Source organism: Microbacterium sp. MYb64, assembly GCF_002979495.1.
Taxonomy (GTDB): domain Bacteria; phylum Actinomycetota; class Actinomycetes; order Actinomycetales; family Microbacteriaceae; genus Microbacterium; species Microbacterium azadirachtae_A.
Genome location: NZ_PCOW01000018.1, coordinates 1 through 56566 on the forward strand (window position 1 = coordinate 1; position 56566 = coordinate 56566).

The 56566-nt window shown below is 70.7% G+C and carries 52 protein-coding genes (1 of these 52 cut by a window edge); 14 read left to right on the forward strand and 38 right to left on the reverse strand.

Annotation, left to right across the window (positions count from 1 at the left end; translation table 11 throughout):
- Nucleotides 1-16 precede the first annotated feature (16 nt).
- The 3 genes from CQ044_RS14590 to CQ044_RS14600 form a co-directional block, all read right to left on the reverse strand.
- Nucleotides 17-679, reverse strand: coding sequence for a response regulator transcription factor (locus tag CQ044_RS14590; protein WP_105689198.1), 663 nt, complete (start codon nucleotides 677-679; stop codon nucleotides 17-19).
- Nucleotides 676-1887: a sensor histidine kinase gene (locus CQ044_RS14595; protein WP_105689138.1), complete on the reverse strand. Its 1212-nt coding sequence runs from the start codon at nucleotides 1885-1887 to the stop codon at nucleotides 676-678. Before CQ044_RS14595 ends, CQ044_RS14590 begins: the two co-directional genes overlap by 4 nt.
- A gap of 86 nt (nucleotides 1888-1973) precedes the next feature.
- Complete coding sequence (locus CQ044_RS14600; protein WP_045272682.1) at nucleotides 1974-2165, reverse strand: hypothetical protein; 192 nt, start codon at nucleotides 2163-2165, stop codon at nucleotides 1974-1976.
- 138 nt (nucleotides 2166-2303) lie between these two features.
- Between CQ044_RS14600 and CQ044_RS14605 the strand changes: the two genes are divergently transcribed.
- The 6 genes from CQ044_RS14605 (at nucleotide 2304) to CQ044_RS14630 (ending at nucleotide 7666) form a co-directional block, all read left to right on the forward strand.
- On the forward strand, nucleotides 2304-2702 hold the full coding sequence (locus CQ044_RS14605) for a RidA family protein (RefSeq protein ID WP_105689139.1): 399 nt from the start codon (nucleotides 2304-2306) through the stop codon (nucleotides 2700-2702).
- Nucleotides 2703-2795: 93 nt separating this feature from the next.
- Nucleotides 2796-3746, forward strand: coding sequence for an ABC transporter ATP-binding protein (locus tag CQ044_RS14610; protein ID WP_105689140.1), 951 nt, complete (start codon nucleotides 2796-2798; stop codon nucleotides 3744-3746).
- 1 nt (nucleotide 3747) lies between these two features.
- Entirely contained in the window at nucleotides 3748-4566 is an 819-nt protein-coding gene (locus CQ044_RS14615) for an ABC transporter permease (RefSeq protein WP_105689141.1), read from the forward strand.
- 1 nt (nucleotide 4567) lies between these two features.
- Nucleotides 4568-5824 (forward strand): sensor histidine kinase, encoded by a 1257-nt coding sequence (locus tag CQ044_RS14620; RefSeq protein WP_105689142.1) that lies wholly within the window; start codon nucleotides 4568-4570, stop codon nucleotides 5822-5824.
- Nucleotides 5821-6444, forward strand: a complete 624-nt coding sequence (locus tag CQ044_RS14625) for a response regulator transcription factor (protein ID WP_105689143.1) — start codon at nucleotides 5821-5823, stop codon at nucleotides 6442-6444. Before CQ044_RS14620 ends, CQ044_RS14625 begins: the two co-directional genes overlap by 4 nt.
- Before the next feature lie 58 nt (nucleotides 6445-6502).
- Nucleotides 6503-7666: a polysaccharide deacetylase family protein gene (locus CQ044_RS14630; protein WP_146116796.1), complete on the forward strand. Its 1164-nt coding sequence runs from the start codon at nucleotides 6503-6505 to the stop codon at nucleotides 7664-7666.
- Between the two features lie 201 nt (nucleotides 7667-7867).
- Here the strand turns inward: CQ044_RS14630 and CQ044_RS14635 are convergent, their stop codons facing one another.
- On the reverse strand, nucleotides 7868-9037 hold the full coding sequence (locus CQ044_RS14635; protein ID WP_105689144.1) for a glycosyltransferase family 2 protein: 1170 nt from the start codon (nucleotides 9035-9037) through the stop codon (nucleotides 7868-7870).
- A gap of 171 nt (nucleotides 9038-9208) precedes the next feature.
- Here CQ044_RS14635 and CQ044_RS14640 point away from each other — a divergent pair, with 171 nt between their 5' ends.
- The 3 genes from CQ044_RS14640 (at nucleotide 9209) to CQ044_RS14650 (ending at nucleotide 12851) form a co-directional block, all read left to right on the forward strand.
- The gene (locus CQ044_RS14640) at nucleotides 9209-9472 is read left to right on the forward strand and encodes a glutaredoxin domain-containing protein (protein WP_105689145.1); all 264 of its coding nucleotides are present in this window, start codon (nucleotides 9209-9211) and stop codon (nucleotides 9470-9472) included.
- A gap of 219 nt (nucleotides 9473-9691) precedes the next feature.
- On the forward strand, nucleotides 9692-11068 hold the full coding sequence (locus tag CQ044_RS14645) for an MFS transporter (protein WP_105689146.1): 1377 nt from the start codon (nucleotides 9692-9694) through the stop codon (nucleotides 11066-11068).
- Nucleotides 11069-11126: 58 nt separating this feature from the next.
- The gene (locus tag CQ044_RS14650; protein ID WP_105689147.1) at nucleotides 11127-12851 is read left to right on the forward strand and encodes an aldehyde dehydrogenase family protein; all 1725 of its coding nucleotides are present in this window, start codon (nucleotides 11127-11129) and stop codon (nucleotides 12849-12851) included.
- Between the two features lie 48 nt (nucleotides 12852-12899).
- On the opposite strand, the gene CQ044_RS14655 is transcribed toward CQ044_RS14650, so the two are convergent.
- Nucleotides 12900-13790: a neutral zinc metallopeptidase gene (locus tag CQ044_RS14655; RefSeq protein ID WP_105689148.1), complete on the reverse strand. Its 891-nt coding sequence runs from the start codon at nucleotides 13788-13790 to the stop codon at nucleotides 12900-12902.
- 83 nt (nucleotides 13791-13873) lie between these two features.
- Between CQ044_RS14655 and CQ044_RS14660 the strand changes: the two genes are divergently transcribed.
- Nucleotides 13874-14866, forward strand: coding sequence for a malate dehydrogenase (locus CQ044_RS14660; RefSeq protein ID WP_105689149.1), 993 nt, complete (start codon nucleotides 13874-13876; stop codon nucleotides 14864-14866).
- Nucleotides 14867-15365: 499 nt separating this feature from the next.
- Here the strand turns inward: CQ044_RS14660 and CQ044_RS14665 are convergent, their stop codons facing one another.
- Nucleotides 15366-16406 (reverse strand): NAD(P)-dependent alcohol dehydrogenase, encoded by a 1041-nt coding sequence (locus CQ044_RS14665; protein ID WP_105689150.1) that lies wholly within the window; start codon nucleotides 16404-16406, stop codon nucleotides 15366-15368.
- A gap of 130 nt (nucleotides 16407-16536) precedes the next feature.
- Between CQ044_RS14665 and CQ044_RS14670 the strand changes: the two genes are divergently transcribed.
- The gene (locus CQ044_RS14670) at nucleotides 16537-17022 is read left to right on the forward strand and encodes a recombinase family protein (protein ID WP_052680248.1); all 486 of its coding nucleotides are present in this window, start codon (nucleotides 16537-16539) and stop codon (nucleotides 17020-17022) included.
- An 82-nt stretch (nucleotides 17023-17104) separates the two neighbouring features.
- Here CQ044_RS14670 and CQ044_RS14675 read toward each other — a convergent pair whose 3' ends face one another.
- From CQ044_RS14675 to CQ044_RS14815, 29 genes are all read right to left on the reverse strand, one after another.
- On the reverse strand, nucleotides 17105-17758 hold the full coding sequence (locus CQ044_RS14675) for a protein TPRXL (protein ID WP_105689151.1): 654 nt from the start codon (nucleotides 17756-17758) through the stop codon (nucleotides 17105-17107).
- A gap of 32 nt (nucleotides 17759-17790) precedes the next feature.
- Nucleotides 17791-18585, reverse strand: a complete 795-nt coding sequence (locus CQ044_RS14680; protein WP_146116797.1) for a hypothetical protein — start codon at nucleotides 18583-18585, stop codon at nucleotides 17791-17793.
- Complete coding sequence (locus CQ044_RS14685) at nucleotides 18582-19187, reverse strand: hypothetical protein (protein WP_105689153.1); 606 nt, start codon at nucleotides 19185-19187, stop codon at nucleotides 18582-18584. Before CQ044_RS14685 ends, CQ044_RS14680 begins: the two co-directional genes overlap by 4 nt.
- Before the next feature lie 64 nt (nucleotides 19188-19251).
- The gene (locus CQ044_RS14690; RefSeq protein WP_146116798.1) at nucleotides 19252-20460 is read right to left on the reverse strand and encodes a hypothetical protein; all 1209 of its coding nucleotides are present in this window, start codon (nucleotides 20458-20460) and stop codon (nucleotides 19252-19254) included.
- Nucleotides 20461-20465: 5 nt separating this feature from the next.
- Nucleotides 20466-20804 carry a hypothetical protein gene (locus tag CQ044_RS14695; protein WP_045272667.1) on the reverse strand — a complete coding sequence of 113 codons (339 nt, stop codon included), beginning with the start codon at nucleotides 20802-20804 and terminating at the stop codon, nucleotides 20466-20468.
- Nucleotides 20805-20959: 155 nt separating this feature from the next.
- A complete protein-coding gene (locus tag CQ044_RS14700) occupies nucleotides 20960-21247 on the reverse strand; it encodes a WXG100 family type VII secretion target (RefSeq protein WP_052674178.1) in 288 nt (95 codons plus the stop codon).
- Between the two features lie 138 nt (nucleotides 21248-21385).
- Entirely contained in the window at nucleotides 21386-22018 is a 633-nt protein-coding gene (locus CQ044_RS14705; protein WP_105689155.1) for a hypothetical protein, read from the reverse strand.
- Between the two features lie 61 nt (nucleotides 22019-22079).
- Nucleotides 22080-22697, reverse strand: coding sequence for a hypothetical protein (locus CQ044_RS14710; protein ID WP_105689156.1), 618 nt, complete (start codon nucleotides 22695-22697; stop codon nucleotides 22080-22082).
- Between the two features lie 91 nt (nucleotides 22698-22788).
- Complete coding sequence (locus CQ044_RS14715; protein WP_105689157.1) at nucleotides 22789-24003, reverse strand: A24 family peptidase; 1215 nt, start codon at nucleotides 24001-24003, stop codon at nucleotides 22789-22791.
- Nucleotides 24003-24302, reverse strand: a complete 300-nt coding sequence (locus CQ044_RS14720; RefSeq protein ID WP_105689158.1) for a flagellar protein FlgN — start codon at nucleotides 24300-24302, stop codon at nucleotides 24003-24005. The genes CQ044_RS14715 and CQ044_RS14720 overlap by 1 nt, the downstream gene beginning before the upstream one ends.
- Nucleotides 24303-24410: 108 nt before the next feature.
- On the reverse strand, nucleotides 24411-25478 hold the full coding sequence (locus CQ044_RS14725; RefSeq protein ID WP_105689159.1) for a hypothetical protein: 1068 nt from the start codon (nucleotides 25476-25478) through the stop codon (nucleotides 24411-24413).
- Nucleotides 25475-29986 carry an FtsK/SpoIIIE domain-containing protein gene (locus tag CQ044_RS14730; protein ID WP_105689160.1) on the reverse strand — a complete coding sequence of 1504 codons (4512 nt, stop codon included), beginning with the start codon at nucleotides 29984-29986 and terminating at the stop codon, nucleotides 25475-25477. The genes CQ044_RS14725 and CQ044_RS14730 overlap by 4 nt, the downstream gene beginning before the upstream one ends.
- Nucleotides 29987-30050: 64 nt before the next feature.
- Nucleotides 30051-31421, reverse strand: coding sequence for an RDD family protein (locus CQ044_RS14735; protein ID WP_105689161.1), 1371 nt, complete (start codon nucleotides 31419-31421; stop codon nucleotides 30051-30053).
- Nucleotides 31422-31538: 117 nt separating this feature from the next.
- The gene (locus CQ044_RS14740; RefSeq protein ID WP_052674178.1) at nucleotides 31539-31826 is read right to left on the reverse strand and encodes a WXG100 family type VII secretion target; all 288 of its coding nucleotides are present in this window, start codon (nucleotides 31824-31826) and stop codon (nucleotides 31539-31541) included.
- A 125-nt stretch (nucleotides 31827-31951) separates the two neighbouring features.
- A complete protein-coding gene (locus CQ044_RS14745; RefSeq protein WP_105689162.1) occupies nucleotides 31952-32626 on the reverse strand; it encodes a hypothetical protein in 675 nt (224 codons plus the stop codon).
- Nucleotides 32627-32659: 33 nt separating this feature from the next.
- Entirely contained in the window at nucleotides 32660-33508 is an 849-nt protein-coding gene (locus tag CQ044_RS14750) for a hypothetical protein (RefSeq protein WP_105689163.1), read from the reverse strand.
- Nucleotides 33505-34092, reverse strand: a complete 588-nt coding sequence (locus CQ044_RS14755) for a hypothetical protein (RefSeq protein ID WP_105689164.1) — start codon at nucleotides 34090-34092, stop codon at nucleotides 33505-33507. Before CQ044_RS14755 ends, CQ044_RS14750 begins: the two co-directional genes overlap by 4 nt.
- Complete coding sequence (locus tag CQ044_RS14760) at nucleotides 34092-35420, reverse strand: hypothetical protein (protein WP_105689165.1); 1329 nt, start codon at nucleotides 35418-35420, stop codon at nucleotides 34092-34094. Before CQ044_RS14760 ends, CQ044_RS14755 begins: the two co-directional genes overlap by 1 nt.
- A gap of 11 nt (nucleotides 35421-35431) precedes the next feature.
- Nucleotides 35432-35776 (reverse strand): flagellar protein FlgN, encoded by a 345-nt coding sequence (locus CQ044_RS14765; protein ID WP_105689166.1) that lies wholly within the window; start codon nucleotides 35774-35776, stop codon nucleotides 35432-35434.
- A gap of 112 nt (nucleotides 35777-35888) precedes the next feature.
- Nucleotides 35889-36176, reverse strand: coding sequence for a WXG100 family type VII secretion target (locus tag CQ044_RS14770; protein WP_052674178.1), 288 nt, complete (start codon nucleotides 36174-36176; stop codon nucleotides 35889-35891).
- Between the two features lie 114 nt (nucleotides 36177-36290).
- The gene (locus CQ044_RS14775; protein ID WP_045271907.1) at nucleotides 36291-37037 is read right to left on the reverse strand and encodes a hypothetical protein; all 747 of its coding nucleotides are present in this window, start codon (nucleotides 37035-37037) and stop codon (nucleotides 36291-36293) included.
- The gene (locus CQ044_RS14780; RefSeq protein WP_105689167.1) at nucleotides 37034-38755 is read right to left on the reverse strand and encodes a serine/threonine-protein kinase; all 1722 of its coding nucleotides are present in this window, start codon (nucleotides 38753-38755) and stop codon (nucleotides 37034-37036) included. The genes CQ044_RS14775 and CQ044_RS14780 overlap by 4 nt, the downstream gene beginning before the upstream one ends.
- Complete coding sequence (locus tag CQ044_RS14785; RefSeq protein WP_105689168.1) at nucleotides 38752-40158, reverse strand: FHA domain-containing protein; 1407 nt, start codon at nucleotides 40156-40158, stop codon at nucleotides 38752-38754. The genes CQ044_RS14780 and CQ044_RS14785 overlap by 4 nt, the downstream gene beginning before the upstream one ends.
- The gene (locus CQ044_RS14790) at nucleotides 40158-40997 is read right to left on the reverse strand and encodes a PP2C family serine/threonine-protein phosphatase (RefSeq protein ID WP_052680175.1); all 840 of its coding nucleotides are present in this window, start codon (nucleotides 40995-40997) and stop codon (nucleotides 40158-40160) included. Before CQ044_RS14790 ends, CQ044_RS14785 begins: the two co-directional genes overlap by 1 nt.
- Entirely contained in the window at nucleotides 40994-42298 is a 1305-nt protein-coding gene (locus CQ044_RS14795; protein ID WP_105689169.1) for an RDD family protein, read from the reverse strand. The genes CQ044_RS14790 and CQ044_RS14795 overlap by 4 nt, the downstream gene beginning before the upstream one ends.
- Nucleotides 42295-44799 carry a transglutaminase family protein gene (locus CQ044_RS14800; RefSeq protein ID WP_105689170.1) on the reverse strand — a complete coding sequence of 835 codons (2505 nt, stop codon included), beginning with the start codon at nucleotides 44797-44799 and terminating at the stop codon, nucleotides 42295-42297. Before CQ044_RS14800 ends, CQ044_RS14795 begins: the two co-directional genes overlap by 4 nt.
- Entirely contained in the window at nucleotides 44796-46064 is a 1269-nt protein-coding gene (locus tag CQ044_RS14805) for a DUF58 domain-containing protein (protein WP_105689171.1), read from the reverse strand. Before CQ044_RS14805 ends, CQ044_RS14800 begins: the two co-directional genes overlap by 4 nt.
- A 37-nt stretch (nucleotides 46065-46101) precedes the next feature.
- A complete protein-coding gene (locus CQ044_RS14810) occupies nucleotides 46102-47073 on the reverse strand; it encodes a MoxR family ATPase (protein ID WP_105689172.1) in 972 nt (323 codons plus the stop codon).
- A 61-nt stretch (nucleotides 47074-47134) separates the two neighbouring features.
- Nucleotides 47135-53203: an Ig-like domain-containing protein gene (locus CQ044_RS14815; RefSeq protein ID WP_258133328.1), complete on the reverse strand. Its 6069-nt coding sequence runs from the start codon at nucleotides 53201-53203 to the stop codon at nucleotides 47135-47137.
- A gap of 205 nt (nucleotides 53204-53408) precedes the next feature.
- On the opposite strand from CQ044_RS14815, the gene CQ044_RS14820 reads away from it, so the two are divergent.
- From CQ044_RS14820 to CQ044_RS14830, 3 genes are all read left to right on the forward strand, one after another.
- A complete protein-coding gene (locus CQ044_RS14820) occupies nucleotides 53409-53642 on the forward strand; it encodes a type II toxin-antitoxin system ParD family antitoxin (RefSeq protein ID WP_105689201.1) in 234 nt (77 codons plus the stop codon).
- Nucleotides 53639-53929, forward strand: a complete 291-nt coding sequence (locus tag CQ044_RS14825) for a type II toxin-antitoxin system RelE/ParE family toxin (protein WP_105689174.1) — start codon at nucleotides 53639-53641, stop codon at nucleotides 53927-53929. Before CQ044_RS14820 ends, CQ044_RS14825 begins: the two co-directional genes overlap by 4 nt.
- Nucleotides 53930-54024: 95 nt before the next feature.
- On the forward strand, nucleotides 54025-54558 hold the full coding sequence (locus CQ044_RS14830; protein WP_105689175.1) for a hypothetical protein: 534 nt from the start codon (nucleotides 54025-54027) through the stop codon (nucleotides 54556-54558).
- A 19-nt stretch (nucleotides 54559-54577) separates the two neighbouring features.
- Here the strand turns inward: CQ044_RS14830 and CQ044_RS14835 are convergent, their stop codons facing one another.
- The 3 genes in view from CQ044_RS14835 to CQ044_RS14845 are tightly spaced (at most 41 nt apart) and all read right to left on the reverse strand, a layout consistent with a single transcriptional unit that may run on beyond the window.
- Nucleotides 54578-55147, reverse strand: coding sequence for a DNA-3-methyladenine glycosylase I (locus CQ044_RS14835; protein WP_105689176.1), 570 nt, complete (start codon nucleotides 55145-55147; stop codon nucleotides 54578-54580).
- Between the two features lie 35 nt (nucleotides 55148-55182).
- Nucleotides 55183-56025, reverse strand: a complete 843-nt coding sequence (locus tag CQ044_RS14840; protein WP_105689177.1) for a PfkB family carbohydrate kinase — start codon at nucleotides 56023-56025, stop codon at nucleotides 55183-55185.
- A 41-nt stretch (nucleotides 56026-56066) separates the two neighbouring features.
- Nucleotides 56067-56566, reverse strand: partial view of a GntR family transcriptional regulator gene (locus tag CQ044_RS14845; protein ID WP_258133329.1) — the 3' portion only. It continues 280 nt past the right edge of the window; the window shows 500 of its 780 coding nt (coding positions 281-780); the start codon falls outside the window, past its right edge — the gene reads right to left on this strand; the stop codon is at nucleotides 56067-56069.

Below are 56566 nucleotides of genomic sequence, written 5' to 3' on the forward strand. Positions count from 1 at the left end.
TCATGGGGACGACTCGCTACTGCCAGCCGGGGGCGACGAGGCCGGTCTCGTAGGCGATGACCACGAGGTGCACGCGATCGCGGGCGTGCAGCTTGGCCATGATCCGGGACACGTGCGTCTTGGCGGTGAGCGGGCTCAGGAACAGCCGTTCCGCGATCTCGTCGTTGGTCAGCCCCAGGCCGACGAGGCGCAGCACCTCGCGCTCGCGCTCGGTGATGCCGTCCAGCACCGTCGCCTCCGGCGCATCGCGCAGCCCCACCGTGAGCCGCTCCAGCAGCCGCTTGGTGACGCCGGGCGAGAGCAGCGCGTCACCGGCCGCCACGACCCGCACCGCGCGCACCAGATCGGCGGGCTCCGTGTCCTTCACGAGGAACCCCGCCGCCCCGGCGCGCACCGCCCGCACCACGTACTCGTCGAGCTCGAACGTCGTCACGATCACGACGTGCACGTCCGCCAGCGCAGTGTCCGCCGCGATCTGCTCGGTGGCCCAGAGCCCGTCGCCGTCGGGCATGCGGATGTCCATGAGCACGACGTCCACAGGCGTCTCGCGGATGCGCTCCAACAGCTCGCGTCCGCCCGCGGCCTCGGCCACGACCTCGATGCCGTCCTCCGCGTCGAGCAGTGCGCGGAACCCCGCCCGCACGAGCAGCTGGTCATCGGCCAGCGCGACCCTGATCACGACGCCCTCCCCCACGGCAGCCTCGCGACGACGCGCGCGCCGCCCGCCTCGTCATCGCCGATCGCGATCGTGCCGCCGAGCAGCGCCGCCCGCTCCCGCATCCCGAGGACGCCGCCGTGTCCCGAGACCTCCGGATCCGCTCCGCCGAAGCCGCGCCCGTCGTCGGACACCGTCACGACGAGAACCGGATCCGGCTCGTCCTGGCGCTCCAGCACGACGCGCACGTGGCGGGCGTGCGCATGCCGCACGGCGTTCGTGAGCGCCTCCTGCACGATGCGGTACGCGGCGAACTGCGCCGCACGGCTGGGCGCGTGGCCGGCGAGCTCGTCGTCGAACTCGATGTCGAGGCCAGGAGCGGTGAGGCCGGCGATGAGCCGCGGGAGCTCCGCGAGCTCCGCCTGCGGGACGAGCGGCGCCTCCCCGTCGCGGAGCACGCCGAGCACGCCGCGCACCTCCTCCAGCGCCAGCTTCGAGGTGTCCTTCACGTTCTGCAGCGCGGTGCGCGCCTGCTCAGGGTCACGGTCGAACAGGTGCAGTCCGACGCTCGCCTGCACGTTCATCTGCGACAGCGCGTGTCCCAGCACGTCATGCAGCTCGCGGGCGATGCGCACGCGCTCGCGCTCCTCGGCGCTGCGACGATGACGTTGCGCATCGGCGCGCATCGCGGCCATCCTCGCCCCGCGCGTGCGCACGAAGGCGCCGACCGCGAAGCTCGCGGCCAGGGCGAGCGTGGCCGCGACGATGAGCCCGGGATGCCAGATCCGGCCGATGGTGACGCCGATGAGGATCGCGGCCACCCACGCGGTCGCGACGGAGGCGGCGGCCCAGACCGCGGCTCCGCGGGCCACGGCGATCGCGATCGCGAACGCCAGGGCGAGGTACGGCGGCCCGTAGACGGGCGTCGTCAGGACGTCGAGCAGCGCGAGCGCGGACACGAGGGCGACCGTCGGCCCGGGGAACCGTCGGGCCGCGAGCAGGGCCAGCGGCCCCGCGACGGCGAGCACGAGGTGCAGCGCCATCCTCCAGTGCAGGCCGTGGTCGGCGTGCGCGGCGACCCAGATCGAGGCGGGCACCTGCACGAGCAGGCACAGCACGACCGGCGCGATCAGGCGGAAGCGCGGGGGCGGTCCGGCCGGGATCCGTCCGGTGTCTGGCCCGAACGCCGCCGCTCTGCCCCACACGGCATGTTCGAGCGGCTGATCCGGCATCCTCCGATGCTAATCGCGCCGCGCAGGGGGCGGATCCTCCGAAGGTGTGCCGTCGGCATACTCCCCGGGGAGTACGCGGAGGGGGCTCAGTTCTCCCAGGAGCGCGAGCGCTTGGTGGCGCCGCCGGGCTCGCGCATCATGTACGCGAGGGCCAGGCAGATCGCAAGGATGCCCGCGACGAAGACGGGACCCTGCCATGCGGGCAGGCCGGGGGCGATGCCCAGCAGCACGAATCCACCGAGGAACAGAATTCCGAACACGATGTAGTGAAGGATCACCGGGCAACCTCCTGTTGAGCCTCTCGAGTCTATCGCGTCGCACCGCACCGCCTCGACCCGGCCGCCCCACGGCCCGCCTGCGCAGCACGCATCACCCGCAATGCCGCGATGTCGGAGCCGGTGGCTACGCTCGCGGGCATGAGCATCTCCTACCCGCAGGTCCCGGGGCTCGTGAACAGCCCCGCGTTCAGCCATGTCGCCGTGATCCCGCCCGGATCCACGATGATCCACGTGGGCGGCCAGAACGGCGTCGACGAGACCGGCGCCGTCGTCTCCGATGACGTCGCCGTCCAGTCGGCCCGCGCCGTCGACAACGCCGCAGCCGCCCTGGCCGCCGCCGGGGCCACCCTCGCCGATGTCATCAGCTGGACCGTGCTGCTCCACAAGGACGCGGATCTGCGAGCGGCCTACGGCGCGGTCGGCCCGAAGCTCGCGCGCGAGGGCGCACCGCCGCTCGTCACCGCGGCGCTCGTGGCGGGGCTCGGCGTACCGGGCGCGCTCGTCGAGATCGGCGCCGTTGCCGCGCTCGCACCCTGACCTGTGACGGATGTCATAGCGGATCCATGACATCGTTCATCGTGCGCCTCGCGCCGCGCGGAGCAGACTGGATGACATGAACGAGGCGACATCATGAGCGAAACCCAGACGGCGCGAACCGTCATCCAGGCCCCCGCCGCGCCGCATCCCGCGATCACCGCGACCGGACTCACCAAGCACTTCCGCGGCTTCACCGCGGTCGACGGCGTGGACATCTCCGTCAAGCAGGGCGAGGTCGTCGCCTTCCTCGGGCCGAACGGCGCGGGCAAGACCACCACGATCGACATGCTGCTCGGTCTCTCCCAGCCTGACGCCGGCCAGGTGTCGCTGTTCGGGCTCACCCCGCGCCAGGCCATCGGCCGCGGCCTCGTCTCCGCAGTCATGCAGACCGGAGGCCTGCTCAGCGACGTCACCGTGCGCGACACCATGAAGCTCACCGCGTCGCTGTTCACGCACACCACGAGCATCGACGCCGCGCTCGAGCGGGCCGGCATCGCCGACATCGCCGACCGCAAGGTGCAGAAGTGCTCGGGCGGCCAGCAGCAGCGGCTCCGCTTCGCGATGGCGCTCGTGTCGGATCCTGGCCTCATCGTGCTCGACGAGCCGACCACCGGCATGGACGTGGAGGGACGGCACTCGTTCTGGCAGGCGATCCACGCCGACGCCCAGCGCGGCCGCACCGTGCTCTTCGCGACGCACTACCTCGAAGAGGCCGACCAGTACGCCGACCGGATCGTGCTGATCCGCCGGGGCCGTATCGTCGCCGACGGCACCACCGCCGAGATCAAGGCGATGGCCTCCGGCCGCACGGTCGAGGCGGAATGGGACGACGCGAGCGGATCCGGCCAGGCCGAGATCGCCGCACTGGAAGGCGTCGACTCCGTCGAGGTGCGCGGCCCGCGCATCATGATCCGCGCGAACGACTCCGACGCCGTCGCCCGCCATCTGCTCACGCGCACGTCCGCACACGACGTCACGATCACCAGCCAGAACCTGGAGCAGGCGTTCCTGCAGCTCACAGGCGACGACACGGAAGGGGAATGACATGACCACCGCCACCGAGCGCCTGGACCGGATCGATCCGTCCTCCCGCCGCGTACCGCCGATGGGCGGCTTCAGCCTCACGTTCCTGGGCGTCGAGCTCAAGCGCCTGTTCCGCAACTCGAGCGTGGTCGTGTTCACGCTGATCTTCCCGATCGCGATGCTGGTCATGATCGGGCTGCCGAACAAGAACACGTCCATCTCGAGCGTCCCCGTCAGCCAGGGAGGAATGTCGGCGGCGGTGCCGATCATGATCTCGATGGCTGTGTACGGCGCCATGGTGGCGAGCACGATGACCGGCGTCTCCGTCGCCGCGGAACGCGCCCAGGGCTGGAGCCGGCAGCTGCGCCTCACGCCGTTGAACCCGATCGTGTACATCCTGGTCAAGGTCATCTGCGGCCTCGTCCTCGGCGGCATCGCCGTGCTCGTCACGCTGATCGTCGGCGCAGCACTCGGGATCACCGCCCCGCTCGGCAACCTGATCCCGGCCGGCGTCCTCGCCTGGCTGAGCTCGCTCATGCTGACCAGCCTCGGTCTCGCGGTCGGATACGCCTTCCCCGCGCAGAACGCGATGCGCTACCTCGGCCCGATCCTCCCGATCCTGAGCTTCATGGGCGGCCTGTTCGTCCCGCTCGCGATCATGCCGGAGGCGGTGCAGGTCGGCGCACGGTTCACCCCGCTGTGGGGCATCGCCGAGCTCTCCCAGTCCGCCGTCATCGGCGTCGTCCCGAACGGCTGGGCCGTGCCCAACCTGATCGCCTGGTTCCTCATCTTCACGGCGCTGGCCGTGCTGATGTTCCGCCGCGACACCAAGCGCGTCTGACGTGACGGACGACGCCTGCGACGAGCAGGACGTGCTGGCTTCGGCCGCACGTCCTGCTCGTGGCGCAGGCCGGTTCGGCTTCCCGATGCGCTTCGGCATCCGGGAAGGCGGCTTCCTCGACGCGCCGTCCCTGGACGGTGTCACGGGCTGGGCCCGGCTGCGGCTCACGCTCGGCGCCCCCGGCGCGAAACGCTGGTATCCGGGCGCTCTGATCAGCCAGGTATTCATCATCGGGTTCATCCTGGTGCCGATCCTCACCCAGCTCCCCGCACCGGGATCCTGGTTCTGGGGGCTCGCGGTGGTCGTCTACGGCGCGCTCTTCACGTTCTCGTTCCCCGTGGCGATGGCACTCCACGACCGCTGGCGGTGGGTCCCTCCGGCGGGGCTCCTGCTGCTGTCGCTGCCCTTCCTCATCGTGCTCGGGCCCGACCTGTCCGGACTGTGGACGTACGTCGCGGTCTCCGCCGCGCTCTGCTTCGGCGGCGACTTCCGCGCCATGATCGCGGTGATCGGTCTGTCCGCCGTGTCGTTCGTGATGAACCTCGTCGACGGCGCCTTCCAGCCGACGAACACCCCGCCCTGGACGATGCCGCTGATCATCCTGTCCATCGGAACCCTGATGGCGGCCTTCACCCGCAACCTGCAGACCCTGGCCCAGCTGCGCCGCACGCAGAAGGAGCTCGCCGTCGTCGCCGTCGAGGAGGAACGCAACCGCGTCGCCCGCGACATGCACGACATCCTCGGGCACTCCCTCTCCGCCATCTCGCTCAAGGCGGATCTGGCGGCGAAACTCGCCGATCGGGATCCTGCGGCCGCCGTGGCGGAGATCCACGAGGTGCAGACCCTCGCCAGGGCCACGCTCGGCGACATGCGCGCGGTCGTCTCGGGCTACCGCCAAGTGCGGATCGCGAGCGAGCTCGCCTCGCTGCGCACGCTGCTGCCCGCCGCGGGCATCACCGCGCACCTGCCGATGACGACGGACGATGTGCCGGAGCGCAACCGGGAGCTGTTCGGCTGGGCGCTGCGCGAGGCCGTGACGAACGTGATCCGGCACGCCGGGGCGACCAACTGCTGGGTGATGCTGAGTCCAGGGCGCATCGCGATCGAGGACGACGGCGTGGGACCGACGCCCCGCCCCGCCGACGAACCGGCCGGCACAGGCCTGCACGGACTCGCCGAGCGCGCGGCCGACGCGGGCGGCGCGCTGAGGATCGGCCGCTCCCGCCATGGCGGATTCCTGCTGGAGGTCACTGCATGACGGCGAACGCGCCGATCCGGATCCTGCTCGCCGACGACCAGGCGCTCGTGCGCGGGGCGCTCGCGACGCTGCTCGGTCTCGAACACGATCTCGTGGTGACGGCTCAGGTCGGACGCGGCGACGAGGTGCTGCCCGCCGCGCAGGAGCACCGCCCCGACATCGCCCTGCTCGACGTCGAGATGCCCGGCATCGACGGACTCACCGCCGCGGCGCAGCTGCGTCAGGCGCTGCCAGGGGTGCGGATCGTGATCGTGACGACGTTCGGCCGCGCCGGATACCTGTCGCGCGCCCTGTCCGCGGGGGTCGCCGGTTACGTGGTCAAGGACACCCCGGCCTCCGAGCTCGCCGACGTCGTGCGGCGCGTGATGCGGGGCGAGACCGTGATCGACGCCGCGCTCGCCACCGACGCGCTCACGGCGGGCCCGTCGCCGCTGACCCCGCGCGAGACCGAGGTGCTGGCGGCCGCCCGCGACGGCGGCACCATCTCCGACGTGGCCCTCGCGCTGCACCTGTCCGAGGGGACCACGCGCAACCACCTGTCCTCGGCGATGCAGAAGCTGGAGGCCCGCACGAGAGCGGACGCCGCACGGATCGCCCAGGAGCGCGGCTGGCTGCTCTGAGCGCCGCGCTCATGATCGCGTCAGGATCCGGCCCCATCGATCCCCTACACTCAGCACCATGACCGGAGGATCACCTGCTTCGTCGCGCCGTCCGCGCCCCTCACGTGCGGTGATCCGCCGTCGCCGCCTCGTCATCGGGCTGATCGCGGTGCTCGCCGTCGCGCTGGTCGCCGTCGTGGGCACCATCTCGGTGCGGGCCCTGCTCGGCGGAGGCCAGGACAAGGCGGCCGCGGCGGGCGCGACCAGCACGCCGACCCCGAAGCCCACTCCGCTCACGCCCGTGCAGGTGCTGCTGAAGACCGCGGCCGACCCCGCCACCGCGTGCGCCGTGTCCTTCGCCGGCGACGGCATCGAGCACGCGCCGATGCTCCAGAAGACGGGCGTGCTGTTCTCGGGCCTGCCCATTCCCGAGCGGGCCGGATCCGTGTTCGCGGGGTGGTATCCGACCCCGGAGGCCGCTCAGGCGCAGGTGCAGACGGACCGCGTGAACGGGTCGCAGCTGACCACGTGCACGGACAACCAGCGCACGCTCTACGCCGCCTGGACCACGCCGGAGCAGAACACCGCGACCGCGTCGAAGATCCCGATCCTGATGTACCACCAGTTCACGACCAAGCCCGAGGGCGAGGACAACTGGCTGCGCAACAACTACGTGTACATCGAGGACTTCAAGGCGCAGATGGACTATGTCGCCTCCCAGAAGTTCTACATGCCCACCTGGGACGAGCTGAACGCCTTCATCGACGGCAAGCTGTTCCTGCCGCAGCACTCGCTCATCATCACCGACGACGATGCGGATCCGACCTGGCTCCAGCTCGCGGTGCCCGTGGTGACGGAGCGGAAGCTGCTGACCACGTCGTTCGTGATCACCGGCGAGCGCAAGGACGGATCGCCCTCGCCGTACGTCCTGCAGCGCTCGCACACCAACGACATGCACCGCGCCGGCGACAACGGCAAGGGACGCATGGTGAACCTCTCGGCCGATGAGGTCGCCGCCGACCTCGAGGAGTCGGCGAAGGTGCTCGGCGCGAAAGAGGTCATCGCCTACCCCTACGGTCACTACAACGCGACCGCCGAGGAGGGCGTGACCAAGGCCGGGTTCCTGCTCGCGCGCACGATCGACTTCGGCTACGTGAAGATCGGCACGAACAAGCTCCAGCTGCCCGTGGTCCGGATCAACTACGGCGACACGGTCAACGGTCTGAAGGAGAACATCGGCTGACGCCGACACGTCCGACTACGGGGATCCCCGTAGTTCGGGTGGGGGCGCGCCCCTTCGTTCGGCATCGTCCCGTTCGGGGCGCGCCCCTTCGTTTTGGGGCGCGTCTTGACACGGATTCCGGGTGCGGTGCGCCCCAAACCGTCGGAGTGCGCCCCAAACCACGCGAGTCCGCCCCGGTGGAGAAACCCTCCACCGGCCGGGTCACTCCGCGGCAGCGGTCTCCGCTTCGAGTCGCACGCGACGCTCCTCGGCCTTGCGCACCTGGCGCACGGACCGGCGCGGCGCGTACACGACGAGCGAATGGAACAGGAAGCGCACGAAGAACGCTGCGACCAGCGAGATCGCCGCGGCCAGGATGCTCGAGATGTGCCAGCTCTCGACCATGAGCGCGAGGATCGGGATCCGCACGGCGGCCTCGACGTTGTTGAACGTGAACGACTGCGCGAAGCGCACGGCGATCCCCTGCGCGTCGCCGCGCATGTCGTTGAAGACGTAGCGCTCCTGCAGGATGAAGTTGCCGACGATCGTCACCTCGGCGGCGATGACGGCCGCCCAGACGTACTCCATGCCGAGGTGCGTGAGCGCCCACATGATGACGAGGTTCGCGAGGGCTCCGACGGCCCCGATGATCGCGAACAGCGACATCTTGCCGAAGCGCAGCCGGGCGAGGTGCTTGAGGAACTGCATGCCCTGCACGAACGACGCCTTGGACTGTCCGTGCAGACGCTCGCCGAACTCCATCGGGACCTCGGCGATGCGCACGTCGGAGCGCACCAGGATCTCCAGCAGGATCTTGAAGCCGTTGGGCCGCAGCGCATCCGGATCCACGCGGGTCCGGTCGACGAGGAAGTAGCCGGTCATGGGATCCGAGGCTCCGGAGAGCCGGATCGGGAACATCGCCTTGGTGAGGAGGGTTGCGCCCCGCGAGACGCCCACCCGCATGGCGCCCGCCAGGCCGCCGTTGTCGCCGCCGCCGATGTAGCGCGACGCGACGACGACGTCGGCATCGCCGTCCTCGTAGCGATCGATCAAGTCGGGGAGCAGCTCCGGCGGGTGCTGCAGGTCGCCGTCCATGACGATGCAGACGTCGTAGGACGCGGACCGGATCCCTTCGACCACGGCACCGCCGAGTCCGCCCTCAGGCTTGTCGCGATGCAGGAGACGCACGGGCATCGGCGCGGAGGCGGCGAGCGCGCGGATCACCTCTGGGGTGTCGTCCGAGCTGTCGTCGACGAAGAGGATCTCGCCGTCGCGATCGCTCAGCGCGGCGGAGACGCGCGAGATCAGGGCGGCGATGTTATCCCGCTCGTTGAAGGTCGGAATGATGACCGTGGCACCGGGGATCCTCTCCCCTGCCGACATGCCTCCCATGCCCCCTCCTCCGTTCGCGTGACTCGACATGGTCCCATGCGAAACCATGCGGAACCTGCGCGTTTCCCGTCAGACACCCTGTCCCATCCAGGCTAACGGGCGGTGAACACCGGGCAAGGCCCTTGCCTTCTCGCCGATCCCACCCCCTCCGATGGGCCGTACCCTGGATTCATGACCACCCCCGCCTCTGACACGATCACCATGTTCGGCGCCGACTGGTGCCGCGACTGCATCCGCACCAAGAAGCAGCTCGACGAGCTCGGCATCGCCTACACCTACGTCGACCTGGTCGAGGATCCCGCCGCTGCCGACGTGGCCAAGGAGATCTCCGGCCGCATGAACATCCCTGTGGTGGTCTACCCCGACTCCTCGCACCACGTCGAGCCGTCCAACGCCGACGTCGAGGCCAAGCTGCGCGAGCTGTCCCTGATCTGACCCCCGGGGCGCGACCCTGTTCGGGGCGCGCGCCTGTTCGGGGCACGACCCTGTTCGGGGTGCGCGCACGCCGTTTTGGGGCGCGTTCTCCCGTTTCGGGGCGCGTCGTGACACGGATTCCGGGCGTAGCGCGCCCCAAAACGGGGAAGTGCGCCCCAAACCCGGGTTCCGCAGACCCCCGGGCCGGACGGATCCGGGCGCGCCGATACACTGGCGCGCATGAGCACCGCCGCTCGCGCTGAACGAGCCCCCACGCGCCTTCCCGCCCGCACGGTCGCCCGTTACGCCACGGGATCCCTCGGCACCGGGGGCTTCGCCACGCTGCCCGGCCTGGTGCTCGCGTACTTCCTCACCGACAACCTCGGCGTCGCCGCGATCCTCGCCGGGACGATCGTCACCCTCGCGAAGGTGTGGGACGTCGTGATCGACCCGGTGATCGGCGCCTGGTCGGATCGCAGCCTCATCCGCACCGGCAGCCGGAAGCGCTTCATGCTGATCGGGGCCTTCACGCTGCCCGTGTTCTTCGCCCTCACCTTCGCGGTGCCGCCGGCGTTCGGTCCGGTCGCGGGCGTGATCTGCGTGCTGCTGGCGTTCCTCGCCACGGCCACCTCGTTCAGCCTGTTCCAGGTCCCCTACATCGCGCTGCCCGCCGAGCTCACCTCGAGCTACGACGAGCGCACCCGGCTGCTCAGCTGGCGGGTGATCGCTCTCACCGTCACGATCCTGCTGTTCGGCGGCGGAGGGCCCGAGCTGCGCCGCATCACCGGCGACCCGGTCATCGGCTACCTCGTGATGGGCGTGGTCGCCGGCATCGTGATCGGCGTGGGCATGCTCATCGCCGCACGCACGGCCGACGACGCCGTCGCCGCCCCGGCGTCCGTCGAGCATGTCGGGATCCGCGCGCAGTACGCCGCGGGCTTCGCCGCCGTGCGCCGGTCGCAGCCGTTCCGCGCGCTGCTCGGCACCTACCTGCTGCAGGCACTCGCCACCGGCACGATGCTCGCAGGAGCGCAGTACGTCGCGACCTGGGTCATGCGCTCGGAGAGCGCGGTCACGCTGCTGTTCGTCGCCCTGGTCGCCCCGGCCGTGATCGCGACCCCCGTGTGGGAGCGGCTGTCGCGCCGGATCGGCAAGGAGCGCGCCTTCCGGATCGCGTCGACGATCTTCCTGGTCGCATCCGCCTCGATCGTGCTGGCGCTGTGGATGCCCGGATCCTGGATCTACGCCTCCGTGGCCGCCGCAGGCATCGCCTACGCGGGTATGCAGGCGCTGCCGATGGCGATGCTGCCGGACGTGATCTCGCACGACGAGCGCGACAGCGGACCGGGCAATGCCGGCACGTTCACCGGCATGTGGACGGCGTCGGAGACCGTGGGCTTCGCGCTGGGCACCACGATCGTCGCGGTCGTGCTGGCGGTCACCGGCTACATCTCTCGTACTGCGGGCGCTGCGAGCGCGGTCGTGCAGCCGGGGAGCGCCGTGACCGGGATCGTGCTGATCTTCAGCGTCGTCCCGGCCGTGCTGATGCTGCTGAGCCTCGCGACGCTGGCCCGCTACCGACTGCGTCGCAGCGATATCGACGGCGCCGATCGCTGAGACTCGGTTCCACACCGAGCGCGTACGCTGAAGAAAGACCGCGCCGAAGGAGATCCCGATGCCAGACACCCTCGCCGACGACGTCCGCGCACCGATCGAGAGCGCGATCGGTGCGCTGCAGAAGGGATCCGCCGCCTGGTCGGCTCTCACCGTCGGCCAGCGCGTGACGCTGCTGCGCGGAGTGCGGCGCACGGTCGCCGCGAACGCGCGGGCATGGGCGCGCGCCGCGGTGCGCTCGAAGCAACTGAGCGACGACCACCCGCTCCGCGGCGAGGAGTGGCTGAGCGGCCCCTACGCGACGCTCGGCGCGCTGGACGCCTACATCGAGACGCTCGACCGCATCGCGCACGGCCGCAACCCGCTCGACGGCCTCACCATCGACCGCACCGCGAGCGGGCAGACCCGCGTGCACGCGTTCCCGCTCGAGGGGATCGACAAGCTGCTGCTCTCCGGTTTCACGGGCGAGGTGTGGCTCACCCCCGGCGTCACGCCCGGCGATGCCAGGGCTCGTGCGGGTCTCGCGCAGCGCTCCCCTGCCGACACGGACGGCGGCATCGGCCTCGTGCTCGGCGCCGGCAACATCACGTCGATCCCCGTGCTCGACGTGCTCTACGAACTCCTCGCGCACGACCGGGTGGTGCTGCTGAAGGTCAACCCCACCCAGGACGCACTCGTACCGGTGTTCGAGAAGGCCCTCGCGCCGCTCATCGCCCCCGGTTTCCTGCGGATCGTGCGCGGCGCGGGCGACGTCGGCGCCTACCTCACCGCGCACGACGCCTTCGCGCATGTGCACATCACCGGATCCGCCCCGACCTTCGACGCGATCGTGTGGGGCACGGGACCGCAGGCCAAGCGCCGAAAGCGCGAGAACCGGCCGCGACTGAAGAAGCCGATCACGGCCGAGCTCGGCGGCGTCTCGCCGATCATCGTCGTGCCGGGCCATTGGAGCGACGAGGATCTGCGCTTCCAGGCCGAGCACGTCGCCACCATGCGCCTGCAGAACGGCGGACACAACTGCATCGCCGGCCAGGTCGTGCTCCTCTCCCGCGACTGGGCGCAGAAGGACCAGTTCCTGATCGAGCTGCGCCGCGCCTACGCGCTCGCCCCGGAGCGCCCCATCTGGTATCCCCGCTCCGATGAGCGGATGGCGCAGGCCGCCGAGGCCTATCCCGACGCGCTCGTGCTGGCGGACCGGCTGCTCGTCGAGATCGGCGAGGGCGACGACCCGTCCGCGCTGGAGCAGACCGAGTACTTCGCGCCGGTGCTGGGCGTCGAGCAGCTGGCCGGCACCGGTCAGGCGTTCCTGGATGCCGCCGTCGCGCACGCGAACGGGAAGCTGCAGGGCACACTCGGCGCGAACGTGCTGATCGACCCTGCCACCGAGGCGTCACTCGGCGCGGGCTTCGAGCGGGCCATCACCGCGTTGCACTACGGATCCATCGCGATCAACACCTGGACCGCGTTCGGCTTCATCACCCCCACCGTGACCTGGGGCGCGTTCCCGGGCAACACGCTCGCCGATGTGGGCAGCGGACTCGGCGTCGTGCACAACGCGCTGCTGCTGGCCGATGTCGAGCGCTCGGTGGTACGAGGACCGTTCCGTCCGTTCCCCCGGTCGGCGTCGATCGTGCGCGACGGCGGACGGTTCACGATCCTGCCGAAGCCGCCGTGGTTCGCCTCGTCGCGCACGGCCGCGGAGGTCAGCGAGGGCCTGACCCGGTTCCGTGCCCAGGGCGGCGTGCTCGCGCTGGTGCGCACGCTCGTGCAGGCGATGCGAGCCTGAGCTCGCGAGAGCGCCGCGTTTCGTCTCGCTGCGCTCGCTCGACGACCCCTACGGCGTGGCCACCGAGAACGTGTCACACTTGCCGAGGCCGTACTTGTAGCCGGTCGCGAACCACTTCTCGCGCTGATCGCTGGATCCGTGCGTCCAGCTCTCCGGGTTCGTGTAGCCCGCGGACTGCTGCTGGATGTGGTCGTCGCCGACGGCCGCCGCGGCGTTGAGAGCGTCCTTGATCTGCGCGTCCGTCGGCTTCTTCATGTACGCGACGCCGTTCTTGTCCTTCTCCTGCGTCATGTCAGCGATGAAGGCGCCCGCGTAGCAATCGGCCTGCAGCTCGGTGCGCACGCCGTTGCTCGCGGGGCCCGTGCCGTTGTTCGGGTACTTCGCCATCGTGCCCGTGATGTTCTGGATGTGGTGCCCGTACTCGTGCGCCACGACGTACACCTGCGCCAGGTCGCCCGCCTCGGCGCCGAACTGCTGCTTGAGCAGCTGGAAGAAGGTTGGATCGATGTAGACGGTCTGATCCGAAGGGCAGTAGAAGGGGCCGACGTCGTTCGACGCGGTGCCGCACGGGGTCGACGTGGAGCCGTCGACGCTGATCTGCCCCGGCTCGACATAGCCCTTCACGTTCTTCGCCCAGTAATCGTTCAGCACCAGGGAGACGGCGGCGACGCGGCAGTCCACGCTGTTGTTCGCGTCTGTGCCGGTGGAGCAGTTCTGCACGGATCCCTCCGTGGATCCGGCGCCCTGCTGCTGGCTCTGCGACGTGCCGGTCCCGCCACCGAGAAGGCCGGAGAGGTCGACACCGGTGAAGGCACTGATCAGCAGCACCACGACGGCGCCGAGTCCGACGACGCCGCCACCGGCGATCGCCGCCGTACGACCGCCGCTGCGTCGCTTGACCTTGTTGTCCGAGACATCGGCATCCGGGTTGAACGTCATGAGCACAGTTTTCCACGGTCTGCGCCCCGACGGGGAGGCATAGGCTCGCACTATGCGTCGCGCCGCGACCGAAGGGAGCCGAAGTGACCACCACGGTGACACTGACGGGTGCAGGAGGACAGATCGGCTACGCGCTGCTGTTCCGGATCGCCGCGGGCGACATGCTCGGCCCTGACGAGAAGGTGCGGTTGCGGCTGCTCGAGATCCCGGCCGGGATCGCGGCTGCGGAAGGCGCCGCTCTCGAGCTGCAGGACGGCGCCTTCGGGATGCTCGAGCACGTGGAGGTGACCGATGACCCTGCGGTGGGCTTCGATGGCGCCGACCACGCGCTGCTGGTCGGCGCGCGCCCGCGCGGCCCCGGCATGGAACGCGGCGACCTGCTCGCCGCGAACGGCTCGATCTTCGGACCGCAGGGATCCGCGATCGCCGCGCACGCCGCCGCGGGCGTGCGCGTGACCGTGGTCGGCAACCCCGCGAACACGAACGCTCTCATCGCCGCGGCCTCGGCCGACGGCGTCCCCGCGGAGCGGTTCAGCGCGCTCACCCGGCTCGACGAGAACCGCGCCCGCGGTCAGCTGTCGGCAGCGCTCGACGCTCCGGTGGCCGACATCGCGGGCGTCACGATCTGGGGCAACCACTCCGCGACGCAGTTCCCCGACGTCGCCTACGCGACCGTCGCAGGGCGTCCCGTGCCGGAGGCTCTCGCCGCGCAGACCGGCGATGTTCGCGCGTGGCTGGAGAGCACGTTCATCCCGCGGGTCGCCAAGCGCGGCGCCGAGATCATCCAGGTGCGCGGATCCTCCTCCGTGGCGTCTGCGGCGAGCGCGACGATCGACCACGTGCGCGACTGGGCGCTCGGCACCGGCGAGCGCCGCACCAGCGCCGCCGTGGTCTCGCACGGCGAATACGGCGTGCCGGAGGGCCTGATCAGCTCGTTCCCGGTGCGCGCGGTCGACGGCGAGTGGCGGATCGTCGAGGGACTGGATCCTGACGCCTGGGCGCGTGAGCGCATCGACCGCTCGATCGCCGAGCTCGTCGAGGAGCGCGACGCCGTCCGCGCACTCGGCCTGATCTGACAACCGGTCCCTGAACGAGGAGCGAAGCGACGAGACGAAGGGCGCTCAGCAACCACGAGACGAACCGCAAAGGGGCCGTCCTTCGTCTCGCTGCGCTCGCTCAGGAACCGAGGAGCGCACGGTCCCTGAGCGAGGAGCGAAGCGACGAGACGAAGCGCGCTCAGCAACCACGAGACGACCCGCAAACGGGCCGTCCTTCGTCTCGCTGCGCTCGCTCAGGAACCGAGGAGCGCACGGTCCCTGAGCGAGGAGCGAAGCGACGAGACGAAGCGCGCTCAGCAACCACGAGACGACCCGCAAACGGGCCGTCCTTCGTCTCGCTGCGCTCGCTCAGGAACCGAGGAGCGCACGGTCCCTGAGCGAGGAGCGAAGCGACGAGACGAAGGGCGCTCAGCAACCACGAGACGACCCGCAAACGGGCGTCCTTCGTCTCGCTGCGCTCGCTCAGGAACCGGAGGCACGCTGCGCTCGCTCAGGAACCGGAGGCACGCTGCGCTCGTCAGATCGTGGCGACGTCGATCACGAAGCGGAACCTCACGTCGCTCGCGAGCACGCGCGCGTAGGCGGCGTTGATGCCCACCGCGTCGATGAGCTCGATCTCGGCGGCGATGCCGTGCTCGGCGCAGAAGTCGAGCATCTCCTGGGTCTCCCTGATCCCGCCGATCGACGACCCGGCGAGCGAGCGGCGACCGCCCAGCAGCAGCCCCGCGCGGAACGACATGGGCTCCGGCGGCGCACCGACGCTGACCATGGTACCGTTCGTGTCGAGCAGGTTCAGGTAGGCGTCGAGCGGCAGCGGGGCGCTGACGGTGTTCAGGATCACGTCGAAGGAGCGCTTGTTCGCGGAGAACGTCTCCGGATCCGACGTGGCGAGGTAGTGGTCGGCGCCGAGCCGGATCCCCGCGTCCTTCTTGCGCAGCGACTGCGAGAGCACGGTGACCTCGGCGCCCAGGGCGTGGGCGATCTGCACGGCCATGTGCCCGAGTCCGCCGAGCCCGACGACGGCGACGCGCGTGCCGGGACCGACGTTCCAGTGCCGCAACGGCGAGTAGGTGGTGATGCCGGCGCAGAGCAGCGGAGCGGCGCGGTCGAGCGGGATCGCGTCGGGGATCCGCAGCACGAACGCCTCGGTGACGACGACCTGGCGCGAGTAGCCGCCCTGGGTGATCGTGCCGTCGCGGTCGGTCGCTCCATAGGTGCCGATCGCCCCGCCCCTGCAGTACTGCTCCTCGCCGCGCAGGCACGCATCGCACTCGCCGCAGGAGTTCACCAGGCAGCCGACGCCCACCCGGTCGCCGACGGTGAACCGCGTGACATCGGATCCCACGGCGGAGACCGTCCCGGCGATCTCGTGGCCAGGGGCGAGCGGGTAGTGCTGCGGGCCCCAGTCGCCCTGCACCGTGTGGATGTCGGAGTGGCAGATGCCCGCGTAGGCGATGTCGATGACGACATCGAGCGGGCCGGGCTCGCGGCGCTCGATCGTGGTCGGGACGAGGGGCGCGCCCTCGCTCGGTGCGGCATAGGCGGCGACGACGGGCATGGCGCTCCTCAGGGCTCCGGGGGTGGGACAGTGCGAGCGTACTCCGCCCGGTGATGGCACAGCTCCATCCGCACCTCGCAGGACGCCGATGTCCGTGGGAGAAGGCACAATAGAGGCGGAGGCGGATGACATGGAAGCGACCACGCACACGCACGGCGATGCGGACGGCACCACGGGTGCGCCGCTCGACGCCGCCCTCACCAGCCCGCTGCACCTCCCGCACGCGGCCGCGGAGTGCCCCAAGTGCTTCACCGAGCTGCAGCAGAACCGGGACTGGTGGTCTGCCAAGCCCGACGGATCCCGTCTGGTCGGCCTCGTCGTCGCCCGTGACGGCATGCCCTCGGTGGTCCAGCAGCGTGAAGACCTCACCCGTTTCGGCGTGCCGATCGAGGGCTTCCGCCACCCCGCGCCCGACATCCTGGAGAGCTGGACCGATCGCATCGGCCGTCTCATCGACACGCTTCGTCCCGGCGACGTGCTCGTCGTCGCCAACATCCACGCCCTCGGGCGCGACATCGACGAAGAGACGCGCACGGTCGCGGCGCTGCGCCGTCTCGGCGTGATGGTGAAGGTGCTCAGCCACGACGCGCGCCACCTCGCCGACGCCGGGCGCTGACGCGCGCCACCCCCGCGCGCCGGGCGCCAAGAGCGCTCACCAGCACCGCGCACCAGCACCGCTCACCAGCACCGAGGCCGGCTCAGGCGGAGGCGGCGTCCCCCGCGGGGAGCCATGCCAGCGTGGACACGCACAGGTCGAACAGGGTGCGCATCGCCACCATCGGCGGATCGTCCGCCGGCACGTCGACCGGACGCATGATCACGAGCACGAGGCGCAGGGCCCTGCGCCGCTGCGAACCAGGGATCGGCGTCAGATACATCACGGTCGTGACCGCGACCCGTTCCCCCTCCAGGGTCTGCACCTCGTCGGTCTCCATGCGCAGGAAGCGCTTGTCCTCGAGCAGCGCGGTCGCGCCGCGCTCCGCGATCGCCTCTCGCACCACCGCGTCGAGGTTCTCCCCGGCCGGGGCACGCTGGATGCTGGCGGTCAGCGAGGCCGGCAGGTATAGGGCCTCGGAGGCGTCGGCCGAAGGCACGAACATCGCGACGGCCTCGACCCGGCGCATCTGCGTGAACGCATCGCGCAGCAGCCGGTCCATCTGCGCGTACAGGTCAGGGCGGTGCGCCTGCATCAGACGGCTGCGCATCGCGCCGAGCATGTCCTTCTCGACGGCCCCGTCGACGCTCCTGCGGATCCACCCCGGAGGCAGCACGAGCGTGAAATCCGGGTCGGGGGCGGCACCAAGCTCCGCCCGGAGGCTGATCCGCTCCGTCGGTCCCTCGGGGGCGTTCATAGGGTCTCCTCCCCGGCCCGCGCCGGCATCGGTCATGACGACATCCTCTGCGCGAGGAAGCCGGGCTCGGCCTCCAGTGCGCGCTGCGCGTCTGCGGGCGAGATGATCCCGCGCCGCCGCAGGATCCCGATCGCCTCGGCGAGCTCGGAGCGGATCCGCTCCCGCTCCTCGTCGGGGATCCCGGCGATCGCGGCGCTGCGTCGCGCCACCGCGTCGGAATCCGGCAGCGTCTCCGCCGCGGAGTCACCGCGGCGCCCGTCTCCCTGCGTGCGGCGAAGGCTCCGCCGGGCCAGCATCGCGACGGCCACGCCGAGCAGTGCCGCCAGCACGGCGACCGCCGCCCACACCTGCCAGCCCGGAACCTGGTCGGCCGTTCCCCTGGCTCCGATCATCACGGCGACGACGACGCCGACGACTGCGGCGATCCAGCCGCTCACCTCGGATTCCGCGATGCTGCGACCGAGCAGCCCGCGGATCAGGGTCACAGCCTGCCACACGGCGGAGGCGACCATCAGCCACCCGGCGACGGAGATCGCGACAGCGGAGTCGGCGAGGACGAGCCCGAAGTCACTGCCGGCGAGGGCCGTGAAGGCGAGCACCGGCAGCAGGACGAGGGCCAGCGCGGGCAGCACGGCGAGGACCAGCGCCAGCAGGAACCACGGACTGCGCGCCTGTTCGCCTCGCCGTTCGAACGCCCCGGCCCCGCCGAGTTCGGCGAGGACCCTCGGACGCCCGCGGAACGCCCTCGCCTCGACCTCGGCCCACGGCACCCTGGCGCCGGTGGGCAGGTCGTTCGCCCATGCGGTCGTGCTGCGGTCGCGCTTCATCGGCTCTCCCCCGGCCACGCCTCGTCGGCCATCACGAGGCCGCGGTTCAGGTCGCCGCCCCGCCATGGCTCACCGTCCACGAGGATCCGCAGATCGTCCACGAGAGCGGCGACATGCGGCGTCGCGAGCAGGAAGGCGTCGGCGAGCACGGGCTCCAGCGTCACCACCGTCATGACGGCGTCATCGGCGAACACCGCCTGCCAGCCTCGCGTCGCGATCTGTTCGGATCCGGGAACCTCGCCGTCGAAGATCCACTGGCATCCGCTGCCGAGATGCTCCGAGGCCGAGACCGCGCGCCAGGATGCGGCGCCCTCGCGGATGCGGCGACGGACCTCCTCCAGCCCAGGGGACTCCTGCACGGAGACCCGGACGACGAAGGGGAAACCGTCCTGCGGCCAGAGCTGCAGCGCCAGCACGTCGTGCGGTGTCACGGCCGTCGCGGCATGCGCGATGAATTCGGCGCGCAGCTCGACCGGCATCGGCGCGATGTCCTCGGCCGCGCCGAGACGCGCGGCCGCCGCAGCCGCCCAGTCCGTGTCGCTGCGTCCGGTGAGCACGACGACGCGCTCTTCGTCGATCCCGACCTCGGCAACCGCTCTCATCCGCACCCCTCCGCCACCAGCATGTCATCCCCGCCGGCGCGGGGCGGACGGACGCCCTGCGGCATCACTTGTCGCCGGCGATGGCGTGCACGATCGCGGAATTGATCGACCCGCCGGATCCCGGGATGTTCCCGACGATCGTGTTCGCGCGGGAGTACATGTTCCACCCGACGCTGATCAGGATGTCTGGGGCACTCGACATGTTGTTCAGGGCCGTCGCCCCCTTGCCGGTGAAGAACCGCGCGATCGAGTCGACGGCGCGGCCGTCGGCGCCGTGGTTCTGCAGCAGCGTGCCGAAGAAGTTGCGGGCTCCGGCGCCGAAGGACCCCGTGAACTTGAAGGCGGCGGTGCCGCTGCCGAAGACCCGGGCGAGTTCCTGGCGGATCGGCGCTCGGCCGGCCCCGGTGAGCAGTCCGCCGAGCGCGCTGTCGGCGAAGCCCCGCAGCCCCTTCATCCCTCCGAACAGCTTGCCCATGCTCCCGAACGGTATGACGCCGATCGCGGCGATGATGACATCCGTGAGCCCGGCGTCGTCGCGGCTCCACTGGTAGAGCGTGAGCGCCAGGGTCGCGATCGCGACGATCGCGGCGAGGGCGGCGATGATCGGCCCGCCGATGATGATCGCGGCGACGGTGAGGATGAGGCCGACGACCTTCAGCACCTCGAGTGCTCCCGCGACGAAGCCGTCGACGTCGTCCCAGAAGCCGTCCTTGATCTTGCCGCTGGTGGCGTTGCCGATGCCGTCGACGGCGGTGTCGAACGCGGTCTCCCAGGTGTCGTACTCGGAATCGAAGACGCGCGCCTCGGCGACGAACTCCTCGTGCTTCTGCTTCTTCGACGCGTCGTCCTGCGCGTTCTCGGTCGCCTCGTCCGAGCCCTCCTTGGGCGGCACGACCCAGGTCGGGCGGTCTCCCGGGAGATAGCCCGGCAGCCCGGCGAAGGTCGTCCACAGCTCCTCGCAGCTCTTCACGGCCGCGTTGAGCCGGGGCTGGACCTCGGAGAGCGTCGTCGCGTAGGAGACCAGCACCGGACCGGTCGGCCGGTACAGCTCGCCGGCGAGCTTGAGCTGCTCATGGGTGTCGCCCACGATCTCCTGCAGCTTCTCGATCGCCTCGCCCTTCTGCCCCGAGCTCTTGTCGTGCAGCGACTTCAGGAAAGAGGCGCTCTCGCCCATCGCGTCGCCGAGAGCCGTGATCTCCGCACCGCGCTTCGAGATCGTGTCCGCATTGCCCTTGAGCCGCTCGATCCGGCGCCCCTTGGGCGAACGTTCCATGTACATCAGGGTGTTCCGATCTTCCGCGGCGGGTTCTGTCCGGTGGCGTCGACTTCCATGCTCTTCGCCGTGTCCTCGTCCCACTTCTTGCAGCCGTCGAGCACGCCCTGGACGTGCTCCTGGACCTTCCCGATGTCCCGGGCCAGATCGTGGCGCTTGTCGTCCCAGCGCGACTCGAAGTCGCCGACCTCGTCCTTGAGCTTCGACTTCCCGAAGGGCGAGTCGATCGCGTCCTGCACCGCGTCGGTGCGAGAGGACGCCCCCTCCAGCTCCGTCACGATGTCCTTGAGCTTGAGGCTCACCGCGCTCAGCTCCTCGTACTTGATCCAGATGGCCTCGGCCATGCGATCCTCCCCCTCCGACCCGACAACATCAACCTAGGGAACCTCGCCGCGCGCGTCGATGGGGAGGACTCCCCATCGGATCCACGACGTGCGCGCTCACGACAGAGGGACCGGCGGCCGAAGCCACCGGTCCCCCGAGATAGTGCGGTGCGGTGTCAGCCGCCGGCGAGCTGCGTGTCCAGATCCTGGATCGCACGCATCATCCCCAGAAGGGACTCCGACATGTCGTTGATGCCGTCCACGGCCTGCTTCAGACCCGTGGTCAGCTCCCCGTAGCCCTCACCGAACTTGCCAGACGCGTGCTGCGTCTTGAAATCCTCACCCAGCAGGTTGTCCACCTGCCCCTTCAGGGTGTCCAACTGACCCTGAATGTCATCGCGAGCCTGCGACAGCGACGACGCCACCTGCTCCATCTCCGCATAAGACGCACCGAAATCGGCCATCGTCAACACCTCCGGTAATCACTGGGACCGGACCACCCCGGCCCGACACAACGAACCTAACAACCCCCGCACAACCCCGTCGATGGGGAGCACTACCCATACCCCCGGGATCACGGGTTCAGGATCCTGCGGATGCCCTCATCCGGGGTTCGGAACGGGCCAGGTATCGCCGTCCCGCGCGGTCGCCGCCATCAGCGCGTCCAGGAGTCCGGGATCGGCGTCCGGTTCGAAGCCCTCGACGACCGCCTCTTCCAGCATGCGCTCCGCGAGCTGCTCGGTCTGTGCGAGCCCGAGCGGCACGACAGGGCCGAGGATCGCCAGCACGTCATGGCCTCGACCGAAGAACGCCCAGCGACGCGTCGCGTACTGCCCTTCGCCGTGCGCATGCAGCAGCGAGGAGGAGAATCCGTCCCCCAGTCCCTCGGACGACGTGATCAGCCCGGTCGGCGGAAGCACGGTGTCTGCCGTCGAGAGGAACCCGGCGAGCTCATCGCGCGAGAGCGGCGCGGCCGTGCGGTACACCGTGAACGGGGCCAGCACGGAGGCGTCGGCACTCACCAGGAGGAACAGGGCGGAGTCATCGTCACGGAGCCGGGCGAGGTCGTCCAGCGCGGCGGCGATCCGCTCCCGCGCATTCTCGACCGGCTGCCGGACGGCCGAGAAGCCCGCCGCCCTCTCCGCAGCCCAGACGGCGCGGCCCGCCGCGTCGTCGATGCGTCGGGGAACCGGGATCGCGTTCTCCGCGGGGAACGTCGTCCGCAGGTCTGTCATGCGTCACTCGCCTTCTGCCCCTGCGGCCGCAGCGACCGGTTCCTCGTCCTTCCGGCAGCGCTCATTCCTGCACCCACGCGAACGTCGCCATGTGCACGTCGAACAGGAGTTTCCACTGCTGGAGCCCCGGCGCATCCTCGGGAAGATCCGGCGCGCACGCGGTGGTCACCGTCCACTGCACCGCCTGGGTGCGGCGCGTCCCCGGGATCGGGATGAGGTAGTTCAGTGTGAGAGCGCGCGCCTGCTCGCCCTGGACCGTCACGGTCCGGGTCTCCGCCCACGCGAGGATGCGCTCGTCGCCTCCGAGCGGGGCCGCGCCGAATTCGGCCACGACGTGCATCACCACGTCGTCCAGCGTCACCTCCGGGGTGGAGGCGCGCTTGATCCCGATGATGCTCGCGGGGCCGACCGCCCAGGTCGGGGCCGCCTCCCCGGGGATCGCGTAGGCGAACCCGTTCTGCCGGCGCAGCGAGGCGAAGGCGTCGCGCAGCATCGGCCCGATCGTCGCCGACATCCCGCCGTTCCCGCTCGCGGCCAACCGTGCGAGCCCCTGTGAGATGACGCGGTCCTCGTTCTCCTCGGAGAGGTCGAACGCGAGCCATCCGGAGGGGAGCAGCATCCGGAACGGAGGCATCGCCGGGGTCCTGCGACCGAGCAGCTCATTGCGCAGATCACTCATGGTTCCACTCTCTCATCCACCGGGATCCGCCCCCGCCCGCTGCCGCAGGGCGTCGGCTCCCGCTCGGAGCCGGCACTCGCCCGTGCCCCGATCAGCGCACGTACTTGGTCGGAAGGTCGTTGAAGAAGCGGTCGTAGGTGCCCGTCGCCGCGGAGTAGAGGTTGCTCACGATTCCGACGCCCGTCGCGCTGACGGTGCCGAAGGTCTCGCCGGCCCACGCCCAGCCGCCCGGTCCCATGGTCTTCCCCGCTTTGGCGGCGGCGTCGAAGATCTTCGTCCCCGACGCCATGAACTCGCCCCACTCCGTGGCGCCCTTGCCGGAGAACAGTCCCGTGGTGAAGTCCAGCACCTTGCCGCCGAACGTGGCGGCCACGGGCGCCTTCAGGGTGTTCATGGCGGTGCTGAAGCGCATGCCCGCCGCGGCCGGCGCGGCGAAGGACTTGAAGAACCGGCAGGCGGGCCCGATGAACGGGATGCAGCCGACGATCGCGAAGGCGAGACCGAGCCCATCGCCGTCGCCCATCGCGAACTTCGCGATCTGCACGGCCAGCATCGCACCGGCGATCACCGCGCCGATCAGGACGAACGGACCCGCGAAGATCAGCGCGAGGATGCCGACGACGAGACCGAGCACGGTCAGCACGTCGGCCATGTCGTTCAGGAACCCCTTGACGTTGTCGCTCCAGGAGTCCTTGATCTTGCCGCTCATGCCCTCCTTGATGTTGTGCACGGCGGTCTCGTACGCGGTGTGCCAGGTGTTCCATTCCCGGTCGTAGTCGTCGGCGAGGTCGTCCCACTCGCCTTTGACGGAGGAGGCGTGCGAGGCTGCGGCCTTCGCGGCGCCCTCCTTCTTCGCGAAGTCGTCCTTGTCGGACTGCTCCGCGTCCGAGTCGGGCTTGTCCGGCAGGCCGGAGTGCTTCGACGAGGCGTCGCCGTCGGCCTGGTAGTACTCCTGCCACTTCTTCTCGAGCTCGTCCGCCAGCTTGTTCAGCCGCGGCTGCGAGGTCTCGACGGCATGCCCGTAGGTGCTGATGTGCGGGCCGACGGCGACGTAGAGCTCGCCGCCCTTGCCGAGGTCGCCGCTGACCTCCTTCGCCACCTCGCGGAGCTTGTCTATCGACTCGCCCTCCATGTCCGCACCGTCGTCGACGAGACGGCTGATGAGGCTCCAGGCCTTGTTCATCTCGTTTCCGAGATCGGTGATCTGCTTCCCCCGCGCCTGGATCTCGTCGGGCTTTCCCTCGAGGTGTTCGATGGGGTGCTTGCCGCTCGGAGTCTGGTACGGCATGTAGGGCGTTGCCGACATCACTTGCCCCCCTTGTCGCCGCCCTGCGCGGCCTTCACGTCGAAGTCCTTGAAGCCCTGGATCACGCCGTCGACGTGGTCCTTGACCGTCTTGCAGTTCTCGATCAGGGCCTTGCGGCGGTCATCCCAGCGTCCCTCGAAGTCATCGGCCGCGTCGCGGAGCGCTCCATCGCCGTACGGGTCGCCCACGGCGTCCTTGAGGTCGCGACGACGGCTTCCCGCGTCCTCGAACTCCTTGACGATGTGGTCGAGCTCGGTGGACAGACCACCCAGCTCGTCGTACCTGACCTTCACACCCATGCGCGCATCCCTTCTCGCCGGTCAGCCCAACATATCCACGGCCTCGGATCGCCGCGATGGGGAGCATTCCCCATGCATGTGCGCCGCTCCGGGCATGCGTCTGCGGCGTCACCCCGTCATCGCGCCGATCACGACGACGATGGCGGCCAGGAGAAGGGGGACGAGACAACCGAGGACGAAGGGGCGTCCAGCGCCTGCGCCGCGGAGGACCTTCCGACGGCGGAGAGCGCGCGCCGCGTCCTGATCGGAACGCGCGGATGCCTCGGGACGCGGATCGAGGGTGCGATCCAGCAACGCCGACAGGTCCTCCACCCACTCCCAGACGACCGGATCCTGCAGCCGCAGGTCCTGGCGCGCGAAGAACCACACCTCGTCGCCCACGACCTGGACGTCCGCGTCCCCGCAGACGTCGACGAGGGCCGAACGCGTGTCGGCCCCGAGCAGAGCACGCACGGTCGCCGCGTCCTCGGGGGCGCAGGACACACGGAAGCGCCGGTCGAACTCGTCGTCCACGGCGATGACGGCCTGCGGAGCCTGCGGGCGCCAGGCTGCTCCGCCCCGCGCCGTCACCGACTGGATGCCCAGGGCCGGCAGTGCGGTCCGCACCGTGAATCGCGCATAGGCGATCGCGATGTCCATCCGGGCCCGCCCCCCGCCGATGTGGAAGCTGAGGTTCGCGACCTCGAGCGGCCTCGGCCGGCTCGCGGTGACGGGATCATCGAGTTGCGGGCCTTCCGCGGCTTCGAACACGGCGGCACGGCGCTGCGGATCGGCCTCGCGCAGCGCGTGCGTCAGCCCGTTCGCCGGAGCGAAGCGGCGCAGCCGGTACCAGCGGTCGTCCGCGTCGCGCAGCTGCGGAGCGATGCGGGCGATCCGCCGGTAGGCGTACGGCAGGGCGAGGACGGCCCAGGCCAGCACGGCGAACGGAAGGGCGACGCCGTGACCGGTGGCCAGGCGCATGATCATGATGAGGACGAGGACGGCGGCCGCGGCGATCAGCGCCATGCCGACGGCGGTTCCCACTCCGACGAACCAGGTGCGGGAGGCGAAGCTCCGCGCCGTGACTCCGCCGCCCTCGGCGGCGAGCGCCTCCTGCGCCTCCGCGCGCGCGGCAGCGCGATCCACGGGCGCCGTGAGCGCGGTCTTGTCGAAGGTCAGCACGGTCTTCTCGCTCATACCAGCGTCTCCTCCTCGATCAGCGGCAGCTGCATGATCACCTGGCGTCCCGCCTGCACGAAGATGCCCCGCCCTTCGGGGAAGTCCGTGCGCTTGACCTTGGGGAACGGGACCTTGAACACGGCGTCGCCGTCGAAGGCATCCGGCTTGAGCACGATGCCCTTGCGGCCTGCCTTGAAGTCGCCGATGTAGCCGAACCCGCTCGTGGCCTGCGTGACGTCGAGGTCGCCGATCAGCAGGTGGTCGCTGCGGTTGATCGCCTGGAACAGCGCCTTCATGTCGCGCTCGGCAGGCGTGTCCGCGAACTGCGGCACGTCCTCGACGACGACGAGCAGCCGCACCGGCATCGACTCGTCTCCGGCGAGCTCGGCGAGCTCCGCGGCGAGCTCCTTGGCGGCCTCTGGCGTGGTGGCGCTGCGGGTCCAGTCGGCGTAGTCCTTGAGGACGGATCGGCGCCCGCCGAAGTGGAACAGCTTGACCGCGGGGTCGAAGCGGCGCATCGACGTGATGATGCCCTTGAGAGCCGTGGTCTTGCCCGACAGCGGCGGTCCCGCCACGAGGAACGTGCCGATCGGATCGAAGTCACGCGCGGCGAGCGTGTCCTCTGCGACGCCCAGCACCGGGAACTCCCCGACGCGGTCGGGGAGCGCCGAGGCGGAGAGCCGCGTGGGCAGCGATCCGATCTCGGCGACCTCGCGGGCTCCCGCGGAGCGCAGTTCCGCGGCCATCGCCTCGAGCAGCTTCGTCTGCTCCGCCACGTTCGGGGTGCCGCCGAGGGTGGCGATCTGCGTCTCCAGCCCGTCCACGATCGCGCGGCCCGGCGCGGAGCGCTCGTCGAGCACGTCCTTCGGGGCGTTCAGCATCGCATAGCCCGACTCGTCGGAGAGGCGCAGCACGACCTTGCGCGACACGTTCGCGCTGACCGCGGTGGGCACGGATCCGGAGCGGTCGGCGGTCGCGATCACGTGCACGCCCAGCGGGCGGCCCTCGCCGAGGATGCGCATGAACGTCTGATAGAACGGCATCCGCGCCGTGGTCGACTCCCACTCGCTGCGGAACTGCGGGAACCCGTCGAGCAGGAACAGGATGCGCGGCTCGTCGATCCCGGTGAGCTCGCGGTACTCGGTGAGGCTCGCGGCGTTCGCGGCGCTGAACCGCTTGCCGCGGTCGTCGAGCACGCGCGCGAGCGAGCGCAGGATGCGCTGCACGCGCTCCGCGTCGTCGCCGGAGATGACGGATCCGACCTGCGGCAGGATCTCGAGGCTCTTGAGCGCCCCGGATCCGAAGTCCAGCGCGTACACCTCGACGTTCGTGGCGGCATCCGATCCCGCCGCGATCGCGAGCGTGCGCAGCACGGTCGACTTGCCCGCGCCGCTCGTCCCGTACACGAGCAGGGAGCCGTCGCGGTCCGGCACGAAGTAGGTGGGCTCCTGCAGCTGGCGGGAGGGCACATCGGTCTTCCCGAGCAGGATCTGCCCGTCGCCGAGCGTGGGGAGATCGCGGATGTCGACCGCGTGCTCGAGGTCGTCGAGCCACGGCCGGCGCGGGGCGGGGATGCCGGCATGCGTCGCCGCCGCGACGAGCGTCGCGACGATCCGCTTCTGGTCGTTGGGTCCGAGGTCCCCGTCGTGGCTGTCGGACTCGGGCTCCTGGTCCGGCTCCCAGAGCTGGGTGGATCCGAACCGCAGCTCGGCCACGCGCACGTCGGCGACCTGCTCCTCGTCCGTGGACCACCCGCCCGCGTAGGCGGACTGGAACGGCACGAGACGCCCTGGGCCGGTCTTCGCGATGCCGCGGCCGGGGATCGACGGCGGGAAGGACGCGGCGACGGCGTCGTCCACGACGTCCTTGGAGTCGGACTCGTCGGCCATGCGCAGCGCCACACGCAGGTTGGTGTTGGCGCGGAGGTTGTCCTTGATCACGCCGGCGGGGCGCTGCGTGGCCATGATCAGGTGGATGCCGAGGGAGCGCCCGCGCTGGGCGATGTCGACGACGCCGTCGACGAACTCCGGCACCTCGCCGGCGAGGGCGGCGAACTCGTCGATCACGAGCACGAGCGCGGGCGGGGTGTCCGGGTCGCGGCGCTTCTCGAGTTCGAGCAGGTCCTTCGCCTTCTTGCGGTTGAAGAGGTGCTCGCGGTGATGCAGCTCGGCGCGGAGGCTCGTGAGGGCGCGGCGCACGAGGTGCGGGCTGAGGTCGGTGACGAGGCCCACGGTGTGCGGGAGGTCGACGCAGTCGGCGAACGCGGATCCGCCCTTGTAGTCGACGAAGAGGAACGTGACCCTGTCGGGGCTGTGCGCGGCGGCCATGCCGAGCACCCACGCCTGCAGGAACTCGCTCTTGCCCGCGCCGGTGGTGCCGCCGACGAGGGCGTGCGGACCCTGGGTGCGCAGGTCGAGGGTCATCGCGTCGGTCTGCGACTGGCCGATAATGGCGCGCAGGTTGCCCGCCTTCTTGAGCCGTGACTGCGGCGCCCCCGACCGGTCGATGATCGTGTTGTTCTGCCGCCAGCGGTCGATCACGCTGGTCGGGTCCGACGCGGTCTCGGATCCGACGAGCGAGAGGAACATGACCGAGTTCGGGATGTCCGAGGAGTCCTCCACGACCGTCGAGGCGTCGACGACCGGGGCGAGGCGCTTGGCGAACATGGTCATGTAGGCGTGCGAGACGCCCTCGACCCTCACGTCGGGGTAGGCGATGCCGCTGCGGACCGTGCCGACTCTCGCGTGCTCGAGACCGGCCGTCACGTCGATGAAGCTGCGGCAGGCCGCCGGCAGCGCCTCCACCACGGGGGCGACGAACAGGGCGTAGACGCCGACGTCGGCGCCGCGCTCGAGGATCTGGGTGAGCCGGGCGCGATCGACGGGGGCGTCGTTGGTGACGATGACGAGCACCGCCGCCTGCCCCTCGAACGCGGACTCCTCGGCGGCGCGCTTGACATCGGTGCCGTAGCGCATCGGATCCCAGTCGTCCCCGTACGGCAGGCGCTGCGACGCTGCCGCCGTGGAGCGGCGCATCACGATCTCCTCGAGCCCGTTCAGCAGCGCGGTGCCCGTGGACGCCGAGTCCGCGAGCGCCATCTCCTTGAACGGGTTGCGCTCGCTCGAGGTGTGCGGCAGCCAGGTCAGCCAGTCCAGCTCGTTCGCCCAGCCGGGCTCGGTGAGCGCGACCGCGACGAGTTCGTTCGACGAGTGCATGCCGAACAGCTGCACGGCGAGGCCCCGCAGCGCATCGCCCGCCACCGAGGTGGGACCGGCGACGCCGAGGGATCCCACGCTCTGCAGCGACTCGAGGATCGGCACGTCCTCGATCACCCGGTAGCGCTCCTCGAGGCGGTCGACCCGCTCCACGAACTCGGGCAGCGCCTCTGCGGCCTCGGTGCGGGTGATCGTCGTGCGGGACAGGTCGGCGCAGGTGCCCAGTCGCACCGCGAGGAAGTTCCAGTGCTCAGGGCGGCGGGTCCACAGCAGCGGCCCGAGCCGCATCGCCTCGTCGAACACGACCGCGACCGCCGGCACCTCGTTGTTGCGCACCGCATGCTCGCGCGGGCGCGCGTGGTAGAGCTTCTCCTCGAGGCGCTCGAACTGGTCCTCGAACAGCTCGGCCTCCTTGCGCAGGCGCTGGCCGAGGTTGGTCTTCTGCGAGATGAAGTTGCCGAACATCATCATCGGGCTCGCGGCCGCCATGAGCAGGGACAGCATGCGCCCGGTCACCGCCCACATCGTCACCGCGAGCAGGATCGGAGCGACGAGCATGGGCCAGGGGAACAGTCGCTGCACCTGATCCCGCGGGTAGCGCGGCTCGTCCACCTCCTCGCCGGCGAAGCGCTCCTCGACCCGCGGGCTGCGGTTGAAGAGCAGCGCACCGCCGCGCTCGAGCACCGGATCCTGATCCGCGGCGCTGCCGTCGAAGTCGCCGACGAGGCGCACCACGATCTCGCTGTCGCCGAGCGTGAAGGGCTGCCCCGGGATCACCCGGAGGCGCTGCATCAGGCCGCCGTCGACGAGGATCCCGTTCGCGGAATTCAGGTCGACGAGTTCGACGAACGTCCCGGCGACCTCGATGCGGGCATGCTTCTTCGAGACGAGAGGGTCGGCGAGGTGCACGTCGGCGGTGGCCTCGCGACCGATCACGAAGTGACCGATCGGCAGGGAGAACTCCTGGCCGGCGGCGGGACCGGAGAGCACCTGCAGGTGCGCCGCAGGACGAGCGCCCGCCGTGCCGGTCTCGATCCGGTCGGCGCCGAGGTTCACGATCTCGGCGAGGAAGCCGGATCCAACCGGGGCGTCGCCGATCGCGAGGTCGGGGTTCAGCGTCACCAGGCGCTCGCTCGTGGGCGGCGCGACCGAGAGCGTGAGCGTCTCGCCGTGCCCGACGCGGATCGCGCGCAGCGGATCCGTCGTCGCGATGTGATGCGCGACGTCGGCGACCGTGGCCGTGGAGTCGGCGGTGACGACGATGTCGGTGAGCGGTGCGCCGGGGCGGCGCAGGGTGAGCTTGACCTTCATCGGTGATCCTCCGGGCGGCGCTCGCGCGCTGTCGTGTCTGCGGCGGCCGCGCGGGCGCCGGGGGTCATGCCTGCTCCACGCGCAGGCTGCGGTCGCCGAAGCGGAGCACGTCGCCGGCGCGCAGCTCGGCGGGGTGCCCCGGGGTCAGCGGGTGCTCCGCGCCGTCGCGCACGATCGAGCTGCCGTTGGTGGAGCCGCGGTCGACGGCGACCACGCCGCGACGCGAGAGCAGGATCGCGACGTGGGTCTTGGACACCGAGCGCGTCTCGTCGGGGACCCGCACGAGCTGTGCGTCGCCGTCGCCGTCCCCGGCCGCCGGCGCACGCCCGATGAGGGTGGCCCTGCGCACCTCGATCCGCTCGCCGTTGTCGATCACGAGGACCGCGCGCGGGGCGTCGGGAGCGGAGACAGCTTCAGGTGCCGGTGCCGGTGCCGGTGCAGGCGCTGGCGCTGGCGCTGTCTCCACCGGCGCGATCGTCGGCGGCTGCCAGGCAGCGGCGGCGGGCGCCGACGGCGGGGCGAAGCCACCTGCGGGGGCGTCGGTCGCCGCGGGTGCTGGCGCCGCGGTTACCGGGGCAGGGCCGCCGGCCGGCGTGGCGAGCGACGGCACGCCCGCGACGGGCGCACCGGCACCGGCCGCCGCACCGGGCGCTCCTGACGCCGCGGCGACCGGAGCCGCGGCACGGTGCGCGCCCACGACCCCGCCGGAGAAGCGTCCGGTCGGCACGTACATCGCGGGAGCATCGCGGTCGACCGGCGTGGCGAGCGAGGGCAGCACGGGCGCGGCCTCGTGCACCTCCGTGGTGATCTGCTTGCGCGCGATGCGCATCCGCTTGCCGTCATAGGGATTCAGGCCCCGTCGCACGTCGACGAGCCAGGTGGCCGCGGCCCTGTCCGGCCATCCGCGGCCGCGCCGCTCGGGATCGAACAGCGGAGACAGCGCGATCACGAGGAGCGGTCCGACCACCGGCACCAGGAACGATGCCGCGAGGATCAGGTAGCGCACCACGGCGCCGCGCCAGAAGCCCGGCTTCTCGAGCGTGCGCACGTTGACGGTGCGGATCCCGCACGCGGCCTTGCCGAGCGTCATTCCCTTGAGGCCGTGCAGGATGAGCTGCACGAGCGTGTAGACGAGCATGAGCGCGTAGGAGACGATCAGCGGGAGCAGGATCCAGATCAGGTCCTTGCGCGCCAGCAGCCCCGACGGATCCGCCGCACTCAGCAGCACCAGGTTCGTGCCGGCGATCGCTCCGGGAACGGCGATGACGAGCGCCACGACCAGTTCGAGGAGGGTCGACAGCATGCGCGCACCCGGGCGGGCCGGGACGAGCCCGATCGCCTGCGCGTACGCCGGATCGGGACGCCCCTGCGCGTCCAGACCCTCGATGTCGGTGGTCTGGGCCGGAATCTCCCAGATGTCGTTCGACAGGCTCATATCCCCTCACGTTATCAAGGCGGCGGGCCGGATCCCGGTACGCCGCCGCTCGCCCGCGAAACGCGGAAACGGGGGCCGGTGGACGTGCCACCGGCCCCCGCAGCACCGAGCGCGGTGTCAGCCGCCGGCGAGCTGCGTGTCCAGATCCTGGATCGCACGCATCATCCCCAGAAGGGACTCCGACATGTCATTGATGCCATCCACGGCCTGCTTCAGACCCGTGGTCAGCTCCCCGTAACCCTCACCGAACTTGCCAGACGCGTGCTGCGTCTTGAAATCCTCACCCAGCAGGTTGTCCACCTGCCCCTTCAGAGTGTCCAACTGACCCTGAATATCATCACGAGCCTGCGACAACGACGACGCCACCTGCTCCATCTCCGCATAAGACGCACCGAAATCGGCCATCGTCAACACCTCCGGCAATCACTAGGACCGGACCACCCCGGCCCGACACAACGAACCTAACAACCCCCGCACAACCCCGTCGATGGGCAGCACTACCCATACCCCCGGGAGCAGCGCTCCGGGGATCAGTCGACGGAGTCCCCGCGGTCCAGGGCCGCCGGGAGCACGGGCTCTTCGAGCTCGCGCTCCCAGGTGAACGTGGAGATCATCGCGTCACTGAGCAGCTCCAGGGAGTCGACGACCTCGCCCGGTACGACGTCGCCGTCCGGGATCACGATCGTGGTCGTGAAGACGAGGGCCTTCCGCCGCTGCGTGCCGGGGGCGGGGATCACGTAGGTGAGGGTGCGGCCGCCGACCCCTTCGATCCGGCGCGCGTTCGCCGGTCGCTGCGGCTCCGACCGCCACCGCACGATGTGCGGCGCGTCCTCGTCGAGGAACTGCGCGCCCTTGGTGCGGAACGCGTCCGACACCCAGCCGTCGAGGTTCTCGCCGTCCGCGGCGCTGAGCGCGGACGCCGTGATGGACATGGGCAGCAGCTCGTCCATCTCCACCTGCTCCTGGCGGTAGATCGCGAACACCTTGGTGCGCGCCATCGCCTGGTTGGTCTGCGCCATCAGCCCGCGGAACTCCGCATCCAGATCCGGGCGGTTCGCCTGCCGGAAGATCGCGCTCGCCCGCTTGACGTCGTCCTCCTGGGCGGCGTTCGTGGGCAGGTGCTGCACCCAGCCCGGCGGCAGCACGAACCGGAAGGCCGGGATGCCGAACCTCAGCTCGACCCCGAGATCGTTCATCGTTCCCATGTCACATCCCCCGTCGTCGATCCAATGTCCTGGTCAGCTCGCGCCGCGCAGGGCGAGGCGCGAGAGCTGCGCCATGCCGAGACGGCGTCGCGCACGCCGCGCCTCCGAGGCCATCGTCGGCATCGATGCACGCCTCACGAGAGTCGCGAGCTCGCGCCACCGGCTCAGATCGAGCCGTGACACCTCATCGCGGTGCCGTCGGTTCGCTCGCGCCAGCGCACGCCGCGTCTTGGAGAGCAGGGCTTCCTCCGTGCTGTATGCGTCGTCCGTCCCGATCGCGCGCGCCTTGGTGATCGCCGATGTCGCCTCGTCGAGGATGCGCGCGGTCTCGTCACGAAGTCCGGTCGCGCGCTGCAGGAGTCCCTCTTCCTCGGCCACCCACGCCGCGGCGACGGCGTTCGCGCACGGCTGGCACAACCGCTTCGGCATCGCTCCGGTCTTGGCGTAGCCGCAGACGCACCGCCGAGCCACGGCCGCCAGGCCGCGGTCCAACGAGTCGGATGGCGCAGCGCCGCCTCGCACGGACTCCACCGTCGCCAGCAGCCTCGCCGCTCCCGGTGTTCCGTGAGCCCGCATCAGGTCGTTCGTGCGCAGCAGATCGAACCGGGAGTCCGAAGGCAGCGCGGACGCGAGGTCCCGCCAGGCGCGGGCCTCCCGCTCGGGGACGAGAGCAGCTGCGCGCGACGCGAAGTCGTCCAGAAGTTCAGCGCACAGCGGACCCAGGCGAGCCTCGACCTCATCGACATCGATGCTGCTGTCCTCCTGCAGCCCGATCACCGCGGCTCGTGCGCGCCTCACGGCGTCCGCGTGCATGGTGCGCAGCTGCGGGGACCCCGCCAGCAGTGAGTCCTCGAGGGCGATGAGGTCCTGCAAGGACGTCATCGGGCCACCGCATCGGGGACCCCGATGCCCAGGATCAGCTGGGGAAGCTGCTGCTCGAGCAGCAGGAAGGCGGGGAGCGTCGTACCGAGCACATCCATCAGGATCGTCCACGTGCCGTCGTTCAGCAACACCGTCCACTGCGCGACGAGCGTCCCGCCCTGCTCCGCCTCCTCGTCGACGAGCACCCCCCACCGCACGATGTAGCCGATGCCGTGGGTCTCGGTGCGCAGAGGTGTGACGTCGACCGCCGTCGAGGACGTGGCCTCGGCGAACAGCTCTTCCGTGCGGGGACGATCCGCCGACGACTCGACGGCGACGCTGACCAGGAGGTCGCTGTAGATGCCAGGAGGGGCGAACCACAGCCGAGCGGCGCCGGGTCGCGAGTTGCCGAGCATCATCCGAGCCGTGGCGACGATCTGCTCGACGGCTTCCGGGGCCGTGTCGGGATGGATCCCGTACCGCCCGAGTGCCTCCCCGACCCAGGTGTCAGCCCCTTCGGCATCGGCCGGGTCCAGGAAGGGGATCGCGACGAACTGGGCCGCGTCGTACTGAAGATCCCAGGGCAGCTCGCCCGGATGCGGCATCAGAACAGCCCTCGGACGAAGCCGACGGGCGAGAGCGCACCCGAGGGCTTGCCGTCGGCCCCGACGGAGACACCGCGGTCGGTCCACTTGTAGGTGTTCCACATCGCCTCGAACGTGGAGAAGGACGGCGCGTCGGCGATGCCCTGGAAGCCCTTGGGCAGCGACTGGGTCAACACGTTCTGGAAGAAGGTGCTGCCCGAGCTGACGCTCTCGTGGAAGGCCACCGAGAACGAACGGCCTGGGCCGAAGAGCATGCGCTCGGTGACGCCGTCCACGAAGCCCGTGACGGGATTGACGCCGAGTCGGCGCAGACCCTTCACACCCGCGTAATACTCCTTGAAGCCTCGCGAGCCGTACTCGATTCCGGCGTCCGCGAAGCTCTTCAGGCCGCGCATCTGCTGGACCGGATTGCGGAACTGGCCCACGAACTCCGACCCGAACTTGTTGAGCATGTTGCCCTTGCCCGCGCCGAAGATCTTCCCGAGCTTGCCTATCGGCAGGATGCCGACCACCGCCCAGGCCAGATCCCATCCGTCCTTCCTGCCGTCGAACATCAGCGCCACCGTGAGCGCGAGCGCGATGACGCCGACGACCAGAGCGGCGATCGCGAAGAACGGTCCGCCGATGATGAGACCCAGCACGGCGATCGCGAGCCCGATCCAGCCGACCCACTCCGAGATCACCGCGAGCACGCCCGCGATGTTCTCCCAGGTGCTGTCCTTGCCGATCTTGTTCGCGTCGCCGAGCCCGTTCACGGCGTGCTCGTACGCCTCGTCCCAGGTGTCGTACGCGGTGTCGAAGCGGCCGAGGTTGTGGTCGTGCGTCTCGTTCGCCGTCGTCAGCGTGGAGTGCGCGGACGTCGCAGCGCCGGAGAGCTTCTCACCCGCCGACTTCGACGCGTCGGCCTGGTCGGGCGCCGGCGGGTGGTCCGAGACGGACGTGTTGTGCTGGGTGAGCGCGCTGTCCGCGGCGGTGGCATCGGACTGCGCTGTGGCGAGAGCCTTCTCGCTCGTCTCGCAGTCGCCGACGATGGTCCTCATCTGCGCCTGCACCGTGGCGAGCACCCCGGCGTAATCGGTGAGGGTCTTGCCCGCGGGCTTGTAGCGCCGGCCCGCCTCGTCGAGGTCTCCGTGGATGTCGCCGATGACGTCCTTGATCTTGTCCATCGCGTAGCCCTTGCCGACGAGCTTGCCGCTCTTGATGTCCTGCAGGGTCGACGCGGCGGTCGTCATCTGCGTCGCGAGCGTCGTGATGGTCGTGCCGCGATCGCTGATCGCCGCGGAGTCGCCCTCGATGACGGCGACCTCGTGCCCCTTGTGCGTCTTCATCCCGCTCCCCCTCAGTTCGCCACGGCACGGCCGCGACCGCCGCCGGTGCCCTGGCCGGACTGCTGCATCGAGCCGGCCATGTCGGTGTCGGTCTTGGTGACCTCGTCGACGGTGCCCTTCACCCGCTCGGAGATCTCCTTGAGCTTGGACAGCAGCTTGTCGCGGCTGTCGTCCCAACTTCCCTCGAAGTCATGCACGCGTGACTTCAGCCGGTCATCGCCGTCCGGGCGGCCCACCGCCTGCTCGAGATCGTCGCGCCGTTTCGACGCCGCCTCGAACTCATCGACGATCGCGATCAGCTGCGCGCTGGTCGTCTTCAGATCGTCGATCGGGTAGAGAACCCCGTCCCCCGCCATGTCATGCCCTCCGTGTCATCGCCCCTGCGGGCGTCTGCTGGTGCGGACGCATCGGGGCGCCGTGCGGATGGATCCGGCACGACGCCTCCGATGTACGCGATGCGGTGCGGTGTCAGCCGCCGGCGAGCTGCGTGTCCAGATCCTGGATCGCACGCATCATGCCCAGCAGCGACTCCGACATGTCATTGATGCCGTCCACGGCCTGCTTCAGACCCGTGGTCAGCTCCCCATACCCCTCACCGAACTTCCCCGACGCATGCTGCGTCTTGAAATCCTCACCCAGCAGGTTGTCCACCTGCCCCTTCAGAGTGTCCAACTGACCCTGAATATCATCACGAGCCTGCGACAACGACGACGCCACCTGCTCCATCTCCGCATAAGACGCACCGAAATCGGCCATCGTCAACACCTCCGGTAATCACTAGGACCGGACCACCCCGGCCCGACACAACGAACCTAACAACCCCCGCACGACCCCGTCGATGGGCAGCACTACCCATACCCCGGGGGCGCGTCACTCGGCGTCGGCGGGATCCGTCTCCCCGACATCGAGAAGTGTGAGATCCGCCTTCGCGACCAGGCGCGAGGCGATCACGTGCTCGACGAGGCGCGCGCGCCGATTCGTCGCGGAGCCGCCTGCGCCCCCGCGCATCCCCGGCACGCCGATCCGGTCGAACTTGTCGCAGACGTTGTCGAGCTTGCGGTTGAACCGCGTCACCGTCCACCCCAGGCGCGCCGCGGCGTCGGCACTGGACGGGATGGCGCTCATGCCGGTGCCGTCGCGGCGCAGCAGCGGCTCGGCGAGCGCGAGCAGCAGCTGCTTCTGGCTGAGCGTGAGCGGGACCTCGCCGATCGTGGAGTCGCCCTCGACCTCACGCTCGCGCCGGGTCTCCCGGAACGTGGGCTCGGAGGAGTGGATCGTGAACTCATACGTCGTCGGTCCCGCCGAGAACACGACGCTCGTGGTCGCGAACACGAGCGGGAGGCGCGCGCCGGGGGCGAGCCAGGCCTGCACACCGCCGGTCGCGTCCGTCACGGTCGCCTGCAGCCGCGCCCCGATGTTGGCCAGCCACCAGAGGCCGCCGGATTCGGCGATCTCCAGGAAGTGCCGGTGCAGGAACAGGTTGTCGTCGATCGAGAGGTCGCCCTCGCGCCCCACCACGAACCGGCCGCCGGGCTGGATCGGGAAGTACTCGCCCGCGAACTCGACCGTCACGCGTGCGCGCGACGGGTCCTGCGTGATCTCCGGATCCAGCGTCATGGCGTCGTGCACCCCCGGACAGGCGCCGAACCGGAACCGTTCTCGCGGCGCAGCACGACGTCGATGCACGTCTGCCCGCTTTGCGCGGGAATCGTGATCTCAGCCTTGTCGACCTTCGTCGTCTCGCCGTCCCCGGCGAGCGTGATGACCGTGACGAGGTAGGAATCGCGGTCCTGCGGCTTCGGGTTGCTCCAGGTGAAGTGCACGCCTCCGGCTCCGTCCGGCGCGCCCACCACGTCCTTCGGCGCCGCGGCCATGTCCCCGAGCGGATCCACGGGGTTCACCTCGGTGGACGGGCTGGGCTTCGGCAGCGCCCTGTTCGCGTTGAGCAGGTTCACGGTCACGATGGATCCGCCGATCAGGACGACGGCGACGACCGCGGCCACGAGGCCCCACAGCAAGCCCTTGCGGGACCCGCGTGCCGTCGGAGCTTCCGCCGACGCGTCCCCCACCGCGCCGGGAACCCCGGGCACGAGCGCCGGACCCGCGTCGTTCGTGACGGGGACGCCGGCGATCGGGCTGACCGTACGCGGAGCCCGCAGCATGGTCGGATCGTCGTCCCCCTGCTCCGGAGCGGGAGCAGGGACCGGCGCGCCGACGGCGGGTCCGGCCGCCGCCGTGGCGTCCTGCGGCACCCGGATCACGGTCTCGTCCGTGAGGGACGGGTCCACGGTCGGGACAGGAGGCAGAGCGGCGTCGAAACGCGGACCGGGAGCAGGCGCACCCGCCTGCGGCGGCATCGGGCTCGTCGTCGCCGACGGCCGGGTGGCGGTGTGGCCGGGATCGATGCTGACGACCTCGCGCACCCTGGTCAGACCGTCGTCGTCATCGTCGTGGTCCGGCTCGGGCTGGTGGTCGTCGACGATGTCGATCGGGGTGACCGAATGGCTCAGCTCGATCTGGATCTTCTGCAGCGCCCGCGCGAACGCCACCGCGCTGCCGAAGCGGTCGTCGGGGTTCTTCGCCATGCCCCGCTCGAGCAGGCGGCCCAGGCTCTCCGGGACGTCCGCACGGCCGAGCGGCGGAAGAGGCTCGGACTCGATGCGCGCGATGAGGTCGGCGCCGCTGTTGCGCTGGCCCGGCTTCTCGAACGGGCTGCGCCCCGTGAGCAGCGTGTAGAGCGTCGCGGCGAGCGCGTACACGTCGGAGCGCACACCGCCCTGCGGCGGGTCGCCGAACGACTCCGGCGGCGACCACGGGATCGACATGCCCGCGGCTTCGCTCACGGCGCCCGTGGTCGATGCGATTCCGAAGTCGGTCAGCGCCGGCCTGTTGTAGGCCGTCACCAGGATGTTCGCGGGCTTGATGTCGCGGTGCAGCACGCCGGCACGGTGTGCGGTCTCCACGGCTCCCGCCACCTGCACCCCGACGCGCAGCGCCTCGGCCACGCTGAACGGCTCCTTGCGGGCGCGCTGCTGCAGGTTCGGCCGCGGGCAGTACTCCATGACGAGGTACGGCCGCCCGTCAGCGGCGACACCGGTCTGGTAGATCGTGACGATGGCCGGATGCGTCGACAGCATCGCCATGACATTGGCCTCGTCCGCGAACTCCTGCGCGGCGCCCGACGCCAGCCGGTCGGCCAGCAGCACCTTCACGGCGACGCGGCGGCGCGGCTGCTGCTGCTCGTACAGGAAGACGTCGGCGAAGCCGCCGGTGCCGAGCGGCTCGACGTAGTCGAATCCGTCCAGCTGCGGCGGCGGAGACGGCGGCCGGCTCACGGCAGCTCCTCGAAGGCGACGGTGACGCCGTCGCCGAGATCGATCACGTCACCCGTGACCACGATCGTCTGCTCGCCGGGGTGCAGCCGCACAGGGTCGCTCCCCGGACGCAGCAGGGTGGACCCGTTCGTGGTGTGCAGATCGAGCACCACGACCGCGTCGGTCTCCGGCCGGATCTCGAGGTGGCTGCGGGAGATGTCCTGCTGCGGGCTGTCGACCGCCACGAGGTGCGGCAGCGTGGACCCGCTCGAGCGGGTCGCACGCGGCCGGCGGCCGATCACGACTGTGCGGTCGAGGGCCACGACCTGTCCCGAGGACAGCCGGATCCGCGGGCCCGCGGTGAGAACCGCCACCGCGGCGGGTTCTTCGGTGACGCCGGGCACCGAGGACACCGGAACGGCCGAGATCGGCGCAGGGGTATCCGCCTCCGCGACCTCGGACGGCAGGGCGGATGGCAGGTCGGTCGCGAGGCCGCCGCGCATCGCGCGGGCCTGGGCGAGGGAGATCGTGGCGCCGTCGTGGTCGCCGTCGTCGATCGGCTGCGCGACCGGAACCGCGGTCGGCGCCGGCGAGAGGTCGAGCGTATGTCCGCCGAGCGGGGCGGCGATCGTGTCGGCCGGCGGGAGGATGGTCTCGACCGGTGCCGGCGTGCTGAGCACGGTGTCGCCGACGTCGTCGAGGTCGTCGGAGGAGGGCACCGGATCCTGCGTCGTGGTGCCCGCGAGGGTCTCCAGGACGGGAGGAGCCGGCTCCGGCTCACTCTCGGGCTCGGGCTCGGGCTCGGGCTCGGGCTCGGGCTCCGGCTCCGGCTCGGCCTCGGGCTCCGGCTCGGCGTCGGGCGCCGGCTCGGCCTCGGGCGCCGACTCCGGGAGCGAGTCCTCGACGGGACCGGCCTCGAGGGGTTCGGCCGGCGGCGTCACGTCCTCGAACTCAGGGAGGGGATCCTCGACGGCCGGAGCGGAGGCGGCCGCACCGAGGGCGATGCTCGCGGCGCGGACGATGCCGGCGACGATCGGCAGGCTCGGATCCTCGCCGCCGTCCTCGACCCTGATCTCGACGCCGGTCATCCCGGGGACGAACCGCTCGCTCCAGGTGGTGACCTCGGCGCCGGTGATCTCGTGCTCGTCGTCGGCGGTGACCACCCGGGCGAGCACGCGCCCGCGCACGGCGATACGTGCGTTCTCGCCCTCCCGCACGACGGCGGCGAACGGCGGGATGGCCGAGAACGATCCGCCTCCGGCTGCGGTGAGCGCATCGACCACATCGGAGAATGCGACCTCGGAGGCTTCGATCCGCTCCCACAGCCGCTGCACGAGAGCGGTGCCGGAGTCGGGTGGCAGCGCCACCACGGCCTCAGAGCCGATCAGAGCGAACCAGGACCCTGCGCGGTAGACGGTGTTCATCAGCGCATCCCTCCCATGGCCTCGGCACGCGGTCGCGTGTCGGAGTCGATGTCCTCGTCGTCGATGCCGGTCGTGCCGTCGCTCCCCGGGCGGGTGCTGACGTGGATCGCGTCCACGACGACGGCCGTGACGTTGTCGCGCCCGCCGTGCTCGAGCGCGCGGTCGATCAGGCGATCGGCGGCGGTCTGCGGATCCTCGTGCACCGCGAGGAGGGTGCGGATCTCGTCGTCCTCCACCTCGCTGCTCAGCCCGTCCGAGCAGACCAGGATCCGGTCTCCGACGCGGGCGGGGATCATCCAGTAGTCCGCCTCCCCCGTGCTGCCGGCTCCGATCGCGCGCGTGATGATGTTGCGGCGGCGGTCCTTCACGGCGTCCGCGGCGCGCAGCTCGCCCGAGTCGATGAGCTCCTGCACGACGGAGTGGTCGACGGAGATCTGCTCCAGCACACCGCCGGAGAGGCGGTACGTGCGCGAGTCCCCGATGTTCACCGCGAGCCAGTACCCGACGCCGTCGACCGCCGCGATCGCGACGCCGCTGAGCGTGGTGCCCGCCTTCGCGACCCCGCCGTTCGCGAGCGAAGCGCCGGCGATCGCGTCCACCGCCGCACGCACGCGGGCCAGCGTGAAGCTCACGTCGTCGATCGTGAGCGCCGGGCGCCCGTGCAGGGCGGCGAAGCCCTCGATCACCGTGCCGCTGGCGACGTCGCCGGCCTGATGACCGCCCATGCCGTCGGCGACGAGGAACAGCGGCGCCTGAGCCAGGTGCGCATCCTCGTTCAGCGCGCGGCGCAGCCCGGTGTGCGTGGAGGCGCCCGCGCGGGCGACGATGGGTCCGATCACGCGTAGCCTCCCACGGTCACGATCCGGTCGCCGATCTCGATGGCGTCGCCCAGGCGGATCCGCACCCGCTCGCCGGGAGGGCACGCGATCCGCACGCCGTCGCGGACGATCGTCATGCCGTTGGTGGAGTGCCGATCCATGACCCAGCCGCCGGCGGCCTCGGCCGCGGCCTCGAAATGCGTCTTGGACAGGGAGAGCGTCTCGTCCCGCACGACCACCACGGTCGTCCCGGCCTCGGGTGCCGGATTGCGACCGAACAGCGTGCGCCCGGAGACCGTGGCGCGGGCGCCGTCGTCCCAGACGAACTGCAGGCGGTGCCCGGGGATCGAGATCCTGGTCTCCTCGAGGTCCTCGTCCTCGGCGGGCTGAGCCACCGCGGGGAGCGCCATCGCGGCGTCGACCGAGGCGGGCGGAGCCGCCGGCACCGGGGGGCGCGCGGGCGCCACGGTCTCCGGCCCGGACACCGGAACGGGCGCCGGGGCCGGCACCGACGGGCTGACCCCCGGGACGACCGTGATCATGGCGCCGTCGTGCGCGGCGTCGGCCGCGGCCTGCGCGGCGGGCGAGAGCACGGTCGCGTCATGCGGGTCGGCCTCGGCGGGAGCGACCGCTCCGGACGGGACGGATCCGTCGGCCTCCGGCACGGCCGTCGATGCGACGGCGGCACTCGGCGCCGGCGGCAGGGTGAAGCCGGTGTGCCCGTCCTGCGGGCCGACGGGTTCCGCCGACGGCGGGAACAGGGACCCGGGCTCCGATGCCGGGAACAGCCCGCCCTGCAGCGACGGCGCGGCGGGGACGGCCACGGGCGGCTGCGACATGACCGCGGGTGCCGGGGCCGTCGCACCGCGCGCGTCGCGCATGAGCGCTCCGGCGGCGCGGTCGTGCCAGCCCTGGAACCGTCCGGATCCGTCGAACAGCGGCGTGAAGTAGCCGACCACGATCGCGGCGCTCAGCCCGAACACGATGTTGCGCAGCAGGGCGCGTCCGAAGCCCAGCGGCGCCTCACTGCCCTCGCGCACGAGCCGGAGCTTCATGATGCGCATGCCGACCGAACCGCCGGATCCCTGGAGGACGCAGAACACGACGAACCAGACCAGGGCGATCGCGAACGTCAGGCCGACTCCCACGACCAGCCCTGCCGCCTTGGACGCCGCGTTCTCCGCGGTGAGTCCCGCCAGCGTCGTCGCCGCGGTCACGCCGTAGCCGACGAGGAGGATGAGCGCCATGATGGCGAGGTCGATCGCGCAGGCGATCGCGCGGCGCGCGAGGGGAGCGATGGGCCCCGCCGGGCTCATGGTCATGGGGTCTCGCTCTCGGATCCGGGGCGTGCGGTTCGGGTGCCGCCCGTCTTGGCTGCAGTGCTCTCGATCGTGCCAGTACCGCCGGTCGCGGCGCCAGAGCCGGTCCCGGGGCGCCGGATGCGCTCGGCCGCCGCATCGCGCAGGCCCTGCACGCCCGCGGACAGGCGCGACCCGCCCAGCAGCGAGCGCATGCTGAGGCGTGCGAGCATGCGTCGCCGCCAGCTCGCCTGGCTGCCGAGGCCCGCGACGATGCCGTCGACCTCGCGCCAGAATGCGTCCACGTCCTCCGTGGTCGGCTCGGTGGGGCCGAACACCTGCGCGTCGGCGTGGTCGGCGAGCGCCGTGACAGCCGGCACGGTGAGCGCGGTCGCGACCGTCTGCGCCTCCTCGGACCTGGTGCCACCTGCGGGGATCCGCGCTCCGTAGTCCACGGCCCGGTCGGTGAGCTCGTCCCAGCCGCCGCTGATACGGTCGGCTGCGAGCGCCGCCGCACGGCGCTTGCGCCGGCGGGCGGCCTTCCACGCGCCGATCACGATGAAGGGGGCCGCGAGGATCGCGAGCACGAGCAGCACGCTGCCGCCGATCGCGAGGATCGTGCCGATGATGTTCAGCAGGTTGTCCGGGCCGTCCTGGTTGCCTCGCTGATCCGGAACGCTCGGCGGCAGGTCCACCGGCTCCTGGGGCGGGGGCGGGGGCTGCAGCACCTGTGGCTTGGGCACGACCTTGGGCTTGGTGATCTGGTCCTGCGGGACCTTGTCCTTCGGCGGGGTCGGGTCGAACGCGACCCAGCCCGCCTTCTCGAAGTTCACCTCGACCCAGGCATGGAGGTTGTCGCCGTTGGCGGAGAACGTGCCCTTCTGGCCCTTGTCCGGGTAGAAGCCCATCACGACGCGGACCGGGATCCCGAGCGAGCGCGCCGCGAGCGCCATCGCGACGGCGTACTGCTCGTCGTCGCCGATCATCTGCTCTCCGCCGATGAGGGTGGAGATCCGCTCCTCGGTGTGGCCTGCGCGGCTCAGCGCCTCGCCGTCCAGGCCGTGGCTGAAGAACCCCTCCTCGGAGAACTTCTTCACCAGCGCCCGCACCTGGGCGATCGGGGTCTTCGCGTCCGCCACCGTGTCCGAGGCGAGCGCGTCGAGTCGCTCCGGCGCTTCCGCCTGCTTCGGTACGGAGACGGTGCCGAAGTCCAGACCCTCGAGCTCCTTGTCGGTCCAGGTCTTCGGCATCGTGGTGTCCACGGTGTACGAATCGCCCTTGCGCAGCTTCGAGGTGGCGACCGCGGTGCTCGTGGACTCGTTGTAATAGGTGCCGCGGCGGAGCGCATCGGCATCGGATCCGTCGAACGTGATCCTGCTCACCCGGCCGGCATCGGGCAGCCAGACGCCCGCGTACTGGTCCATCGTGAAGTCCAGCGTCGCCGGGGATCCGGTCGCGTCGGCCGACATGTTGTCCCGGATCGGGCTGAACGCGCCGGACGATCCGATGCCCTTGTCCGACACGTCGTACACGACGCCGTTGTACGCGTCCATGGTCCCGACCCGGATCCTGGCGCCCTCGGGCAGCCCCTTCACCGTGAACAGGGTGTCTTTGCGGTGGTCCTTCACGTACCCGCGGTACGACTGCAGCGGGCTGGCGTACTGGTGCACGTCGAACGGAGGCAGCACCACGTCGCGGAACACGTGCCGCGGTTCGGCGAGCGTGGTCGCAGCGGCGACGCCCGTGCCGGCGAGGCCGGCCGCGACGAGCACGGCGGTGCCGGCCAGGACGCGACGGCGGCGCAGTGCGGAGGAGCGGGATCCGTCGGCTGCGACGGACACGGCCGCATCGGCGGCCTCGCCGAGGCCGCGCAGCGCGAGCCACGCGACCGCCACGAGGGCGAACACGACGCCCTGGGCGATCGGGGCGGCCGGATCCGGCACGCCCATCGCGATCACGAGCATGAGGTGCACGGCCGCCGGGATGAGCGCCCACGCGACGCGGCGCAGACGCAGCGCCAGCGCGGCGGCGACGACGCTCGACACCAGGGCGGACAGGAACGGCACGAGGGCGTAGCCGTCGCCGACCGCGACGGGGGCGACCGTGGTGAGCATGGCCTTCCAGCTCGTGACCGCTCCGGCGGACAGCGCGCCGAGGGTCTCACCGGTCGGCACGATGCCGAAGAGCGTGGTCTGCGGCAGCGCGAGCGCTCCGCCGAAGAGGAAGTACGCGAGCAGCGTGAGCCCGGCCGTGGACAGGATGCCCCATCCTCGCCAGGCGCAGAGGAGGGCGATGCCGACGCCGAGGAGCACCCCGCCGATCGCGGCGGGCAGGTAGGAGCCGCCGGCGAACGAGGGCCACCAGCCCACGACGCCGACGCCGAGGAGCAGGACGACCGCGACGAGGTCGATGAGCACGCGCCGCGGGGAGAGCGGAGTGCGGGCGGGCTTCGACGCACGGGGCGCCCGGGGCGCCTTCGGGGCCTTGGCGGTGCGGCCGGGGCCGGCCTGCGCGGGCGCGGTCATGCGAGCACCTTCCCGAGGGCGAGCGGCAGCTGCTCGAGCGCCCCCACCGTGATCACGTCGGCCTCGCCGATGCGGCGCAGGGACGGCGCCTCGCCCAGGTCCGCGACGATCGCGAGCACCCGGGAGCCGAACGGGAGCCGGGCGCACGCGGCGCGCAGCTCCTCGGGAGAGGTGCGGCTGCCGCCGACCAGGACGACGACACTCGACAGCGGCATGTGCGCGGCGACCGTGCCGGCGAGAGTCGCCAGACCGCCCCCCTTGGCGCGGCCCTCCTCGACGCCGGCGAGGGAATCCAGCAGCTGCTTGCCCGTTCCGGACGGCAGCGCCCTGCCCTGCACGCGCAGATCGACGTGCTGCGAGTCGCGGATCGCGCGCAGGCCCACGGATCCGGCCAGCGAGATCGCCAGCTCGAACTCGTCAGGCTCCGCGTACTCGTTCGCGGCACGGCTCAGGCCGATCACGAAGTGGGAGCGGCGGGTCTCCTCGTACTGGCGCACCATGAGCACGCCGGTGCGCGCGGACGAGCGCCAGTGCACCCTGCGCAGGTCGTCACCGGGCTGGTACTCGTTCAGAGCGTGGAACGAGACGTCGTCGCGGGACAGATCCGACGCCGGCAGACCTTCGAGGTCGCGCAGGAACCCGAGCGACTGCCCGTCGAACACGATCGTGCGCGGGTGCACGAACAGGTCGATCGGGTCGTCGCGGCGGTGCGCGCGCTCGAAGAGCCCGAGCGGATCGCCGCGCACGACGCTGACCGGTCCGACCGAGACGACGCCGCGACGGTGGGTGGGGATCGCGAAGAGCTCCTCCGCCTCCTCACCCGGAGCGAGCCGCTTGATGCCGAACTCGCCGCGACCGGCGCCGACCGGCAGCACCACCCGGGAGGGCAGGATGGCCCTCGAGCCGCGATTGGCCAGGGTGAGCGCACCCACGGCGCGCTCCCCCACGACGACCCTGGTGCGGGCGAGGTCGAGGCTGACGTCGTAGGCGGTGCGCCCGATCAGGAACAGCGCGCACAGGATCAGCACGACGGCGATCACGACGGCGATCACGGCGACCTCGAGCCAGCCGAGCGGCAGGGCGATCACGAGGCACCCCAGGGCGATCGCGGCGAGCACCCATGCCAGGGGCCGCACGGCGGAGGCGATCAGGCGCAGCCGCGCGCCGATGCGCGCGAGCACCAGGGCGGCGATGTCGCGCCAGCCGGCCTCGCGGTCGGACCCGGCCGGACGGTCGGTGCCGCGCACCTGGGCGGTCGTGGTCATTCTCGTGCTCTCCGTCTTCCTGCGTTCCCTGAGGCGATCAGGCCGCGGTGCGCGCCTGCGGGGCCGCGACCTTCTCGACCACGCGGGCGATGACGGTCTCGGGAGTCGTGCCGGCGAACTCGGCCTCGGGATCGAGCAGCAGACGGTGCAGCCACACGGGGCGGGCGAGCGTCTTCACGTCGTCGGGCAGCACGTAGTGCCGCCCGTGCGCGGCCGCCCAGACCTTCGCGATGCGGACCATCGCGAGGGCGCCGCGCACCGAGACGCCGAGGCGGATCGCGGTGTCGGCACGGGTCGCCTCGACGAGCTCTGCGATGTAGCGCAGCACGGCAGGCTCCACGTGCACGGCCGCGGCGAGGTCGGCCATGTCGGCGACGGCGCTCGTGGTGATGACCGGCGTGAGCTTGGCGGAGGGATTGCGGTCGGCGGCGCCCGCGAGGATCGACGCGGTGACGTCGAGGTCGGGGTAGCCGATCGAGGTCTTGATCAGGAAGCGGTCGAGCTGCGCCTCCGGCAGCTTGTACGTGCCCGCCTGCTCGATCGGGTTCTGGGTGGCGATCACGAGGAACGGACGGCCAGCCTCGTGCGCGACGCCGTCCACCGTGACGCGCGATTCCTCCATGACCTCGAGCAGCGCCGACTGGGTCTTCGGCGAGGCGCGGTTGATCTCGTCGGCGAGCACGATCGAGGCGAACACCGGGCCGCGGTGGAACTCGAACGTGTGCGCGTTCTGGTCGTAGATCGTCACGCCCGTCACGTCGGACGGGAGCAGGTCCGGCGTGAACTGGATCCGCGAGCTGGTGCCCTGCACGGTCGCCGCGAGCGCCTTCGCGAGGCTCGTCTTGCCCGTACCAGGGGCGTCCTCGAGGAGCACATGCCCCTCGGCGAGCATCGAGGCGAGCACCAGGCTCACCACGTCGCGCTTGCCCTGCAGCGCGCGGTCGACGTTGTCGGTGAGGCGGGTGAAGGTGCCCTGGAACCAGGCCGCCTGTTCGGGGGTCATCGTCATCTCTTGTCGTTCCTCTGATCTGTGTTCGTCTGCGGTGCCGCGTGGCCGGGACGGCGCCCGGCTATGGTCTCGGCCAGAAGTTCTTCTCGGTGTCCACGCCGCCGCCCCAGCCCTGGATGTCGATCCAGACGTTGACGCCATCGCGTCCCTGCCAGCACGAGATCTGCTGCTGTCCGCTGCCGTTGAAGTTGACGGAGTTGCCCGAGCTGAACCCTCCCGGCCTCGCATCCGAAGCGCAGGTCACGCCGTGGCTGCCGATGTTCAGGTTCTCCCAATGCACCACGAACAGGCGGCACCCGTTCACGCAATTGGTGCCGGCTGCATCACCCTGGGTCACCCAGACGCGGGGCTGCGGCGGATCGTTGGTCCGCGCTGAGTCGGATGCTTCCTTCGACCAGTTCTGCTCCGTGTCCATCGCGCGCACCTTGATGCTGTGCGTCGTGGCCCAGGCGTTGCCGGTCGTGCGCGACCCGCTGCGTCCGACGTTCTCCCACGCACCGCCGTCGATGCTGATCTGCATCACCTGGATCGAGCGGCCGTTGTCCGCCGGCGGCGACCAGCTCAGGGTCACATTCGAACCGTTGTTCACAGCACTCGCGCCCGGCGTGTTGACAGGGCCGTAGGGACGCACCCCGGACTTGGAACCCGGATCACCCGGCGGGGACTCCTGTCCGCCGACCACGGAGTAGGCGCGCACGGACACGGTGTAGCTGCCGTTGTTCGCAGCGGGAATGTCCGAGCCGTTCCAATTGCGAACCCAGCCGTTGCCGATCGAGTACTCGTAGTGGATCTCACCGCTCCCGGCGCCGTTGCTGTCCGCAAGGTTGTAGGCAACATGGATGTTGTTGTCCTGCTCCAACACGCTGGTGAGCGTGGTCGGGCCCGGCTTCCCGAAGGCGCGCTGCGCGTTCGACACTGCCGACCACGCCCCGGGACCGGCCTTGTTGTTGCCGCGCACCTGGAACGTGTAGTCGGAAGTGGAGTTGCCGACGGTGACGGCCTGGCTGAACGTGGTTCCTGGGATCCCACTGATCGTGCGCACCGCGGATCCACCCTGCATCACCTGCAGGTCGTAGCTGGAGATCGCGTCACCATTGGGCCCTGCGGCCGTCCACGTCACGGTCATCTGCGACTGGCTGCCCACCGACGGCGCGCTCTGCGCCTGCGGAGTTCCGGGCGCGGTCGGCGGACCGGCCGGGATCTCCGAGGCGGACCAGCCGGACCAGCTGGACGGCTCAGGGGCGCGGTTCACGGCCTGCACGCGCACCTGGTAGTTCGCGCCGTTCTCCAGACCGTCCCACTTCAGCGAGTTGCCGGTGACGCCGGTCTTCGTCGCCGCACCGCTGGGCGGTGCGGGCGAGATCTCCAGGTTGTACGAGGACACCGGGGAGCCGGGGGTCGTCGGCGTGGTCCACGACACGTCCAGCGACTTGTCGCCGAACTTCAGGGTCGGCGGGTTCGGGGTGTCCGGACGCGCGTCGGGGCGTGCCACGGCCGAGGTCGGAGACGGCTTGCCCTCGCCCACCCGGTTCGTGGCGGTGACGGCGAACGTGTACTCGACGTTGTTGGTCAGCCCGTCCAGAGTGCACATCGTCGACGCGCACTGCTTGGTGTAGCTGCCGCCGCTCGTCGCGCGCACGGTGTATCCGGTGATCTCAGCGCCGTTGTTCGAGGGCGGGCTCCAGTTCAGCACCACGGTGCGGTCCTGCACGCTGGTCACCTGCGGGGCGCCCGGTGCGTCAGGGACACCCTGCACCGTGACGACGATGCGGCCGTCGACCTCGCGGTCCGGATCCTTCGTCGCGTCCTGCACGCGGTAGGTCGCCACGACCTGCCCGACGAACTTGGTGTCCGGCGTGACCACGATCTTGTCCCCCTGCACGGAGGCGTTCGCGTCACCGGTCTGTACGCTCACGGACCGGATCTTCAGCGGCTTGTCCGGGAACGGGTTGACGTCGTTCTCCAGCACCGGGATCGTCACGGCCTTGCCCTGATCGGCCTGCGGAACCGTGTCCTCGTTCGCGACCGGCATCGGGCGGGTGGAGGCGGCGACCGTCACGGCGACCGTGCCCGTGACCGGCTCCGTCTTGCCGTCGGTGATGCTGAGCTGCACCGTCGACCCGCTGCCCTTCGGCGTCGACGAGTCGGCCTCGACCTTGAGCGTCGAGCCGTCCAGGCTGGCCTTGATGCCGCCGTCGGGCTGTCCGGTGATCTTGTAGCTGATCTTCTTCGCGTCGCCCGGATCCGGATCCTTGGTCAGCGCCGCGAGATCGACCTTCTGCGCCTCCTCGCCGGGCGCGACAGAAACCTGCGCGTTGGTGAACGTCGGCGGCTGGTTGTCCGGCGGCAGCACCGTGATCGGCAGGCTCAGCGTGGCCTTGCGCCCCTTGGGGTCGTCGGGGCCGGTGCCGTCCGTCACCTCGAAGGTGATCGCATCGTCGCCGAAGAAGCCCTGCTTGGACGTGTACACGAGCGTGCGCTCGTCCTTGAGCAGCGGGGCGCCGTTGCTGTTGACCGCGCTGACCTTGCCCGCCTCGGTGATCCGCACCTCGCCGCCGCCGGCGACGGCCACGTACTTCGACAGCGGGAGGTCGATGGTCTCGCCGCTCTTGACCTCGACCGGCTTGGTCGAGATGAGCGTCGGCGCGAGCTCAGAGAGCGCGGGGACGAAGATGAACGCCGAGGCGACCTGGTCGTCCTGATCGGTGATCGAGTACTGCACGAGCTGGCGCTGCTCGGTCACCGTGACCTGGATCTTGCGGTTGGGCAGCACCTTGGCCGCGGGATCGGAGACCCCGAGCTTGAGCGCGTCGACCGTGCCATCCGGATCCTCGTCGTTGTCCAGCACCGGCACCTCGACCTGCAGGCTCTCGCCCTTCACATCCGAGGCCTTGATCCGGTCGTCGCGCGCGATCGGCGCCACGAGCGGCACGTCCTCGGCGACCGTGACCTGGACGGGCGCGGTCGCCGTGGCGCCGCGGGAGTCGGCCACGGTGTACTGCACCGAGGTCTGCACGGGACGATTGGGGGCCGTGATGAGCACGCGGTCGCCGGAGACCTCCGCCTTCAGGCCGTCGACGCCCGCCGCGGTCTCGATGCCGTTCTTCACCAAGCCGATCGTGTCGCCGTCGGGATCCGAATCGTTGGTCAGCACCGCGACCGCGACCGTGCGTCCTGGCCGCATGACGATCGAGTCCTTGACCGCGTACGGCGCCTGGTTGATATTGGCCCCGGGAGCGATGCCGACGCGGACCGACGCCGTCGCCTCCTTGCCGAGCCGGTCGCGCACCTTGTAGGTGAAGGTGTCGATGCCGCTGGCCTTGTCGAAGGCCTGGTACGTGAGGAAGTTCGCGCCGACTTCGGTGACCTGTCCCTGCTTCGGCGCGGAGTCCAGCCCGACGAGCTCGACCGAATCGCCCTCGGAATCCAGCCCGTCCAGCGGTACGGCGATCCGCACGCTCGTGCCGCTCAGCGCGCGCACGGTGAGGTCGTGCGGACGGGGCGCGGTGTTGGTCTTCTCATCGATCGGCAGGATCTGGATCGTGATGTAGCCGGCGGCCTTCTGCCCGTTCGAGTCCACCGCCTCGTAGGTCGCGTAGACCGTGCGAGGGGTGTCGCCGGCGCGGAATCGCACGGTGTCCTGCGAGACGAACGCCTCGCCGAACTTCGGGTCGACCAGCGGCTCGATGAGGTTCGGCGCCACGTGCAGCGTCGTACCGGGGGCGTGCTTGTCGTTCGCCAGCACGGGGATCGTCACCACGTCGCCCGCGCGCACCACGGCCGTGTCGTCGTTCGCGGTCGGCGGATCGAGCTTGCTCGGCGCGGCGATCGGGATCACGATCACGTCGCCGTCGGCGGACTTGGATCCGTTCGAGATGCGGTAGCTGATCCGCACCTCCTTGTCGAGGTTGCCCTGGTCGGTGATCCGCAGCGTCTCGTGGTTCAGCACCGACACCGCCACGCCGCTGTGCGGCGGCACCGTCACCGACTGCACGACGAGGATTCCGCCGGCCGGGTCGACGTCGTTGTTCAGCACGCCCACGAGCACGTCGCCGCCGCTCGGCAGCAGCGCCACGTCGCGCACCGCGATCGGCGGCGCCGACTCGGCGGTCTTGTCCAGCACGTCGATCCGGACGAGCCCCGGCACGGCGTTCGGTCCCGCGCTCACGAGGTACTGCATGTAGTACGTGCCGGGCATCTCCGCCTGGAACGTGAAGGTGCCCTCGCCGAAGTTCGGCGTGATCACCGCACCAGGGGTCTCGTCGACCCGGGTGAGGCGCAGCTGCTCCTTGCCGGAGCTGGAGTCGTTCAGCAGCGGCGACGCGGTGACCTGCTCGCCCGCGCGGGTCACGTAGTGGTCCGCGTTGGTCTTCGGCGCGGTCGTGCCGGCCGGGCGGATGTCGAGGCGGATCGTGCCGCTCGTGAGCTCGCCCATCGCGTCCGCGACCTGGATGCGGATCTCCTTGCGGCCTGGCAGGCTGGCGACCGCGCGGTAGGTGAGCTGGCCGTCCGGCGTGAAGTCGACCTCGTCGCCCGGGGCCGCTTCGACGTCCTTCAGGTACACGTCGTCGCCATCCGGATCGATCCAGTCGGGCAGCGCGTTGTAGGTCACCGCGCCGCCCGCTTCGACGAGGAGGCCCGGTGTGCGCTTCTGCTTGGGGGCGGCGTTCGTGCTCCAGTCGTGCACGCTGATCGCGACGTTGGCCGTGGCCTTGCCGCCGCGGCCGTCGTCCGCCTGGTACTGGAACGAGCCGGATCCGGTGGCGTCCTCGGCGACCGCGATCTGCAGGGCGCCGCCGTTGTTGATCGGCTTGACGTCTCCGAGCGACGGCTGCTCCTGAGCGAGCGAGGCCACCAGCACGTCGCCGTCGGCGTCGGTGTCGTTGTCGAGCACGGGCAGCATCGTGGTGCGGCCGGGCCGGACGCCGAATTCGTCATCGTGCGCGATCGGCGCCGTGTTCTCCGGGGTGCGCTTCGGCAGCGTCGTCTCGACCTGGTCGTCGCTGGTCTCGTCCTGCTGCTCGGACTCGCCCTCCGGCGGCACGATGTCCTGCCAGTTGTCCACGCGCTGCAGGTTGTCCGTGGCCATCCACGCCGCACCGCTCGCCGTGTCGTTGAGCACGACCACGTCGCGGTTCACCCGGAACACCAGGGTCGTGCTGCTCTCGGCGCCCTCGATCGACGTCTTCAGGTCGTTGTCGGATCCGATGCAGTCGCGCAGGAACTTCGCGGATCCGCCCCAGGCCGCATAGGTGCAGCCGTTCAGGTAGACGGGGGCCGCGGGCGCCCCGGTGCCGCCGGCGTCCTGCACCGACGGTGTGGATCCGTCCAGCGGCACGGACACGAGCGCGTCGGCGGTCGACAGCACGGCGGAGCCGTTCTCCGCGGAGGGCTGCTGCAGCACGGCGGCGTCGAGGTTCTTGACCTCGGACCCGGTGAGCTCGATGCGGTGCCCGGCTGCGAAGACCGTCTTGGCGTCGGCATCGAGCACGACGGGGGTCGTGCCGACGACCGTGATCGTGGGCTTCGCGTTCTCCGCGAGGTCGATCTTCTCGGTGGACGGCGGATGCGGATCGCCCTGCTGGTCCATGTGCACCGTGACGATGCTGCGGTCCTTGGCGGAGACCGCATAGACCGTGCCGTCCTTGCCCACGGCGACGTCGGCCCCGGCGCCCAGGGTGGCGGAGGGCTTCGTGCCTGCGGCCTTGAAGCCGCTCAGAGACGAGGCGGAGCGCACCCAGAGCTTGCCCTCCTTGGGGTCGAGGATCGCGACGGTGGTGCCGCCGAGGGCCGACTTCGCGCCGCCGGGGATGAGCACGGCGTCGCTCAGCACGACGCGCGCAGGGTCGACGCTGGTGAGGGTCGAGGCGGAGCGATCATCGACGAGCACGGTGCCGCCGGACTGCAGCACGTCGTAGTTCTCGCCTCCGGTGCGCAGCCCGCCGTCCAGCACGCGGGACTCGTTGTTGAAGTGGCCGACGAGCAGGCTCGAGGTCTTGGTGAGCCAGACGCCGCCGTCGTGCAGGTCCACCTCGGCGGTGGGGTTGCCCTCGTAGGCGAAGGCCATGCCTGCGACGGCGACGGCCGCGGCGGTGACGCCGGCGGCGGACGCGAGGGTCTTCGGTCGCATCCGCAACCATGCGAACGACTTCACCACGGATTCCCCCCGAACGTTGTCACAGCTATCCCATGAGGAACTATCAGGGGACCGTAAGAGTGTAAACCGCCCGTCTGGGAGCCGCGATGGGGAGGACTACCCATCCGGATCGGCACGTCACCGCGCCGCAGCGCACCGGATCGCGTCGTGTTTACCAATTCTTGGTACCGTGATCCTCATGGCCCAGAACACATCGATCAGCCTGGACGATCACTTCGCAGGATTCCTTTCGCAGGAGGTCGAGTCCGGGCGCTATCGCTCCGCCAGCGAGGTCGTGCGCGCAGGCCTCCGCCTCCTCGAGGACCAGGAGACCCAGATGGCCGCCCTGCGCGCGGCTCTCGCTGCGGGCGAGGAGAGCGGCACGCCGCAGCCGTTCGACTTCGACGCGTTCATCGCATCCCGGCGTTCATGAACGACTACCGGCTCACGCCGGCCGCTGTCCGCGACCTCACCGCGATCTGGGACTTCACCGAGGAACGCTGGGATGCACGCCAGGCTGAGAGCTACATCGCCGAGATCCGCGCTGCGATCGAGAGGGTCGCGGCAGCTCCCGATCGCGGATTCGCCTGCGACGAGATCCGCGTGGGGTATCGCCGCTACAGCATCGGAAGCCACCTGATCTTCTACGTCGAGCGAGCGCGCGGCGTGGACGTCATCCGCATCCTGCACCGGCGGATGGACCCGACTCGGCACTTCTGACTGCGACCGCGCCGCCCCTCCATCCTTCGATCGATTTCGGCGCCGACGGGCCTGGATCCGGCTGTCCGCATAAGCCGGAGCCGTACGCTCGAATCATGTTCCTCGACCCTGTGCTGCGCCGCGTGGAGCCGCTGCTGCTTCGCGTGGATCGCATCGCCGGCGGCCGCAATTCCCACGAGAAGATCGTCGAGACCGACCGCGATCATCACCGCACCGTCCGCGCCTTCCGCTGGGTGTTCTGGCTGCTCGCGGTCGAGCTGCTGATCGGCCTCGCCGCGGTCGTGATCGCCGTCGTGATCGCGGTGCAGGCCGGCTCGATCGCCGCCGTGCCCTTCGCCGTGTGGATGCGCGCACTCATCGTGCTCGCGATGACCGTCACGCTCTTCTACTTCGCCTGGCGCGCGGCGCTCGGCTGGCGCTGGGCCTATCAGCGCCTTCGGCTGTTCGCGCAGATCTTCCCCGTCATCACGCTCGTGATGGCCGCGATCCCCGGCCTGTATCCGGCGTGGATGGTGACAGAGCAGATCGTCTTCAGCCTGATCATGATCGGCATCGCCGATTTCCTCACGAGCGACCACATGCGTCGCGTGTACCGTAAGCCGGATGCGGAGGCGGATCCCGCCACCTGATCCTGTGGGCCGGCTGGCGCTACGCCGCGCGCCAGCACCCTTCGAGGTGGTCGTCGACCATGCCGGCCGACTGCATGAGCGCGTACATCGTGGTGGGCCCGACGAAGCGGAATCCGCGCTTGCGCAGCGCCTTGCTCATCGCCTCGGACTCCGCCGTCACGGCCGGGACGTCGGACATGGACCGAGGGCGCGCACCACTCCCGGCGGCGGGGGCGAAGGACCACATCAGCGCGTCGAGCTCGCCCTCCGCCATCTCCCGCACGAGGGCGGCGTTGCCGATCGTCGCCTCGATCTTCGCGCGATTGCGGACGATCCCGGCATCGGCCATGAGCCGGGCGATGTCATCGTCGCCGAATGCCGCGACGACCGCGGGATCGAACCCCGCGAACGCCTCGCGGAACCGCGGGCGCTTGCGCAGGATCGTGATCCAGCTGAGCCCCGCCTGGAACCCCTCGAGCGACATCTTCTCGAACAGCGGGCGGTCGCCGTGCAGCGGCTGCCCCCACTCCTCGTCGTGATAGCGGCGGTACTCGGGGTCATCACCTGCCCAGGCGCAGCGCGGAAGGTCTTCGGCGAGGGGCGTCGTCATGAATACAGGCTAGGCGCGGGCGCCGACACCCTGGCTCACTCCGCGGGCAGGTACTCCGAGAGCCCGCCGAGCAGCGGCTGCGACCGTGGGTCGGCGACCGCCGCTGCGCCCACCGCGCAGGCGGCCGACAGCGCGCGCTGCGGGGCGATGCCGGAGGCGAGCCCGATCGTGAGGGCCGCGCAGAACGCGTCCCCGGCGCCGACGCTGTTCACGACGGTCGTCTTCACGGCGGGAGCGGATGCGACGAGCTCCCCCCGCTCGAAGAGCTTCGCGCCCTCGCCGCCGTAGGTCACGGCGACCCGGCGGGCCGTGCGCAGTGCGGGCAGGAGCGCGTACTCCGTCTCGTTCACGATGATGAGGTCCGCGCGCTCGACGACCGCCGCGGGCAGCTCGATCGCGGGGGCCGCGTTGACGGCGAGGTACCCGCACGCGGCCTCGGCGAGCGCGGCGATCACGTCCATCGAGATCTCCAGCTGCGCGAGCACGGCCTCGTCGGCTCCGAACGCGACGCCGTCCAGGGTCACCTCGCCGTTCGCGCCCTCGCAGACGGCGATCTGGTTCTCGCCCTCGGCGTCCACGACGATGAGCGCGACGCCGGTGGGCTCCGCGCCGCGGCGCACGGCATGCGTGTCGACGCCCGCCGCCGCGAGCTCCTCGATCATCGAGGATCCGTCGGCGTCGGAGCCGACGGCGCCGACCATCCGCACCGCCGCGCCCAGGCGCGCGGCCGCGGCGGCCTGGTTGGCGCCCTTGCCGCCGGCCTCGCGGGACAGGCGTCCGCCGCCGATGGTCTCCCCCGGCTCCGGAAGCCGCGCGGTGCGGGCGGTGAGGTCGACGTTGATGCTGCCGACGACGGCGAGCGCGAGCGGTGCGGTCATGAGGACTCCAGTTCCTGAAGGGCGGGGACGGGGCGGGGCGGTCACTGCGCGGTCTGCACGACCGAGAGGACCCCCGCCTTCCCGGAGACGATGCACTTGGCGAGATAGACGGGGACGCCGCCCGAGGAGACGGTCTGGGTCAGGATGAGCACGGGGTCGCCCGGCTTGAGGCCGAGCAGAACGCCGCGGGTGCGGCCAACCACGTTGACCGTGATCTCGCACACCCCCGCTCCGAAGACGGCGCCGCGGGCCGCGAGAGCGGTCATGAGGCTCGTCGGGTCGCCCGTGGCCTCCTCGAGCACGGCGGCGATCTGCGGGCTCGCGTCACTCAGGTAGCGCCCCGCGGGCAGGTGCTCCTGCAGGATGGCGATGGGTTCGCCGGCCCGCTCGATCACGCTCTCCCGGAACCAGGTGTTCGCCGCGTCGTCGAGACCCAGGTGGCCCGACACGTAGTCCGTGGTGGGCTGCACGACGAACTCGAGCTGCCGGACGCCGACGTCCTCACCGCCCTCGGCGAGGGCGGTCTCGAGCGGTCGCAGCT

Bases quoted from the DNA above. Each gene is read 5' to 3' on its own strand.
- CQ044_RS14840 (WP_105689177.1), bottom strand. From the start codon at position 56,025: ATGACCGCACCGCTCGCGCTCGCCGTCGTCGGCAGCATCAACGTCGAC.
- CQ044_RS14615 (WP_105689141.1), top strand. From the start codon at position 3,748: ATGACCACCGCCACCGAGCGCCTGGACCGGATCGATCCGTCCTCCCGC.
- CQ044_RS14605 (WP_105689139.1), top strand. From the start codon at position 2,304: ATGAGCATCTCCTACCCGCAGGTCCCGGGGCTCGTGAACAGCCCCGCG.
- CQ044_RS14770 (WP_052674178.1), bottom strand. From the start codon at position 36,176: ATGGCCGATTTCGGTGCGTCTTATGCGGAGATGGAGCAGGTGGCGTCG.
- CQ044_RS14740 (WP_052674178.1), bottom strand. From the start codon at position 31,826: ATGGCCGATTTCGGTGCGTCTTATGCGGAGATGGAGCAGGTGGCGTCG.
- CQ044_RS14715 (WP_105689157.1), bottom strand. From the start codon at position 24,003: ATGTCGGCAACGCCCTACATGCCGTACCAGACTCCGAGCGGCAAGCAC.
- CQ044_RS14640 (WP_105689145.1), top strand. From the start codon at position 9,209: ATGACCACCCCCGCCTCTGACACGATCACCATGTTCGGCGCCGACTGG.
- CQ044_RS14680 (WP_146116797.1), bottom strand. From the start codon at position 18,585: ATGAAGCGCGACCGCAGCACGACCGCATGGGCGAACGACCTGCCCACC.
- CQ044_RS14685 (WP_105689153.1), bottom strand. From the start codon at position 19,187: ATGAGAGCGGTTGCCGAGGTCGGGATCGACGAAGAGCGCGTCGTCGTG.
- CQ044_RS14745 (WP_105689162.1), bottom strand. From the start codon at position 32,626: ATGGGAACGATGAACGATCTCGGGGTCGAGCTGAGGTTCGGCATCCCG.
- CQ044_RS14760 (WP_105689165.1), bottom strand. From the start codon at position 35,420: ATGAAGACGCACAAGGGGCACGAGGTCGCCGTCATCGAGGGCGACTCC.
- CQ044_RS14670 (WP_052680248.1), top strand. From the start codon at position 16,537: ATGGAAGCGACCACGCACACGCACGGCGATGCGGACGGCACCACGGGT.
- CQ044_RS14705 (WP_105689155.1), bottom strand. From the start codon at position 22,018: ATGACAGACCTGCGGACGACGTTCCCCGCGGAGAACGCGATCCCGGTT.
- CQ044_RS14675 (WP_105689151.1), bottom strand. From the start codon at position 17,758: ATGAACGCCCCCGAGGGACCGACGGAGCGGATCAGCCTCCGGGCGGAG.
- CQ044_RS14635 (WP_105689144.1), bottom strand. From the start codon at position 9,037: ATGGGAGGCATGTCGGCAGGGGAGAGGATCCCCGGTGCCACGGTCATC.
- CQ044_RS14630 (WP_146116796.1), top strand. From the start codon at position 6,503: ATGACCGGAGGATCACCTGCTTCGTCGCGCCGTCCGCGCCCCTCACGT.
- CQ044_RS14765 (WP_105689166.1), bottom strand. From the start codon at position 35,776: ATGGCGGGGGACGGGGTTCTCTACCCGATCGACGATCTGAAGACGACC.
- CQ044_RS14775 (WP_045271907.1), bottom strand. From the start codon at position 37,037: ATGACGCTGGATCCGGAGATCACGCAGGACCCGTCGCGCGCACGCGTG.
- CQ044_RS14725 (WP_105689159.1), bottom strand. From the start codon at position 25,478: ATGAGCGAGAAGACCGTGCTGACCTTCGACAAGACCGCGCTCACGGCG.
- CQ044_RS14700 (WP_052674178.1), bottom strand. From the start codon at position 21,247: ATGGCCGATTTCGGTGCGTCTTATGCGGAGATGGAGCAGGTGGCGTCG.
- CQ044_RS14830 (WP_105689175.1), top strand. From the start codon at position 54,025: ATGTTCCTCGACCCTGTGCTGCGCCGCGTGGAGCCGCTGCTGCTTCGC.
- CQ044_RS14610 (WP_105689140.1), top strand. From the start codon at position 2,796: ATGAGCGAAACCCAGACGGCGCGAACCGTCATCCAGGCCCCCGCCGCG.
- CQ044_RS14655 (WP_105689148.1), bottom strand. From the start codon at position 13,790: ATGACGTTCAACCCGGATGCCGATGTCTCGGACAACAAGGTCAAGCGA.
- CQ044_RS14820 (WP_105689201.1), top strand. From the start codon at position 53,409: ATGGCCCAGAACACATCGATCAGCCTGGACGATCACTTCGCAGGATTC.
- CQ044_RS14735 (WP_105689161.1), bottom strand. From the start codon at position 31,421: ATGAGCCTGTCGAACGACATCTGGGAGATTCCGGCCCAGACCACCGAC.
- CQ044_RS14730 (WP_105689160.1), bottom strand. From the start codon at position 29,986: ATGAAGGTCAAGCTCACCCTGCGCCGCCCCGGCGCACCGCTCACCGAC.
- CQ044_RS14805 (WP_105689171.1), bottom strand. From the start codon at position 46,064: ATGACCACGACCGCCCAGGTGCGCGGCACCGACCGTCCGGCCGGGTCC.
- CQ044_RS14810 (WP_105689172.1), bottom strand. From the start codon at position 47,073: ATGACGATGACCCCCGAACAGGCGGCCTGGTTCCAGGGCACCTTCACC.
- CQ044_RS14825 (WP_105689174.1), top strand. From the start codon at position 53,639: ATGAACGACTACCGGCTCACGCCGGCCGCTGTCCGCGACCTCACCGCG.
- CQ044_RS14595 (WP_105689138.1), bottom strand. From the start codon at position 1,887: ATGCCGGATCAGCCGCTCGAACATGCCGTGTGGGGCAGAGCGGCGGCG.
- CQ044_RS14650 (WP_105689147.1), top strand. From the start codon at position 11,127: ATGCCAGACACCCTCGCCGACGACGTCCGCGCACCGATCGAGAGCGCG.
- CQ044_RS14755 (WP_105689164.1), bottom strand. From the start codon at position 34,092: ATGCCGCATCCGGGCGAGCTGCCCTGGGATCTTCAGTACGACGCGGCC.
- CQ044_RS14665 (WP_105689150.1), bottom strand. From the start codon at position 16,406: ATGCCCGTCGTCGCCGCCTATGCCGCACCGAGCGAGGGCGCGCCCCTC.
- CQ044_RS14625 (WP_105689143.1), top strand. From the start codon at position 5,821: ATGACGGCGAACGCGCCGATCCGGATCCTGCTCGCCGACGACCAGGCG.
- CQ044_RS14645 (WP_105689146.1), top strand. From the start codon at position 9,692: ATGAGCACCGCCGCTCGCGCTGAACGAGCCCCCACGCGCCTTCCCGCC.
- CQ044_RS14815 (WP_258133328.1), bottom strand. From the start codon at position 53,203: ATGCGACCGAAGACCCTCGCGTCCGCCGCCGGCGTCACCGCCGCGGCC.
- CQ044_RS14835 (WP_105689176.1), bottom strand. From the start codon at position 55,147: ATGACGACGCCCCTCGCCGAAGACCTTCCGCGCTGCGCCTGGGCAGGT.
- CQ044_RS14795 (WP_105689169.1), bottom strand. From the start codon at position 42,298: ATGACCATGAGCCCGGCGGGGCCCATCGCTCCCCTCGCGCGCCGCGCG.
- CQ044_RS14785 (WP_105689168.1), bottom strand. From the start codon at position 40,158: ATGAACACCGTCTACCGCGCAGGGTCCTGGTTCGCTCTGATCGGCTCT.
- CQ044_RS14710 (WP_105689156.1), bottom strand. From the start codon at position 22,697: ATGAGTGATCTGCGCAATGAGCTGCTCGGTCGCAGGACCCCGGCGATG.
- CQ044_RS14690 (WP_146116798.1), bottom strand. From the start codon at position 20,460: ATGGAACGTTCGCCCAAGGGGCGCCGGATCGAGCGGCTCAAGGGCAAT.
- CQ044_RS14695 (WP_045272667.1), bottom strand. From the start codon at position 20,804: ATGGCCGAGGCCATCTGGATCAAGTACGAGGAGCTGAGCGCGGTGAGC.
- CQ044_RS14750 (WP_105689163.1), bottom strand. From the start codon at position 33,508: ATGACGTCCTTGCAGGACCTCATCGCCCTCGAGGACTCACTGCTGGCG.
- CQ044_RS14720 (WP_105689158.1), bottom strand. From the start codon at position 24,302: ATGGGTGTGAAGGTCAGGTACGACGAGCTGGGTGGTCTGTCCACCGAG.
- CQ044_RS14800 (WP_105689170.1), bottom strand. From the start codon at position 44,799: ATGACCGCGCCCGCGCAGGCCGGCCCCGGCCGCACCGCCAAGGCCCCG.